Annotated in this window: 61 protein-coding genes (2 of these 61 running past the window's edge); 35 read left to right on the forward strand and 26 right to left on the reverse strand. The window is 63.6% G+C overall.

The features are described 5' to 3' along the window. The 4 genes from MRY80_RS20855 to MRY80_RS20870 form a co-directional block, all read left to right on the forward strand. A protein-coding gene (locus tag MRY80_RS20855) for an FAD-binding oxidoreductase (RefSeq protein ID WP_293293143.1) crosses the window boundary here: on the forward strand, positions 1–515 show its end. It extends 664 nt beyond the left edge of the window; 515 of the gene's 1,179 nt are visible here — the last part of the coding sequence; the start codon falls outside the window, past its left edge; it ends in the stop codon at positions 513–515. 100 nt (positions 516–615) lie between these two features. Next, positions 616–1,221: a 3-isopropylmalate dehydratase small subunit gene (gene leuD / locus MRY80_RS20860; RefSeq protein ID WP_293293145.1), complete on the forward strand. Its 606-nt coding sequence runs from the start codon at positions 616–618 to the stop codon at positions 1,219–1,221. A 7-nt stretch (positions 1,222–1,228) separates the two neighbouring features. After that, complete coding sequence (locus MRY80_RS20865; protein ID WP_293293146.1) at positions 1,229–1,465, forward strand: DUF2798 domain-containing protein; 237 nt, start codon at positions 1,229–1,231, stop codon at positions 1,463–1,465. A gap of 13 nt (positions 1,466–1,478) precedes the next feature. Then, positions 1,479–2,306: a hypothetical protein gene (locus tag MRY80_RS20870; RefSeq protein ID WP_293293147.1), complete on the forward strand. Its 828-nt coding sequence runs from the start codon at positions 1,479–1,481 to the stop codon at positions 2,304–2,306. 41 nt (positions 2,307–2,347) lie between these two features. On the opposite strand, the gene MRY80_RS20875 is transcribed toward MRY80_RS20870, so the two are convergent. Further along, positions 2,348–3,250, reverse strand: a complete 903-nt coding sequence (locus MRY80_RS20875) for an alpha/beta fold hydrolase (RefSeq protein WP_293293149.1) — start codon at positions 3,248–3,250, stop codon at positions 2,348–2,350. A gap of 45 nt (positions 3,251–3,295) precedes the next feature. On the opposite strand from MRY80_RS20875, the gene MRY80_RS20880 reads away from it, so the two are divergent. The 5 genes from MRY80_RS20880 (at position 3,296) to MRY80_RS20900 (ending at position 6,494) form a co-directional block, all read left to right on the forward strand. Next, entirely contained in the window at positions 3,296–3,802 is a 507-nt protein-coding gene (locus MRY80_RS20880; protein WP_293293150.1) for a MarR family transcriptional regulator, read from the forward strand. Next, positions 3,799–4,182, forward strand: coding sequence for a RidA family protein (locus MRY80_RS20885; protein ID WP_293293152.1), 384 nt, complete (start codon positions 3,799–3,801; stop codon positions 4,180–4,182). The genes MRY80_RS20880 and MRY80_RS20885 overlap by 4 nt, the downstream gene beginning before the upstream one ends. 87 nt (positions 4,183–4,269) lie before the next feature. After that, positions 4,270–5,382 carry a 3-isopropylmalate dehydrogenase gene (gene leuB, locus MRY80_RS20890; protein ID WP_293293153.1) on the forward strand — a complete coding sequence of 371 codons (1,113 nt, stop codon included), beginning with the start codon at positions 4,270–4,272 and terminating at the stop codon, positions 5,380–5,382. Continuing rightward, complete coding sequence (locus MRY80_RS20895) at positions 5,363–5,878, forward strand: GNAT family N-acetyltransferase (protein WP_293294172.1); 516 nt, start codon at positions 5,363–5,365, stop codon at positions 5,876–5,878. Before leuB ends, MRY80_RS20895 begins: the two co-directional genes overlap by 20 nt. Positions 5,879–5,882: 4 nt before the next feature. Beyond that, positions 5,883–6,494: a hypothetical protein gene (locus MRY80_RS20900; protein ID WP_293293155.1), complete on the forward strand. Its 612-nt coding sequence runs from the start codon at positions 5,883–5,885 to the stop codon at positions 6,492–6,494. 23 nt (positions 6,495–6,517) lie between these two features. Here the strand turns inward: MRY80_RS20900 and MRY80_RS20905 are convergent, their stop codons facing one another. Beyond that, positions 6,518–7,207, reverse strand: a complete 690-nt coding sequence (locus MRY80_RS20905; protein WP_293293158.1) for a hypothetical protein — start codon at positions 7,205–7,207, stop codon at positions 6,518–6,520. A 232-nt stretch (positions 7,208–7,439) separates the two neighbouring features. Between MRY80_RS20905 and MRY80_RS20910 the strand changes: the two genes are divergently transcribed. Beyond that, entirely contained in the window at positions 7,440–8,474 is a 1,035-nt protein-coding gene (locus tag MRY80_RS20910; RefSeq protein ID WP_293293161.1) for an aspartate-semialdehyde dehydrogenase, read from the forward strand. A gap of 134 nt (positions 8,475–8,608) precedes the next feature. Then, entirely contained in the window at positions 8,609–9,049 is a 441-nt protein-coding gene (locus tag MRY80_RS20915; RefSeq protein WP_293293163.1) for a MarR family transcriptional regulator, read from the forward strand. Between the two features lie 89 nt (positions 9,050–9,138). Here MRY80_RS20915 and MRY80_RS20920 read toward each other — a convergent pair whose 3' ends face one another. Beyond that, positions 9,139–12,360 (reverse strand): efflux RND transporter permease subunit, encoded by a 3,222-nt coding sequence (locus tag MRY80_RS20920; RefSeq protein WP_293294174.1) that lies wholly within the window; start codon positions 12,358–12,360, stop codon positions 9,139–9,141. Positions 12,361–12,365: 5 nt separating this feature from the next. Next, positions 12,366–13,505, reverse strand: coding sequence for an efflux RND transporter periplasmic adaptor subunit (locus MRY80_RS20925; protein WP_293293164.1), 1,140 nt, complete (start codon positions 13,503–13,505; stop codon positions 12,366–12,368). A gap of 438 nt (positions 13,506–13,943) precedes the next feature. On the opposite strand from MRY80_RS20925, the gene MRY80_RS20930 reads away from it, so the two are divergent. Next, entirely contained in the window at positions 13,944–14,564 is a 621-nt protein-coding gene (locus MRY80_RS20930) for a TetR/AcrR family transcriptional regulator (RefSeq protein ID WP_293293165.1), read from the forward strand. 4 nt (positions 14,565–14,568) lie between these two features. On the opposite strand, the gene MRY80_RS20935 is transcribed toward MRY80_RS20930, so the two are convergent. Together MRY80_RS20935 and MRY80_RS20940 are read right to left on the reverse strand one after the other, a co-directional pair. Next, complete coding sequence (locus MRY80_RS20935; RefSeq protein ID WP_293293166.1) at positions 14,569–15,705, reverse strand: patatin-like phospholipase family protein; 1,137 nt, start codon at positions 15,703–15,705, stop codon at positions 14,569–14,571. Then, positions 15,683–16,465 carry a 3-hydroxybutyrate dehydrogenase gene (locus MRY80_RS20940; RefSeq protein ID WP_293293168.1) on the reverse strand — a complete coding sequence of 261 codons (783 nt, stop codon included), beginning with the start codon at positions 16,463–16,465 and terminating at the stop codon, positions 15,683–15,685. Before MRY80_RS20940 ends, MRY80_RS20935 begins: the two co-directional genes overlap by 23 nt. Before the next feature lie 110 nt (positions 16,466–16,575). Between MRY80_RS20940 and MRY80_RS20945 the strand changes: the two genes are divergently transcribed. From MRY80_RS20945 to MRY80_RS20955, 3 genes are all read left to right on the forward strand, one after another. Further along, positions 16,576–16,929, forward strand: a complete 354-nt coding sequence (locus tag MRY80_RS20945; RefSeq protein WP_293293169.1) for an ArsC/Spx/MgsR family protein — start codon at positions 16,576–16,578, stop codon at positions 16,927–16,929. 65 nt (positions 16,930–16,994) lie between these two features. Next, entirely contained in the window at positions 16,995–18,248 is a 1,254-nt protein-coding gene (ispG, locus tag MRY80_RS20950; protein ID WP_293293170.1) for a flavodoxin-dependent (E)-4-hydroxy-3-methylbut-2-enyl-diphosphate synthase, read from the forward strand. A gap of 25 nt (positions 18,249–18,273) precedes the next feature. Beyond that, the gene (locus MRY80_RS20955) at positions 18,274–19,194 is read left to right on the forward strand and encodes a lytic transglycosylase domain-containing protein (RefSeq protein ID WP_293293171.1); all 921 of its coding nucleotides are present in this window, start codon (positions 18,274–18,276) and stop codon (positions 19,192–19,194) included. 42 nt (positions 19,195–19,236) lie between these two features. Here MRY80_RS20955 and MRY80_RS20960 read toward each other — a convergent pair whose 3' ends face one another. Together MRY80_RS20960 and MRY80_RS20965 are read right to left on the reverse strand one after the other, a co-directional pair. Then, positions 19,237–20,079, reverse strand: a complete 843-nt coding sequence (locus MRY80_RS20960; protein WP_293294176.1) for a polyprenyl synthetase family protein — start codon at positions 20,077–20,079, stop codon at positions 19,237–19,239. Between the two features lie 181 nt (positions 20,080–20,260). After that, positions 20,261–20,428, reverse strand: coding sequence for a hypothetical protein (locus MRY80_RS20965; protein ID WP_293293173.1), 168 nt, complete (start codon positions 20,426–20,428; stop codon positions 20,261–20,263). Here MRY80_RS20965 and MRY80_RS20970 point away from each other — a divergent pair. Both MRY80_RS20970 and rpmF read left to right on the forward strand, forming a co-directional pair. Then, positions 20,427–21,056 carry a transglycosylase domain-containing protein gene (locus tag MRY80_RS20970; RefSeq protein ID WP_293293174.1) on the forward strand — a complete coding sequence of 210 codons (630 nt, stop codon included), beginning with the start codon at positions 20,427–20,429 and terminating at the stop codon, positions 21,054–21,056. The two genes, MRY80_RS20965 and MRY80_RS20970, sit on opposite strands and share 2 nt — an antisense overlap. Positions 21,057–21,204: 148 nt before the next feature. Continuing rightward, entirely contained in the window at positions 21,205–21,387 is a 183-nt protein-coding gene (gene rpmF, locus MRY80_RS20975) for a 50S ribosomal protein L32 (RefSeq protein ID WP_223477607.1), read from the forward strand. Between the two features lie 70 nt (positions 21,388–21,457). On the opposite strand, the gene MRY80_RS20980 is transcribed toward rpmF, so the two are convergent. Together MRY80_RS20980 and MRY80_RS20985 are read right to left on the reverse strand one after the other, a co-directional pair. Then, the gene (locus tag MRY80_RS20980; protein WP_293293175.1) at positions 21,458–22,273 is read right to left on the reverse strand and encodes a lytic transglycosylase domain-containing protein; all 816 of its coding nucleotides are present in this window, start codon (positions 22,271–22,273) and stop codon (positions 21,458–21,460) included. Positions 22,274–22,376: 103 nt separating this feature from the next. Next, positions 22,377–23,036 carry a YggS family pyridoxal phosphate-dependent enzyme gene (locus MRY80_RS20985; RefSeq protein WP_293293176.1) on the reverse strand — a complete coding sequence of 220 codons (660 nt, stop codon included), beginning with the start codon at positions 23,034–23,036 and terminating at the stop codon, positions 22,377–22,379. A gap of 138 nt (positions 23,037–23,174) precedes the next feature. On the opposite strand from MRY80_RS20985, the gene leuS reads away from it, so the two are divergent. The 3 genes from leuS to holA are packed head-to-tail and all read left to right on the forward strand — an operon-like array spanning position 23,175 to position 27,393. Next, positions 23,175–25,796, forward strand: coding sequence for a leucine--tRNA ligase (leuS, locus tag MRY80_RS20990; RefSeq protein WP_293293177.1), 2,622 nt, complete (start codon positions 23,175–23,177; stop codon positions 25,794–25,796). Positions 25,797–25,817: 21 nt separating this feature from the next. Continuing rightward, a complete protein-coding gene (gene lptE / locus MRY80_RS20995) occupies positions 25,818–26,345 on the forward strand; it encodes an LPS assembly lipoprotein LptE (RefSeq protein ID WP_293293178.1) in 528 nt (175 codons plus the stop codon). A gap of 10 nt (positions 26,346–26,355) precedes the next feature. Further along, positions 26,356–27,393 carry a DNA polymerase III subunit delta gene (gene holA / locus MRY80_RS21000; RefSeq protein ID WP_293293180.1) on the forward strand — a complete coding sequence of 346 codons (1,038 nt, stop codon included), beginning with the start codon at positions 26,356–26,358 and terminating at the stop codon, positions 27,391–27,393. A gap of 21 nt (positions 27,394–27,414) precedes the next feature. On the opposite strand, the gene MRY80_RS21005 is transcribed toward holA, so the two are convergent. From MRY80_RS21005 to mnmE, 5 genes are all read right to left on the reverse strand, one after another. Beyond that, a complete protein-coding gene (locus MRY80_RS21005; RefSeq protein ID WP_293293181.1) occupies positions 27,415–28,299 on the reverse strand; it encodes a ParB/RepB/Spo0J family partition protein in 885 nt (294 codons plus the stop codon). A gap of 28 nt (positions 28,300–28,327) precedes the next feature. Then, positions 28,328–29,116 carry a ParA family protein gene (locus MRY80_RS21010; RefSeq protein WP_293293182.1) on the reverse strand — a complete coding sequence of 263 codons (789 nt, stop codon included), beginning with the start codon at positions 29,114–29,116 and terminating at the stop codon, positions 28,328–28,330. Between the two features lie 27 nt (positions 29,117–29,143). Beyond that, on the reverse strand, positions 29,144–29,785 hold the full coding sequence (gene rsmG / locus MRY80_RS21015) for a 16S rRNA (guanine(527)-N(7))-methyltransferase RsmG (protein ID WP_293293183.1): 642 nt from the start codon (positions 29,783–29,785) through the stop codon (positions 29,144–29,146). Then, positions 29,782–31,656, reverse strand: a complete 1,875-nt coding sequence (gene mnmG, locus MRY80_RS21020; protein ID WP_293293185.1) for a tRNA uridine-5-carboxymethylaminomethyl(34) synthesis enzyme MnmG — start codon at positions 31,654–31,656, stop codon at positions 29,782–29,784. The genes rsmG and mnmG overlap by 4 nt, the downstream gene beginning before the upstream one ends. 110 nt (positions 31,657–31,766) lie before the next feature. Beyond that, a complete protein-coding gene (mnmE, locus tag MRY80_RS21025) occupies positions 31,767–33,071 on the reverse strand; it encodes a tRNA uridine-5-carboxymethylaminomethyl(34) synthesis GTPase MnmE (protein ID WP_293293186.1) in 1,305 nt (434 codons plus the stop codon). Positions 33,072–33,105: 34 nt separating this feature from the next. Here mnmE and MRY80_RS21030 point away from each other — a divergent pair, with 34 nt between their 5' ends. Continuing rightward, entirely contained in the window at positions 33,106–35,112 is a 2,007-nt protein-coding gene (locus MRY80_RS21030) for a thioredoxin domain-containing protein (protein WP_293293187.1), read from the forward strand. A gap of 19 nt (positions 35,113–35,131) precedes the next feature. Here the strand turns inward: MRY80_RS21030 and rho are convergent, their stop codons facing one another. From rho to hemE, 3 genes are all read right to left on the reverse strand, one after another. After that, entirely contained in the window at positions 35,132–36,397 is a 1,266-nt protein-coding gene (rho, locus tag MRY80_RS21035; RefSeq protein ID WP_293293188.1) for a transcription termination factor Rho, read from the reverse strand. A 136-nt stretch (positions 36,398–36,533) separates the two neighbouring features. After that, positions 36,534–37,070 (reverse strand): protoporphyrinogen oxidase HemJ, encoded by a 537-nt coding sequence (hemJ, locus tag MRY80_RS21040; RefSeq protein WP_293293190.1) that lies wholly within the window; start codon positions 37,068–37,070, stop codon positions 36,534–36,536. Continuing rightward, positions 37,067–38,095 carry a uroporphyrinogen decarboxylase gene (hemE, locus tag MRY80_RS21045; protein WP_293293191.1) on the reverse strand — a complete coding sequence of 343 codons (1,029 nt, stop codon included), beginning with the start codon at positions 38,093–38,095 and terminating at the stop codon, positions 37,067–37,069. Before hemE ends, hemJ begins: the two co-directional genes overlap by 4 nt. Before the next feature lie 465 nt (positions 38,096–38,560). Between hemE and MRY80_RS21050 the strand changes: the two genes are divergently transcribed. From MRY80_RS21050 to dnaQ, 3 genes are all read left to right on the forward strand, one after another. Further along, positions 38,561–39,154, forward strand: coding sequence for a Maf-like protein (locus tag MRY80_RS21050; RefSeq protein WP_293293193.1), 594 nt, complete (start codon positions 38,561–38,563; stop codon positions 39,152–39,154). A 63-nt stretch (positions 39,155–39,217) separates the two neighbouring features. Beyond that, positions 39,218–39,865 carry a dephospho-CoA kinase gene (gene coaE / locus MRY80_RS21055; RefSeq protein WP_293293194.1) on the forward strand — a complete coding sequence of 216 codons (648 nt, stop codon included), beginning with the start codon at positions 39,218–39,220 and terminating at the stop codon, positions 39,863–39,865. 48 nt (positions 39,866–39,913) lie between these two features. Then, positions 39,914–40,630: a DNA polymerase III subunit epsilon gene (gene dnaQ, locus MRY80_RS21060; protein WP_293293195.1), complete on the forward strand. Its 717-nt coding sequence runs from the start codon at positions 39,914–39,916 to the stop codon at positions 40,628–40,630. 34 nt (positions 40,631–40,664) lie between these two features. Here the strand turns inward: dnaQ and secB are convergent, their stop codons facing one another. Together secB and MRY80_RS21070 are read right to left on the reverse strand one after the other, a co-directional pair. Next, positions 40,665–41,171 (reverse strand): protein-export chaperone SecB, encoded by a 507-nt coding sequence (secB, locus tag MRY80_RS21065; RefSeq protein ID WP_293293196.1) that lies wholly within the window; start codon positions 41,169–41,171, stop codon positions 40,665–40,667. Positions 41,172–41,280: 109 nt separating this feature from the next. After that, positions 41,281–41,757, reverse strand: a complete 477-nt coding sequence (locus MRY80_RS21070; protein ID WP_293293197.1) for an FxsA family protein — start codon at positions 41,755–41,757, stop codon at positions 41,281–41,283. Between the two features lie 118 nt (positions 41,758–41,875). On the opposite strand from MRY80_RS21070, the gene MRY80_RS21075 reads away from it, so the two are divergent. Genes MRY80_RS21075 through MRY80_RS21090 form a run of 4 tightly spaced genes read left to right on the forward strand, consistent with a single transcriptional unit; the run spans position 41,876 to position 44,675 of the window. Then, complete coding sequence (locus MRY80_RS21075; protein ID WP_293293198.1) at positions 41,876–42,580, forward strand: Tim44/TimA family putative adaptor protein; 705 nt, start codon at positions 41,876–41,878, stop codon at positions 42,578–42,580. A 12-nt stretch (positions 42,581–42,592) separates the two neighbouring features. Then, complete coding sequence (locus tag MRY80_RS21080; protein WP_293293199.1) at positions 42,593–43,690, forward strand: MltA domain-containing protein; 1,098 nt, start codon at positions 42,593–42,595, stop codon at positions 43,688–43,690. Then, the gene (locus tag MRY80_RS21085; protein WP_293293200.1) at positions 43,687–44,298 is read left to right on the forward strand and encodes a Smr/MutS family protein; all 612 of its coding nucleotides are present in this window, start codon (positions 43,687–43,689) and stop codon (positions 44,296–44,298) included. Before MRY80_RS21080 ends, MRY80_RS21085 begins: the two co-directional genes overlap by 4 nt. Beyond that, the gene (locus MRY80_RS21090) at positions 44,298–44,675 is read left to right on the forward strand and encodes a helix-turn-helix transcriptional regulator (protein ID WP_293293202.1); all 378 of its coding nucleotides are present in this window, start codon (positions 44,298–44,300) and stop codon (positions 44,673–44,675) included. Before MRY80_RS21085 ends, MRY80_RS21090 begins: the two co-directional genes overlap by 1 nt. Positions 44,676–44,684: 9 nt before the next feature. Here the strand turns inward: MRY80_RS21090 and MRY80_RS21095 are convergent, their stop codons facing one another. The 6 genes from MRY80_RS21095 to hslV form a co-directional block, all read right to left on the reverse strand. Further along, complete coding sequence (locus tag MRY80_RS21095) at positions 44,685–45,641, reverse strand: DUF1402 family protein (protein ID WP_293293203.1); 957 nt, start codon at positions 45,639–45,641, stop codon at positions 44,685–44,687. Between the two features lie 100 nt (positions 45,642–45,741). Next, the gene (hslU, locus tag MRY80_RS21100; RefSeq protein ID WP_293293205.1) at positions 45,742–47,055 is read right to left on the reverse strand and encodes an ATP-dependent protease ATPase subunit HslU; all 1,314 of its coding nucleotides are present in this window, start codon (positions 47,053–47,055) and stop codon (positions 45,742–45,744) included. 6 nt (positions 47,056–47,061) lie between these two features. Next, a complete protein-coding gene (locus MRY80_RS21105; RefSeq protein ID WP_293293207.1) occupies positions 47,062–48,213 on the reverse strand; it encodes a hypothetical protein in 1,152 nt (383 codons plus the stop codon). Beyond that, positions 48,210–48,755 (reverse strand): GNAT family N-acetyltransferase, encoded by a 546-nt coding sequence (locus MRY80_RS21110; RefSeq protein WP_293293209.1) that lies wholly within the window; start codon positions 48,753–48,755, stop codon positions 48,210–48,212. Before MRY80_RS21110 ends, MRY80_RS21105 begins: the two co-directional genes overlap by 4 nt. Continuing rightward, positions 48,745–49,251 carry an N-acetyltransferase gene (locus MRY80_RS21115; protein WP_293293210.1) on the reverse strand — a complete coding sequence of 169 codons (507 nt, stop codon included), beginning with the start codon at positions 49,249–49,251 and terminating at the stop codon, positions 48,745–48,747. The genes MRY80_RS21110 and MRY80_RS21115 overlap by 11 nt, the downstream gene beginning before the upstream one ends. Then, entirely contained in the window at positions 49,248–49,814 is a 567-nt protein-coding gene (hslV, locus tag MRY80_RS21120) for an ATP-dependent protease subunit HslV (RefSeq protein ID WP_293293212.1), read from the reverse strand. Before hslV ends, MRY80_RS21115 begins: the two co-directional genes overlap by 4 nt. 146 nt (positions 49,815–49,960) lie before the next feature. On the opposite strand from hslV, the gene hisB reads away from it, so the two are divergent. The 7 genes in view from hisB to hisF are tightly spaced (at most 22 nt apart) and all read left to right on the forward strand, a layout consistent with a single transcriptional unit that may run on beyond the window. Then, complete coding sequence (hisB, locus tag MRY80_RS21125; protein WP_293293214.1) at positions 49,961–50,560, forward strand: imidazoleglycerol-phosphate dehydratase HisB; 600 nt, start codon at positions 49,961–49,963, stop codon at positions 50,558–50,560. 9 nt (positions 50,561–50,569) lie between these two features. Further along, a complete protein-coding gene (locus MRY80_RS21130; protein WP_293293216.1) occupies positions 50,570–51,049 on the forward strand; it encodes a DUF2628 domain-containing protein in 480 nt (159 codons plus the stop codon). Positions 51,050–51,054: 5 nt separating this feature from the next. After that, positions 51,055–51,705 (forward strand): imidazole glycerol phosphate synthase subunit HisH, encoded by a 651-nt coding sequence (hisH, locus tag MRY80_RS21135; protein ID WP_293293218.1) that lies wholly within the window; start codon positions 51,055–51,057, stop codon positions 51,703–51,705. Continuing rightward, positions 51,693–52,127: a nuclear transport factor 2 family protein gene (locus MRY80_RS21140; protein WP_293293219.1), complete on the forward strand. Its 435-nt coding sequence runs from the start codon at positions 51,693–51,695 to the stop codon at positions 52,125–52,127. The genes hisH and MRY80_RS21140 overlap by 13 nt, the downstream gene beginning before the upstream one ends. Continuing rightward, on the forward strand, positions 52,124–52,876 hold the full coding sequence (gene hisA, locus MRY80_RS21145; RefSeq protein ID WP_293293221.1) for a 1-(5-phosphoribosyl)-5-[(5-phosphoribosylamino)methylideneamino]imidazole-4-carboxamide isomerase: 753 nt from the start codon (positions 52,124–52,126) through the stop codon (positions 52,874–52,876). Before MRY80_RS21140 ends, hisA begins: the two co-directional genes overlap by 4 nt. 4 nt (positions 52,877–52,880) lie before the next feature. Continuing rightward, complete coding sequence (locus MRY80_RS21150) at positions 52,881–53,444, forward strand: Uma2 family endonuclease (RefSeq protein ID WP_293293223.1); 564 nt, start codon at positions 52,881–52,883, stop codon at positions 53,442–53,444. A gap of 22 nt (positions 53,445–53,466) precedes the next feature. Beyond that, positions 53,467–54,221 carry the 5' portion of an imidazole glycerol phosphate synthase subunit HisF gene (gene hisF, locus MRY80_RS21155; protein ID WP_293293225.1) on the forward strand. 22 nt of this gene lie beyond the right edge of the window, so only the first 755 of its 777 coding nucleotides appear in the window; it begins with the start codon at positions 53,467–53,469; the stop codon falls past the right edge of the window.

Genomic DNA, 54,221 nt, shown 5'->3' on the forward strand with positions numbered 1-54,221 from the left:
GCCATCTGCCCGTCGAACCGCGCAAGCGCAGCGTCTTCTTCTTCCACGCCCCCGACCGCTTCCCCGACATGCCGCTGACGGTCGATCCGAGCGGCCTCTATGTCCGGCCCGAGGGCGACGGGTACATCACCGGCATCTCGCCCGACCCGCAGGCCGACGGCGCGGCCGATCCGGACGATTTCGACCCCGACTGGTCCCTCTTCGAGGACCGCATCTGGCCGCTGCTCGCCGCCCGCATCCCGGCCTTCGAAACGCTGAAGCTGCAATCGGCCTGGGCCGGCCATTACGACTACAACAGCTTCGACTGCAACGCGCTCATCGGGCCCGTTCCCGGCGTCGACGGATTTTTCGCCGTCACCGGCTTCTCGGGCCACGGCGTCCAGCAGGCGCCCGCCGCAGGCGAGGCGCTGGCCGAACTAATGCTGTTCGGCGAATACCGCTCGACCGACTGCACGGCCTTTTCGCCAGCGCGCGTCGCAGCCGGCCGAGCCTTCGCCGAACGCAACGTCATCTGAGCGGAGACGACATTTCTCGCGGCGCGCACCCGTGGCGCTTCATTTTTGCGCCGCGCTTTGCTAAGGGCCTGCGAAAGACTTCCGAACGAAAGCGGTCACCATGGACAAGTTCACCACGCTGACGGGCGTTGCCGCGCCCCTGCCGATCGTCAATGTCGACACCGACATGATCATCCCCAAGGACTATCTGAAGACGATCAAGCGCACCGGGCTGGGCACCGGCCTGTTCGCGGAGATGCGTTACGACGAGCAGGGCGGCGACAATCCGGATTTCGTGCTCAACAAGCCGGCCTATCGCGAAGCGAAGATCCTGGTCGCGGGCGACAATTTCGGCTGCGGTTCCTCGCGCGAGCACGCGCCCTGGGCGCTGCTCGATTTCGGCATCCGCTGCGTGATCTCCACCTCGTTCGCCGACATCTTCTACAACAACTGCTTCAAGAACGGCATCCTGCCGATCATCGTCAGCCAGGAAGACCTGGACAAGCTGATGGACGATGCCGAGCGCGGCTCCAACGCGACGCTCTCCGTCGACCTGGAAGCGCAGGAAGTGCGCGGCCCGGATGGCGGCGTGGTCAAGTTCGAAATCGACGCCTTCAAGAAGCACTGCCTTCTGAACGGTCTCGACGACATCGGCCTGACGCTCGCCAAGTCGGCCAAGATCGACACCTACGAGGCCGGCCTCGCCGAAAGCCGCCCCTGGTCCTGATCGCGCCTTGACGCCATTCATTCCCAAACGGCTGGAGTTCATCGCTTTCGGCCTGCTTCTGTCCGGCCTGATGTCGGGCATCGTCTCGGGCGTGGCGACCGCCCTGGCGCTCGGCCTCGTGCCGGATTTCGCCTTCCTGTGGTTCAAGGCCTGGCTCTCCTCCTGGGCCCTGGCCTTCCCTTCTGTTCTTGTCGTCGCCCCGATCGTGCGCAATATTCTCGGACGGATCGTGAAACCGGACTGAACGGAGAACGCGAATGCGTGCGCACAATCGGTTGTCGGCGGCCTTCATTCTCGCCGCCGCGCTCGCAACGCCTGCACAGGCACAGGAACAGGCGCCGCAGCAATATCCCTTTGCCGGCGGCGTGATCGAGATCACCGAAAACGCCGACTACCTGAAGGTGGTCACCTTCAACGGCCGCGAGATCGGCCGCGACTACTTCGCCTTCTTCGACCGGGTCGTGACAGTGGAGGATTACGAGGTGGCGCTTCTGTCGCTCGGCGACGGCGGCAATGCCTGCGCGCCGGGAACGCTGATGGTCTGGCCGGACGGCGAAGGCGGGGTGAAGGCCGACAAGTTCGGCGGCGACTGCCCCAACGCGACGCCGGCCGTCTCCGACTTCCGCATCCTGTTCGTCCCTTGGGTGGGACCGGGCGAGGAACTGCCGATCACCAGCTGGTCGCCGACCGACGGCTTCGGCATGGCCGGCGTGCTGCGCTTCGCGGCGGAGCCCGACACCGCCTGGGCGGATCTCGCCAAGGAGCCGATCGCCCATCCGATCGACTATTTCTCCAATGCCGCCTTCCTGGAGAACGCCAGCGCCATGCTCGGCGAGGAGTTGTACGACTACGCGCTCGGCCTGCGGGTCTCGACCGACATGGAGCCCATCGGCGACAGTTTCTACGCGGCAAGAGGCTGCGTGCCGCATGATTGCGGCGGAGCCGATTCCCTGCTCGTCGTCGATTTCAACCGTCAGACCGCGTGGTTCGCCCAGCAACGCGGCCAGGAAACGGTCCTCTGGCCCGCCAGGGCCGAATGGCCGGAAGCCGCGCTCGACGCGTTGCATTCGCTTGGGCCGCTCTGACCGAAATTTCTCCGTAAGTTAGTGATTACGGAATATGTCCGTCAGGCGACCTCGCAGGCAGCGACCGCGACAGGGCTTTCACCGGCCGACAGCGCGAAGGCGGTGACCGCCGAGGACACGCCGGCATCCTTGAGGATGCGCCGGTGCCCGAGGCCGCTCGTCGTGTGCAGATGGACATGCCGGCCCGCCTTGGCCATCCGCAAGGCGTCGGAATAGAGCACGTCCCTGTCATCCATGTCGTGGACGACCAGCGTCGGACCGGTCCATTCCTTCAACTGGTCGGAAGCGACGAACAGGCTGAGCGGACGGCCGAGAAGCTGGAAGACCTTGTCCTCCAGGGCCGCCTGCGCCGCGGCGGGCAGGCCCGCCATGCGGCCGAAGCCGCGAAATAGCGCCGGCAGGGAGTTCGGCGGCGCCAGCAGGACGAGCCCTTTCGGGCGCCGTGCCGGAATGCACATGGAGGTGCCGAGCGCCGCGTTGAGCGCGACCGCGCCGCCGAAGGAATGCCCCACGAACACGTCGAACGGCCCGTGATGCCGCCACGCCGCATCCACGGCGGCGATCCCCTTGCCCATATGCAGGTGCCGGCCGCCCGAGGCGCCATGGCCCGGCAGGTCGAGAAGCACCACGTCGATGCCGGCCGCGTTGAGCGCACGGGCGAGCGTCATCATGTGGCGTGACCGGGAATTCCAGCCATGCACCAGCAGCGCGCGCCGGCCCGTCGGATTTTCGGCCGGATAAGACCATGTCGCGACGGCGCCGCCCGAAGTGGCCAGCGTCGCCGGCTGCACGCCGTCCGGCATGCCGTGTCCGGCGGTCCCCTTGTCCGCCCTGCGGGGCACGCGAGTGAAAACGCGAAAGGCGAAATCTCCGGTGGTCTTCGGCCAGCGCGTGCCGGCGAATGTGATCAGGCCCTTTGCAATCGAGCGTCTTGCGTGCAACATCGCGACACGTCCTTTATGTTCAACCTTGAACAAAATAGTACAACCATGAACAAAACACAAGCGCCTGACGCGCCACCCGCCATGTGGGACAACCCCCGCTTCCGCAACTGGATCGCGGTGGCCCGGGCCTGCCACCTCGTCCAGCAGGAATTGCAGCGCCGCCTCAAGCCCCTCGACCTGAAGACGCCGCATCTCGACATCCTGGTCAATCTCGTCCGCACCGAGGGGATCAGCCAGCAGGATCTCGCCCGCAAACTCCTGGTCGGCCGGTCCAACGTGACGATGCTGCTGCCGCAGCTCGAAAAGCGCGACCTGATCGAACGCCGCCCCGATGCGGCCGACCGCCGGGTGCTGTGCCTGTACCTGACGCAAAAGGGCCGCGCGCTGGCCGATCGCGCGATCGCGATCCAGACCGAGGTGGTGGAGACCATCATGTCGCTGTCGACGCCGGAAGAATGCGAGCTCGTCGGCGACGCCATGCGGCGCATCGCCGCCCATCTCACCGAAACCCGGCCCGACGTGGCGACCGACCTGAAGGACGACCTCCCATGAGCGAACGACGCCTCATCTCCACCGGATCCCCCTTCGAGGTGACCGCCGGCTATTCGCGCGCGGTCGTCAGGGGCGACTGGTGTTTCGTCTCCGGCACCACCGGCTACGACTACGAGACGATGCAGATGCCCGACGACGTCGAGACCCAGGCCGACAACGTTCTCAAGACGATCGACCGGGCGCTCGACGAGGCCGGGTTTTCGCGCGCCGACGTCGTGCGGGCGCAATACACGGTCACCGACGCAGCCTTTGCGGACATCGTCTTCCCGATCCTCGGACGCTATTTCGAAGGCATCCGCCCCGCCGCCACCATGGTCGTCGCCGGGCTGATCCGCCCGGAGATGAAGATCGAGATCGAGGTGACGGCGTTTCGCGGCTGAGACCGCCTTGACGCGCGGCGTGGTTGAATTCGCGCCGGACAGGCTCTATGCCCTCATCCGACATTTCAACTGATCGGAATTCCGCCCATGACCACGCGTTCCCTTTTCCTGCTTCCCGGCGACGGCATCGGCCCGGAGGCGATGGCCGAAGTCCGCAAGCTAATCGACCACATGAACGGGGCCGAAGGCGCCGGCTTCGTCACCGACGAGGGTCTCGTCGGCGGTTCGGCCTATGACGCCCACGGCCAGGCGATCTCCGAAGGGGACATGGAAAAGGCGATGGCCGCCGACGCGGTGCTGTTCGGCGCCGTCGGCGGACCGAAATGGGACGGCGTGCCCTACGAGGTGCGCCCGGAAGCCGGCCTGCTGCGCCTGCGCAAGGACATGTCGCTCTTCGCCAATCTGCGTCCGGCGATCTGCTATCCCGCGCTCGCCGCCTCTTCCTCGCTGAAGCCGGAAGTCGTCGAAGGCCTCGACATCCTGATCGTGCGCGAACTGACGGGCGGCGTCTATTTCGGCGAGCCGAAGGAGATCATCGATCTGGGCAACGGCCAAAAGCGCGGCATCGACACGCAGGTCTACGACACCTTCGAGATCGAGCGCATCGCAGGCGTCGCCTTCGAACTGGCGCGCACCCGCGCCAACAAGGTCTGCTCGATGGAAAAGCACAACGTCATGAAGTCGGGCGTGTTGTGGAAGGACGTCGTCGCCGAGACCCACAAGGCGAAATATTCCGACGTCGAACTGACCCACATGCTGGCCGACGCCGGCGGCATGCAGCTCGTGCGCTGGCCGAAGCAGTTCGACGTCATCGTCACCGACAACCTCTTCGGCGACATGCTCTCCGACGTAGCCGCCATGCTGACCGGCTCGCTCGGCATGCTGCCGTCGGCCTCGCTCGGCGCGCCGGATCCGGTGACGGGCAAGCGCAAGGCGCTCTACGAGCCAGTGCACGGCTCCGCGCCGGACATCGCCGGCCAGGGCATCGCCAACCCGATCGCCATGATCGCCTCCTTCGCCATGTGTCTGCGCTACTCGTTCAACATGATCGCCGAGGCCGATCGGCTCGAAAAGGCGATCTCCGCCGTGCTCGACAAGGGCCTGCGCACCGGCGACATCATGTCGGACGGGTGCACGAAGGTGACGACCGGCGAAATGGGCGACGCGGTTCTTGAAGCCTATGTCGCCGGAGACGCCTGAGGACGTCGAAATCCGCTGGGCCGGCCCCGGCGATCGTGCCGCGATCGCCGAGCTCGTCTTGCAGACGAAGCGCCATTACGGCGAAGAACCGGCGCCGGCGGCCGCGATCGAGGCGGCCGTCGCGGACTGGCTGGCGCAGAAGCCCGGCCACGCGCTTTTTGTGATCGCACATGTCGACGGCGCACCGGCCGGCTATGCCAGCGTCGCCGTCACGCCGCCGGGAATGGGCCTTTGCGCCGCGCTTTACATGAAGGAGCTGTTCGTTTCCTCCGAGGCGCGCGGCCACGGTATCGGCCACCGGCTCCTGGCCTTCATTGCCCGTTACTGCGTCGATCAGGACATCGAACGCATTGATCTGACCACCGCCGTCGACAATGATGCGGGCATTCGCTTCTACGAACGCGCGGGCGCCACGGTGCAGAAGCAGAAGATCGCCCTGCGTTTCGAGACGGCAAGCCTCAGGCGGCTGGCCGGAGAGGATCACCAAGGGGAATAGCGCCGTGTTCGACGCGTTTTTCTGCCGGGCCACGAGAGAAGAACGCTCCGCCGCCCTGCCCGGCGACGCCGAGATCGCCAACCCTCTCGTCAGCCTCGATCACGCCCTCGACGTGGCGGCCCCGCCCGAAGCGGTGTGGCCCTGGCTCGCCCAGATGGGCGCCTGGCCGAAAGCCGGCTGGTACTCCTACGACATCCTCGACAATCGCGGCCACCGCAGCCTGCGCGCCATCGATCCCTCCCTGACGGATATCGCGCTCGGCAGCGTCTTCCCGGCGCTGCCCGCCGTCACCGACTGTTTCATCCTGACGGAGTTCGAGGCCGAGCGCTTCCTCGTCCTCTCGGTGCCCGGGCCGCAGGGGCCGCAAGGCGAGACCGGGACCGCCGCTTGGCGGCGATCCTTTGACCGTTCCAATTGGACGTGGATGCTGACGCCGACGACAAAAGGGACGCGCATCCATGTGCGCGCCCGGCTCGGCTGGCTGGAGATGGATCTGCCTTTGCTCGGCACCGTGCAATTTCCGGCCCGGCTCGCCCGGCTGATCGCCGCGCCGGTGCATTTCATCATGCAGCAAAGGCAATTGTGGAACATCAGGCGACGCGCCGAAACCGATTAGGCTTCGGCGCGCGCCATGTCGGATCAGCGCCAGGTCGTGTAGCCGATCGACAATGTCTTCGGCGAACGCTGCGTCAGCGCGTTGACGCGGAACTGCGAGACGCGACCCTCATTGGTTCGCACGCAGATGTAGCTGCCGACCGGAAGGTCGCTGAGCGAAACGCGATTGCGTGTCATCCGGGCCCGCGAGCAGCCGTCGTAACCGCGCGCTGAGCGATCGCCGACCCCGATCTGGGCACCGTTCTGCGGCACCAGATAGAGCAGGGCGCGGGTTTCGGCCTGGAACCAGAAATCGGCTCCCTGGCGCGCGACCGCGCCGCGATCGAGATCGAACATGAAGGTCTGGGGGACGTCGATCCCGCCGGTGGAATAGGTCTGCGGACGACCCGGCTGGCCGCCGCCGCCCGGACCCGGACGGCGCTCGCAATTGAAGCCGCCGCGCACGGCCTGGCACACCTGGCGGCCCGGCGCTTCGCGCTGCACGCTGCCCGACGCGCCGTAATAGCAGATCAGCGCCGGCTTGCCGCCGATGTCGCGGACCTTGGTGTCCGACAGGCGATCCACGATCGGCGTCGTCCACCAGCCGTTCGGCAGCTGGTCGGTGATGGTTCTGCGGGCCTGCTGAAGCGGGCACTGGATGTAGTCGGCTTTCGCGACGGTCGCGAAACCAGTGAGTAGGGCGGCTGCGGCCGCCAGCGCAAGCACGAGGCGCATGCTGTTTCCTCCTTGTCACGCCGGACCCGTCGCCGGCGGGAACAACCCTATCGGCCCCGGATAACGCCATGATGTTGACTTTCGCACACTCCGGAATAATAAGACGGCCACCATGAGCACCATTGTGTCGAAAACCACGAAGACGTTCTGACCGCTCCGCCCCACACTCTCCCGGGGGCGGGATGAGTGGTGCTTGCCAAGCGAAGGGGAGAGAAGAGCAGGAACAAGAGCCATGGGCTTCACAATCGCCATCGCAGGCGCAACCGGCAATGTCGGTCGCGAAATGCTCGAGATCCTCGCCGAACGCGGATTCCCGGCCGACACCGTCGTGCCGCTGGCGTCGCGCCGGTCCATCGGTCAGGAAGTCTCCTTCGGCGACAAGACGCTCAAGGTCCAGGCGCTGGAAAATTACGACTTCTCCGATTGCGACATTTGCCTGATGTCGGCGGGCGGCAACGTCTCCAAGGAATGGTCGCCGAAGATCGCCGCCAAGGGCTGCGTCGTCATCGACAATTCCTCCGCCTGGCGCTACGACTCCGACGTTCCGCTGATCGTGCCGGAAGTCAACGCCGACGCGATCGAGGGCTTCACCAAGCGCAACATCATCGCCAATCCCAACTGCTCGACCGCCCAGCTCGTCGTCGCGCTGAAGCCGCTGCATGACGCCGCGAAGATCAAGCGCATCGTCGTGTCGACCTACCAGTCGGTCTCCGGCGCCGGCAAGGAAGGCATGGACGAGCTCTTCACCCAGACGCGCGCCGTCTTCGTCTCCGACCAGATGGAGACCAAGAAGTTCACCAAGCGCATCGCCTTCAACGTCATTCCCCACATCGACGTCTTCATGGAAGACGGCTACACGAAGGAGGAATGGAAGGTGCTGGCCGAGACCAAGAAGATGCTCGACCCGAAGATCAAGGTCACCTGCACCGCCGTGCGCGTGCCGGTCTTCATCGGCCATTCCGAAGCGGTCAACATCGAGTTCGAGAACCCGATCACGGCCGACGAGGCACGCGACATCCTGCGCGAGGCGCCGGGCTGCATCGTCATCGACAAGCAGGAAGACGGCGGCTACATCACGCCTTATGAATCCGCCGGCGAGGACGCCACCTATATCAGCCGCATCCGCGAGGATGCCACGGTGGAGAACGGCCTCAACATCTGGGTCGTCTCCGACAATTTGCGCAAGGGCGCCGCGCTGAACACGGTGCAGATCGCCGAATTGCTGGTGAACCGGCACCTGATCGAGCCGAAAAAGCAAGCTGCCTGATCCACGATTCAGCCGGACGGAGCGACGCTTCGTCCGGCTATTGTGCGGGGCAGTTCACGCGAAAGACCGCGACAAAACGCCCTTCGGGACGTTGCGCGCTGGATAAATCGCGCCGACATCAATAAAATAGGTTGATGTCAAAGGTTTCGGATTTTCCGTATGAATCGACGCTCGAGGTGCGTGACACCTGCATGTGCCTGCATCTGCAGCGCGCGGCGCGTGCCGTCGCCCGTCGTTTCGACGAGGCCTTTCGCCCGCTCGGCCTGACCAACGGCCAGTTTTCCATCCTGATGTCGCTCAACCGGCCGGAAGCGCCGGTGATGGGGGACGTGGCCCGTCTGCTCGCTCTCGACCGGACGACGCTGACCGCCAATCTCAAGCCGCTGGAGCGTCGCGGCCTCGTGGAGATCCGGCCGGACGCCGACGATCGCCGCAGCCGGCGGCTGAAACTGACCAAGGACGGCGAACAGCTTCTGCTGCAGGCCCATCCGATCTGGCGCGATACCCACGCGGACCTCGACAGCCAGATCGACGATCCCCAGCGCCTGCGCGACGACCTCCTGAAACTCGCCTGAACGCCGTCGGACGGCCTGTGCCGCCACCCGAAACGAAAAAGGCCGGCGCTCGTCACGCCGGCCTTCCTGTCTGATCCTTCCGAACTACCTTATTCTGCCGCTTTCGGAAACTCGCGCACATTGTCGTAGCGCTCGTCGCCGTCCGATTGCTCGGGCGCCGCGGGGGCCTCGTCGGGCTTGTCCTCGGGCTCGACCTTGACCGCCGGCTTCCTGCCGCGCCGGAAGATCTTGGCGAGCACGCTGCGCTCGTCTGCGATCCAGGCATTGTCGCGCGTGAACAGCATCAGCGCGGACGGCGTGACCACCAGCGTCAGGATGGTCGAGAACGCCAGGCCGAAGACGATGGCGCTCGACAAGGCGATCCACCACTGCGTCGACGGCGCGCCCATCGTCACTTCGTGGCTGATGATCGCCAGGTTGATCCCGAAAGCGATCGGCAGCACGCCGAGGATCGCGGTCACCGCCGTCAGCATCACCGGGCGCACGCGCTCGCGGCAGGTTTCAAGAACCGCCTCGAGCTTGTCCCAGCCTTCCGACCGCAGATGCACATAGGTGTCAATCAACACGATGTTGTTGTTCACCACCACGCCCGCCAGCGCGATCGTGCCCACCGCCGTCATGACGATCACGAAGGGCTGCTGCATGATCAAAAGGCCGAGCAACACGCCGACCGTCGACATGACCACCGCGCTCAGCACCAGCGCCACATAGGTGAACCTGTTGAACTGGGCGAGAAGCAACGCGAAGATCAGGAAGATCGCCACGCCGAAGGCCTTGCCGAGGAAGGCCGAGGCTTCGGCGCTTTCCTCGTTGGAGCCGCCGAGCTTCCAGCGGATGTTGTCCGGCAGGCCGAGCGTCGGCAACGCCTCGGCGACCTTCGCCTGCATCTCAGCGTCCTGAACGCCTTCGATGAGGTTCGCCTGCACCGTGATGGTCCGCGTCGTGTCGAGCCGCTTCAGCGTGCCGAGGCTGCGCGCCGGCTCACGCGAGACGAAGTTCGACAGCGGAACCGCGCCCTGCGAGGTCTCGATGCGCAACTGGTCGAGCATCGACAGCGTGCGACGGTCCTCCGGCAGGCGCAGGCGGATGTCCACCGCGTCGTCGGTTCCCGCCGGGCGGTAATCGGACAGCTTCAGACCTGTGGTCACCAGCTGCACGACCGTGCCGACGGAACTCGGGCCGATACCATATTTGGCCGCTTCGGTGCGGTCGACCTTGAGCTCCCAGTCGATCGACGGCGGCGGAAGGCCGTCCGAAAGATCGATGATCTCGGGCTGCGAGCGCAGGTAGTCGGCAACCGTGCGGGCCGCGTCGTCGAGCCCTTCGGGATCGTCTGCGGACAATTCGACCTGGATCGGCTTGCCCTGCGGCGGACCGGCCTCGGGAACCGAAACCTCGGCCTCGATGCCGGGCAGCCCGGTCAGGGCGCCGCGCAGATCGGTCAGGATCTCGCTCGCGCCCTTGCGCTCGCGCCAGTCGACGAACTCGTACTGAATCGTGCCGATCACGTCCTCGTCGACCGAGCCGCCGAAGCCGGAACCGCCCGACGACGCGCCGACGCGCGCATAGACCGTCTCGACTCCGGGCCAGCCGAGCAGGCGCTGCTCGACGATGCGAACGGCGGCGTCCTGTTCGTCCAGCGACAGGTTGCCCCGCGCATGCACATAGACGAGGCCATATTCCGGCTCGACGCTCGGGAAGAACTCGGTGCCCTTGTTGTATTTGCCGAAGGCGATCACGATCGCCACCATCAGCGCCACGACAAGCAAAAGCGTGACGATCGGGAACCGCACCGCCTTTTTGACGACCGCCATGTAGAGCCCGTCCGGCGCGCGCTCCTCGACCGTCGCCTTGCCGAAGATCGAGCCGAGCGTCGGCGCGAAGAACAGGGCGTAGAGGATCGAGGCCGAAAGGGTGAAAATCAGCGTCAACGGCAGGTAGCCCATGAACTCGCCGACAATGCCGGGCCAGAACAGGAGCGGCGAGAAGGCCGCGATACGCGTCGCCGTGGCGACCACCACCGGACCGAACATGCGCCGCGCGGCCTCGGCGAAGGCCGGGCCTGAGGCCATGCCCTCGGTCATCCGCCGCTCGGCATATTCCGTCACGATGATCGCGTCGTCGACCAGCATGCCCACCGCGAGGATGAGGCTGAACAGCACCACGATGTTGACCGTGAAGCCGGCCAGCGACAGGGCGAGAATGCCCATCAGGAACGAGGTCGGGATCGCCAGGCCGATCAGGATCGAGGACCGGATGCCCAGGAAGTAGAGGATGACGATGAACACCAGGATCACCGCCGTCAGCACCGAGTTCTGAAGATCCTCGAGCAGCGTGCGGATGTCGGTCGATTTGTCCTGGCTGAAGCTGATCTCGACGCCCGACGGCAGCAGCGGCTCGAATTCGGCGGCCACCGCCTTCACCCCGTCGATCGTCTCGATCAGGTTGGCGCCCGAGCGCTTCGACACCTCGATCGCGATCGCCGGCTTGCCGTTCAGCCGCGCGATGGAGGTCGCGTCCTCGAAGGTCGAGCGGATCGACGCGAGATCACGCGCGCGCACCACGGCGTTTCCGCTGGCGGCGATCGGCAGGTTGGCGATGTCCTCGACGGTCTCGATCAGGGCCGGAACCTTGACGGCGTATTTTCCCTCTTCGCCCTGCAGAGTGCCGGCCGCAACGAGCTGGTTGTTGGCGGCCACGCCGCCGATCAGCGCGTCGAGCTGCAGATTGTAGGAGGAGAGCTTCACCGGATCGATGATGACTTCCACCATCTCGTCGCGCGAGCCCTGGAGGTTCGCTTCCAGGACGCCGGAGACTTCCTCGATATGGTCGCGCAATTCCTTGGCGGCGCGCGTCAGCACCCGCTCCGGCGCATGACCCGACAGGGTGACGACCAGGATCGGGAATTCGGAGATGTTGACCTCGTTGACCGAGGGCTCGTCCGTGCCGTCCGGGAATTCCTGCTTGGCGTCGTCCACCTTGGAACGCACGTCCTGCAGCGCCGTCGACATGTCGGCGTCGGGCTCGAACTCGATGATCACGTTGCCACCGCCCTGATAGGCGTTGGAAGTGATCGTGTTGATGCCCTTGATGTTCTTGATCTGCGTCTCGACCGGCCGCACCAGCAGGCGCTCCGCGTCTTCCGGCGAAATGCCGCGCAGATGCAGGCTCACATAGACCACGCCGACCTGGACGTCCGGCTCGGCCTCTTTCGGGATGTTGATGTAGGCGAGCGCGCCGGCGACGAGAACGAAGAGCAGCGTGACGATCGTCAGCCGCGCGTTCTTCACCGCAACTCCGAGGAAACCCATCATGTTCAGATCGCTCCTGCGGTCGCTTCCTCGACCAACTTGCGTATGGTCTCGGCGTCCGCCTCGACCGGATTGACCTTGACGCCGTCGCCGACGAAATTCTGTCCGGCCACGATCACGCGTGCGCCTTTCGGGATGCCGCCGAGGATCAGCGCCCCGGTCGAATCGTCGACGATGTCGATCGGGTGGAACACCACCTCGTCATTCTCGTTGACCGTCCGCACGCCCAGTTCGCCGTTGTCGTTGAGGGCGACGACCGACCGCGGAACCGGAGTGGCCAGCACGGGCGCGCCGCGCAGGATGACTTCCGTCGTCATGCCCGACGGGATCGTCAGGTCCGGATTGGCCACCTCGACCTCGACGGTGAAGGTGCGCGTCGCGGCCTGCGCCTCGCGGCTGATGTAGCGGATCGTGCCGGTTACGGTCTCGCCGTTGACCAGCCGCAGATCGGCCTTGTCGCCGACCCGGGCGACACCGAGATCGCTTTCATTGACTTCGCCGAGCCCGATGATCGGATCGAGCGCGATGAGCTTGGCAACGCCCGTTCCCGTGCTGACGGCGGCGCCGTCCTCGACCTGCACGACGTCGATCACCCCGTCATAGGGTGCGATGACGTCGAGCTTGTCGACCTCGGCCTGTGCGGCCTCGACCTGGCTCTCGGCAGCCCGCAGCGCCGACATGGCGGCGTCGCCCTGCAGCTTGGCGAGCGTGCCCTTTTCCACCAGCCTCATCTTGGCGTCGGCCTCGGCCTTGGCCTGTTCGAGCGCCTGCTCGGCCGAGCGCAAGGCCGCCTCGCGGCCTTCCGGCGCGATGCGGGCGATGACGTCACCCTCTTTCACCGCGTCGCCCTGCCTGACGAGCAATTCGTCGATGATGCCGCCGGCGCGGGCCGTCAGCGTCGTTTCCTTGTCGGCCTCGGTGACGCCAGAGATCTTCACCGACCGGGCGTGATCGATCTGCGGAATGACGGCGACACCGACCGTCGGCAGCGCCTTCGTGGTCTCGGCCTGCGTTTCGGTCGCTTCGGCAGCCGGCGTTTCGCTCGCAGCGCTGGCCTGGCTTCCGACCGAAGAGAATTCGCCGGTGGCGATCCAGGCGGCAGACCCGAGGAAAACGAGTATGGCAATGTAACGGTTTGATTTCATCGTCGTCTCTACAATCGCAAGAACCGGCTATAGGCCCGGGATGGCCTTCAGGTGGCCGTCTTCAATTCCTATTCAAGAAACCGGACGGTTTGTCCGGTCGTTTTCGAACATTTGTGAAATCGATTGTTGTCGGATTGCCACATATTCCTATGCACAAGGCCCGAAACAGTGATTTCGATCTCCGTATCTACGGACCAATGTCCACTGCATTGTCATAACCACCCACAACCGACGGTCCTGGGTGCTATGGCACTGTATTCGTTAAGATCTCGAACGTCCGGCGCCCCGGTCTGGACGGTGATGGCGCGCCCGGAACGCCCCGAACCACATTCAGGTCATCCGAAACCGCATGCTGGATCCCGTCTTGCAACACATCTTGCATGGCTTTCGGCCCTGCCCGGAGCACCCCATCCTGACAAATTGACAAAATAACGAAAAATGTCATATCGTCAAGACATGCAGTTCCAACCGACTTCAGACAAGCGCGGCGCGATCATTGCCGCGGCGCTCGACGTGTTCATCAATTACGGGTTCAAGAAAACCTCCATGGACGACATCGCGCGTGCCGCCGGCATGTCGCGTCCCGCCCTGTACCAGGTCTTCAAGAACAAGACGGAGATTTTTCGGGCCGCGAGCCTCGGCATCCTCGAGGTGATGGGCCACACCGCGAGAGCCGCTTTCGAGAGCGACAAATCCTTCGCCGACAGGCTCTACGATTCGATCGACAACAGCATCCTCTCCCTGCATCGCAAGATCGACGCGACCCCGCATGGCGCCGAATTGATGGGCGTGAACGAGGAAGTCGCCGGCGACATCGAGGAAAAGTGGTGCGATCAGATGATCGGCGCGATCACGGCAGGAATTCAGAACGCTGAGGAATCCGGCGAGATCGCGCTCGATCCGATCGGGGTCGACGCCCGCACCGTCGCGACCATCGTCATGCAGACCATGGAAGGCCTGAAGGCGAAATATCTGCGCGGCGAAACCATCGACGGCGACGTGCGCAACATGGTGACGTTCATTTCCGGCGCATTGCAGGCCGCAAAGACACGGAACTGAGCATTCAGGACGCTTGCTTGCGCGGCCGCAGCCGCTCCATCGCCGCGCGCATCCGCCGTCCGACGGGCTTTTTCGGTTCCTGCGGCAGGATATGCGGCGAGATCTCCTCGGTGAGATCCAGTGTCGGCCGCTCTCCGATAGCTTCGAAATGCTGTTCCAGGAAATCGGCCGCTGCGGCACGGCCCAGCTCCTTCAGATACTGCAGGAATGACCATTCGGCATTGACCTTGGTAGAGGCCGACAGTTCCTCGACCACGGCATCCGCGGCGATCCGGTGCATGCGGATCGTCTTGTAGTCGGTCCCGTTCAGGCGCCCGTCCGCCTTCAGCCGGCGGACGAATTCGATGGCGCGGAATTCGCGGAGCAAGCCGGCGTTGAAGGTGATCTCGTTCATCCGGTCCTGGATTTCGAAGGCCGTGCGCGGCGTCTTGGTCGTCTCGATCGGATTGATCTGCACCAGCAGGCAATCCTGCGTCTCCGCGGCATAGAAGAACGGAAACAGAGCCGGATTGCCGCCGAAACCGCCGTCCCAATAGGGAACCCCGTCAATCTCCACCGCCCGGAAGATGGTCGGCAGGCAGGCCGAGGCCATCACCACGTCGCAGCTCAATTCGTCCGGCCGGAACACCCGCACCTTGCCGGTCAGCACATTCGTGGCCGACACGAAGGTCTTGATGGCCTTGCAGTGATGCACCCGATCGAAATCGATCTGCTTTTCGACGACGTCGCGCAGCGGGTTGATGTCGAGCGGATTGAGGTCATAGGGCGAGAACACCCGCGACAGCAGATCCAGCCCGCGATAGGCCGGCGAGAATTCCAGGCTCCAATTGCCCCACATCGCGTCCAGCGGCGTGCGCTGCACCGGCGAGAACCGTCCCGTCTTGCTGACCGCATGCCAGAAATCGTGCAGCGCGGCGCGCGCGCCGTCGCGACCGTCCCTTTCCCAGCCGTCGACCAGGGCCACGGCGTTCATGGCGCCGGCGCTCGTTCCGGAAATGCTGTCGATATCCAGCCGGCCGTCCTCGAGCAGCGCGTCGAGCACGCCCCAGGTGAAGGCGCCATGCGATCCCCCGCCCTGCAGGGCGAGGTTGACGGGTTTTGCCTGTTTGGTCACGGGATCAGAGCGCCGTCCATCCGCCATCGACGGAGATCGTCGTTCCGGTGATCTGCTCGGCGTGATCGGAACACAGGAAGACCACCGTGCCGCCGATCTGCTCGACCGTCGCGAACTGTTTCGACGGCTGCCGCTCCAGAAGCACCTCGCGCACCACCGTCTCGCGATCCATCCCGTATTTCTCCATCGTGTCCGGGAGCTGCGCTTCGACCAGCGGTGTCAGCACATAGCCGGGACAGATCGCGTTGCAGGTGATCGGGGCTTCCGCGGTTTCCAGCGCCACGACCTTGGTCATGCCGACCACGCCGTGCTTGGCGGTGACATAGGCCGATTTGAAGGGCGAAGCGGTCAGCCCGTGGGCCGACGCGATGTTCACGACACGGCCCCATTTGTGTTCGCGCATCATCGGCAGCGCCGCCGCCGTGGTGTGAAAGGCCGAGTTCATATTGATCGCGATGACCCGGTCCCACGTCTCGACGGGGAATTCCTCGATCGCCGCGACATGCTGGATGCCGGCATTGTTGACGAGGATGTCGACATGGCCGAACGCCTCGGCCGCCTTCCCGATCAGCGCCCGCGCCGCCTCGCCCTTCGACATGTCCGCCTGGATGTAGACCGTGCGATTGCCGTGTTTCGCCGAGATCTCTTCGGCGAGCGCATGATCCGCGTCATTGTCCGTGTAGGAATTGATGACGACATTGTGTCCCTCGGCCGCCAGCGCATGTGCGACGCCGAGCCCGATGCCCGAAGTCGATCCCGTAATCACCGCTGTTCTTGTTTTTTGCATTGGATGATCGTCCTTCGCTGCCTAGATACCGTTGACTGCTGCACTGCAACATAGTCGCAACCGGGACACCTGCAAGAACGCAGAAATACGATGAGAGGGAAAAACGACGCATGGCGATTTCGATTTACGGATACCCGGGCTGCACCACGGTGAAGAAAGCGCGCGAATGGGCCGAGGCCAGTGGGCTCGATCCGCATTACGAGCACTTCGCCAAGTTGCCGGACCTCAAGGCGCATCTCGGCGACTGGGTGAAAATCGCCGGCCTCGACGCCGTGTTCAACGAAAAGGCACAAACCTTCCGCAAGATGGCGCCGGAGGAACAGGCCGCGATCACGGCAAGCGAAGCCTCCAGGATCGAGGCGATGGCCGCCGACCCGCGGCTGATCAAGCGCCCGGTGGGCACGGACGGCGCGAAAGTCCTGACCGGTTTCAAGCCGGCCGAATGGGAGGCCGCCTTTCTGTGACCGCCGGCGCGATTGCGCCGGATCGGCCGAAACGATAAGGAACCGGCGAATGCCGGACGAGAACGATGACCGACTATCTGACTGAACCCCTGGCCCGTCACCGCACCGTCGCCGTCAATGTCGGCGGCGTGTCTGTAGGCGGCGATGCGCCGGTCGTCGTCCAGTCCATGACGAACACCGACACGGCGGATGTCGATTCCACCGTTGCCCAGGTGGCCGCGCTTCACCGCGCCGGCTCTGAGATCGTGCGCATCACCGTCGATCGCGACGAAAGTGCCGCCGCCGTGCCGCGCATCCGCGAAAGGCTGGAACGGCTCGGCGTCTTCGTGCCGCTTGTCGGCGATTTCCATTATATCGGCCACAAGCTTTTGGCCGACCATCCGGCCTGCGCCGAGGCACTCGCCAAATACCGGATCAATCCGGGCAATGTCGGTTTCCGCGAGAAGCGCGACCGGCAGTTCACCGACATCGTCGAGATGGCGATCCGCCACGACAAGCCGGTGCGCATCGGCGTCAACTGGGGCTCGCTCGACCAGGAACTCCTCACCCGGCTGATGGACGAGAACCACGAGAAGGGCGCGCCGCTGACCGCCCGTCAGGTCACCCGGGAAGCCATCGTGCAATCGGCGCTGTTGTCGGCGAACCTTGCGGAAGATGTCGGCCTGCCGCGCTCGAAGATCATCCTGTCGGCCAAGGTCAGCCAGGTTCAGGACCTGATCGCGGTCTACACGATGCTCGCCTCGCGCGGCGACCATGCGCTGCATCTCGGCCTGACCGAGGCCGGCATGGGGTCCAAGGGCATTGTCGCCTCGTCCGCCGCCATGGGCATCCTGTTGCAGCAGGGCATCGGCGACACCATCCGCATCTCGCTGACGCCGGAACCCGGCGGCGACCGCACCCGCGAGGTGCAGGTCGGTCAGGAATTGCTTCAGACCATGGGCTTTCGCCAGTTCCTGCCGGTCGTCGCGGCCTGTCCAGGCTGCGGCCGCACCACGTCGACCGTGTTCCAGGAGCTAGCCCAGACCATCGAGGCCGACCTGCGCCAGAACATGCCGGTATGGCGCGACAAATATCCCGGCGTCGAGGAACTGAAAGTCGCCGTGATGGGCTGCATCGTCAACGGCCCCGGCGAATCCAAGCATGCCGATATCGGCATCTCGTTGCCGGGCACGGGCGAGACGCCGGCTGCCCCGGTCTTCATCGACGGCAAGAAGGCCGCGACCTTGCGCGGGCCGGACATCGCCAATGAATTCCAGAAGATGCTCGGCGACTATATCGAGCAGCGTTTCGGTCATGCGGCCGAACGAAAAGCCGGCTAAACACCAAGCGGGAGGTCGCAAGGCCATGTCGCTCCGCATCGTCGCAACCCTTTGCCTGGCCGCCGCCCTCGTGACGCAAGCGCGCGCCGAGGACGGGCAGGTGCGCGTCGTTCTTCCGCTGCAGCTCGACAATGTCAGACCAGACCAGGAATTCGAGCGCGTCGATCCCGACGCCGACAGGAAGACCTATGACGTCGAGACGCTGTGCAACCTGATTGCCACCTCCGCCGACGCCCACGGCCTGCCACGGTCCTTCTTCACGCGGCTGATCTGGAAGGAAAGCCGCTTCGACATTTCCGCCCTGTCGCGTGCAGGCGCCCAAGGCATCGCGCAGTTCATGCCGGGCACGGCGTATCGACGCGGCCTTCGCGATCCCTTCGATCCCGAACAGGCGATCCCCGCTTCCGCCGCCTATCTGTCGGATCTGCGCACCGAATTCGGGAATCTCGGGCTTGCCGCGGCGGCCTACAATGCAGGCGAGGAACGCGTTTCCAGCTGGCTCGCCCGCGGCGGCTACCTGCCGGGGGAAACGCAAGGCTATCTCCTCGCGATCTTCGGCAAGACCGCGGAAAGCTTTCGGGAAATGACGACCGATGAGGAACAGCCGCCGCTGCGCGAAGGCATGAGTTTCGACCAGGCCTGCCGTGAACTGCCTGTCACGCCGGCAACCGTGCTGCTCTATGACGACACCGACGCACCCGCCTGGGGCGTCCAGCTTGCCGGACATTTCGACCGCGCCGTGGCGCTGCGGATATTCGAGGAAGTGCGCATCCGCCATGCCGGCATCATCGGCGAGCGCGAACCAGCCGTCTTCTCCAAGCGATCGACCATCGGCCGCAGGCCGCTTCACGTCGTCCAGATCGGCGCGGCCGACAAGCGCGAGGCAAGCGACCTCTGCAACCAGCTTCGGCTGGCCGGCGCATCCTGCGTGGTCGTCAAGAACTGATCAGACCGGTTCCGAAATGATTTGGCATTTTGCGTAGATTTCCTAGGATTGCCGCCAGGCCACGAAACGCGCTGCGTCTCGCAGAATGTGCCCCGCTTCGCCGTATGGCTCCAGCAAGGTTTCAGCCTTCGCCACCAGTCTGGCAAGCTCGTCACGCGCCCAGGCCTCGCCTTTCAGGCCGACCAGCGTGGCCTTGCCCGCGTCGGCGTCCTTGCCGGTGGCCTTGCCCATGGCGGCGGCCGTCTGGGTGACGTCGAGAAGATCGTCGGCGAGCTGGAACGCCACGCCGATCGTTTCACCGAAGCTGCGCATTCTGTTCAGGTCGGCCGCTGGCGCATCGGCCATGATCGCCCCGGCCTCGCACGCAAAGCGGATCAGAGCGCCGGTCTTCATCGCCTGCAAAGTGACCACCCCCAGTTCGTCGGGACGCGTCTCGGCGGCGGCCAGATCAAGCGCCTGACCACCCGCCATTCCGCCGAACCCGGCCGCGCGCGCAAGCCGGCTGATCAGCCTGACGCGAATTTCGGCACCGAGGCCGCAGCCGGGATCCGACAGGAGGTCGAAGGCGAAGGTCAGCAGGGCGTCGCCGGCGAGGATCGCGGTCGCCTCGTCGAACGCCTTGTGCACCGTCGGCAATCCGCGTCGCACATCGTCATCGTCCATGGCGGGCAGATCGTCATGGATCAGCGAATAGCAATGCACGCATTCCAGCGCCGCGGCGGCGGGCAGGGCGCTTTGCTGCACGACGCCGAAGAGCCGCGCGGATTCCAGCACCAGGAACGGCCGAAATCGTTTGCCGCCGTTGAGAACCCCATGCCGGATCGCCGCCATCAGGTGGTCGGGGCGAACCGTCTCGCCCTCCAGCGTCGAGCGGCCGAGAACCATTTCGAGATGGGCCTCGGTTGCGGAGGCACAAGCGGCAAGCGCGTCTGAGAATGCGGCGTCTGACATGGCATCCCGATGACCCTTCGCGACCGTCCGGTCAAGTGCCAGCCGTTGCGGCGCAAAGCCCTGTTGCAGCGGGCGGGCTTATTGCCTAGGAATTTCGGGCACTGCGCCGGATCATTCAACCGGGGACTTTGAACGCGTTGGCCTCCAGACGGAACGCCGCCAAGACGGCCAAAAAGACCAGCGGAAGCACGGCTTCCCGTCCGAAGAAGTCCTCAACCGGCGCCGGCTGGCGACGCTGGTTCCTTCGTGCTGTTCGATTTTTTGCGATCGTCATTGCCGTCATGGTGGCGATCCCCCTGATACTCACGCTTCTCTACCGCATCGACGCGATCCGCCCGGTTTCGACCTTGATGCTCGCCGATCTCGCCCGGTTGGAGAAGTTCGAACGCGACTGGGTGGAGTTCGACGACATCGCGCCGATGCTCGTGAAATCGGTCGTCGTCTCGGAGGACGGCAAGTTCTGCCGGCATTACGGCATCGACTGGGCTGAATTGAACGCGGTCATCGAGGACGCGCTGGACGGCGAACCGACGCGCGGCGCGTCGACGATCACCATGCAGACGACCAAGAACCTGTTTTTGTGGCCGGGCCGGTCGCTGGTGCGCAAGGCGGTGGAAATGCCGCTGGCGATCTGGGTCGATTTCGTCCTGCCGAAGAAGCGCATCATGGAGATCTATCTCAACATCGCCGAATGGGGCGACGGCATCTATGGCATCGAGGCGGCGAGCTGGACCCATTTCGGGCGTCCCGCACTGGACCTGACGGACCGGCAGGCTGCGCTCATGGCCGTGACGCTGCCCAATCCCTACCAGCGCAATCCGGCAGCGCCGACGACACATCTCAACCGGCTCGCCAATGTGATCGAGGCGCGGGCGCGCCGCGCGGGTCCCTTCGTCACCTGCCTCTACTGAGCGGCGGATGCGACAAAATTTGCGCGCGAGTCTGGTCAAGTCAGATTTGAGCGTGTATAGGCGCGCAATCTTTTTCAAGCACATGTCGGATGCCTGCCGACCGCACCGGTCGTCAACTGGGCTCGTCCGATCGAACTGGAGACTGAAAATGGCTGTTCCGAAGCGAAAAGTGACCCGCTCGAAGCGCGGCATGCGTCGTTCGACGGATGCGCTGAAAAACCCGTCCTATGTCGAGGACAAGAATTCCGGCGAACTGCGCCGCCCGCACCACATCGACCTGAAGACCGGCATGTATCGCGGCCGCCAGGTTCTGGAGCCGAAGGAAGGCTGAGCCTTCTTCACTCCTTCAGGCATGAAGAAACCCGCATTCGCGACGAATGCGGGTTTTTCGCGTTTGTCCGTTACTGATCGATCTTGGCGGCCATGATGGCGATGGCCTGCTGATAGACACCGGCGGCGTTCCAGCCCTGGATCGCGCGAAAATTGGTCTGGCCCGGCTGATACCCGGCACCCCGCTTCCACCCATGCGCGCGCAGGAAGTTCGCCGTCGAGGCGAGCGCGTCATATTGCGAGCCCGCCAGATCGACACGGCCATTGCCGTCACCGTCGACGCCATATTTCAGCACGCTGCCCGGCAGGAACTGCGTGTGGCCGACCTCGCCATGCATCGCACCCTTGGTGTTCGATGAGATGACGCCGCGATCGACGAGCTGCAGGGCCGCGTAGAGATGGCCGGTGAAGAAATCCGACCGGCGGCAATCATAGGCGAGCGTGGCGATCGCCGACACCACGTTGGAATTCCCCATGAAGCGACCGAAGCCCGTCTCCATGCCGTGAATGGCCAGCAGGGGGCCTGCCGGTACGCCGTATTTTGCCTCCAGCCGGGCGAAGAATTTGGCATTCGCCTTCTTCTTCTGGCGTCCGACCGAAACGATCGAGTTGGCGCCGCGGATCTGCATGAATTTCTGCAGCGAGTATTTGAAGCTCTTCTGGTTGCGATCCGCATGGATCGTCTTGGTGGCATAGCTGGTGCCGGCGAGCGCCTTCAGCCCGCGGTTGCCGACGCCATTTGCTTTCGCTTCGGCTGCAAATTGGCTCTTCCAGCGTTCGAAGCCGCTGGAATTGTTGCCGCATTGTGCCGCCTGTGCCTGGCTGGTGAACAATGCTCCCGCCATCATCGCCGCGCAAAGCGTCAGTTTCGCCAGTCTCAATTCCATGCCGTGTCCTCCAGACCTCGGGTCGACGTGCTCTGCCCCGCGGCGGAACATGCCCGATTCCGGGGAAAAAGTCAGGTCTGATTTGCTGCCAGAACGAGGGAAACTAGCGGGCGCCGAAAATGGCCGTTCCGACCCGTACGCTCGTCGCGCCGAAACCGATTGCGGTCTCGAAATCGCCCGACATGCCCATGGAAAGCCGGTCGATCCCGTTCTCGGCGGCAAGCTTGCGCAACAGCGCGAAATGCGGTCCCGGGTTCTCGTCGAAGGGCGGGATGCACATCAGCCCTTCGATCGAAAGCCCGAGCTCGTCACGGCAGAGCGCGAGAAAATCGGCGCAATCGTCGGGAGCGATCCCCGCCTTCTGCGGTTCCAGCCCGGTGTTGATCTCCACATAGAGCCGGACGGTCTTGCCCTGCTGCTCCATCTCGGTGGCGATGGCCCGCGCGATCTTCTCGCGGTCGACTGTCTGGATGACGTCGAACAGCGCCACCGCTTCCTTCGTCTTGTTGGATTGCAGCGGCCCGATCAGGTGCAGTTCGACGCCGGAGAAGTCTGTCGTCAGGCCCGGCCACTTGCCCTGCGCCTCCTGCACGCGGTTTTCTCCGAAGACGCGCTGGCCTGCTTCGAGCACAGGACGGATGGCGTCGGCGTCGAACGTCTTCGAAACGGCGATCAGTTCGACGTCGCCAGGATCGCGGTCCGCCTCCTGCGCGGCCGCGGCGATCCGGCTCCGCACATCCTTCAATCCCTCGACTGCCGACATATCCGAACCCCGCATGCTCTGAGGCCGCTGCAGGCGGCCGGTTGTTGACGGCTTGCCCTTTTATCGGCAAGAGACCGTTGATTTGTTTCGCGGCGCAAACCTGCATGTCGCCGCACGGAATTCAAGAGTTTCACCGAAATGGCGACCGAACGATACAATCCGCGCGAAGCCGAACCCAAATGGCAGAAGGCCTGGGCGGACGCAAAACTGTTTGAAGCGGACAATGATGATCCGCGGCCCAAATATTACGTCCTGGAGATGTTCCCCTATCCGTCCGGGCGCATCCATATCGGCCACACGCGCAACTACACGATGGGCGACGTCGTCGCTCGCCACCGCCGCGCCCTGGGCTACAACGTCCTCCACCCGATGGGCTGGGACGCCTTCGGCATGCCGGCGGAAAACGCCGCGATGCAGAACAAGGTGCATCCGGGCGCCTGGACCTACGACAACATCGCCACCATGCGCGAGCAGCTCAAGCTCATGGGCCTGTCGATCGACTGGTCGCGTGAATTCGCCACTTGCGACGTCGATTATTACCACCGGCAGCAGATGCTGTTCCTCGACTTCCTCGACAAGGACCTCGTCTACCGCAAGCAGTCCAAGGTGAACTGGGACCCGGTCGACATGACCGTGCTCGCCAATGAGCAGGTGATCGACGGCTGCGGCTGGCGATCCGGCGCGCCGGTCGAGCAGCGCGAGCTGACCCAATGGTTCTTCAAGATCACCGACTTCTCGCAGGATCTGCTGGATTCGCTCGAGACGCTGGATGAATGGCCCGAAAAGGTCCGGGTCATGCAAAAGAACTGGATCGGCCGGTCGGAAGGCCTGCAGATCCGCTGGCAACTGGACGCGGCGACCGCGCCGGAGGGCGAGACGGAGCTGGAGGTCTATACCACCCGCCCGGACACGATCTTTGGCGCCTCCTTCATGGCGATCGCCGCCGATCATCCATTGGCGAAAAAAGCCGCGGCGACGAATCCCGAGCTGGCCGCCTTCTGCGAGGAATGCCGGCGGGCCGGCACTTCCGTCGCCGAATTGGAAACGGCCGAGAAGAGGGGCTTCGACACGGGCATCCGCGTCGTTCATCCCTTTGACGAGAGCTGGACGCTGCCGGTCCACGTCGCCAATTTCGTCTTGATGGATTACGGCACCGGCGCGATCTTCGGCTGCCCTTCGGGCGACCAGCGCGACCTCGACTTCGCCAACAAATACGGCCTGCCGGTCATTCCGGTGGTGATGCCGAAGGACGGCGACGCGGCGACCTTCCAGGTCACCGAAGAAGCCTATGTCGATGACGGCGTGATGATCAATTCACGCTTCCTCGACCAGATGACGCCTGAAAAGGCCTTCGAGGAAGTTGCCGACCGCCTGGAGAAGACGGACTTCGACGGCAGGCCGCAGGCCGAGCGCAAGGTGCGCTTCCGGCTTCGCGACTGGGGCATTTCCCGCCAGCGCTATTGGGGTTGCCCGATCCCGGTCATCCATTGCGAGGCCTGCGGCGTCGTGCCGGTCCCGAAGGCCGATTTGCCTGTCAAGTTGCCGGACGACATCGACTTTGAAAAGCCGGGCAATCCGCTCGATCGTCACGCGACGTGGCGCGATGTAGCCTGCCCGAGCTGTGGTGCGGCGGCGAAACGCGAAACCGACACGATGGACACCTTCGTTGATTCGTCCTGGTATTTCGCGCGATTCACCGCACCGAAGGCCGACGAGCCGACGGACCCGGCCGCCGCCAATGACTGGCTGCCGGTCGATCAATATATCGGCGGCATCGAGCATGCGATCCTGCACCTGCTCTACTCGCGCTTCTTCACCCGTGCGATGCGCGAGACCGGTCACCTCGACCTCGCCGAGCCCTTCAAGGGCCTGTTCACGCAGGGCATGGTCGTTCACGAGACCTATCGCACCGGTTCCGGCACCTCCGGAAAGTGGCATGCGCCCTCCGAAATCCGGCTTGAGGAAAGTGGCGGCACCCGGCGTGCGGTGGTGATCGACACCGGCGAGGAAGCGCAGATCGGGCATCTGGAAAAGATGTCCAAATCCAAGAAGAACACGATCGGTCCGGAAGAGATCACGCAGAGCTACGGCGCCGACACGGCGCGGTGGTTCATGCTGTCCGACTCGCCGCCCGATCGCGACGTGGAATGGAGCGACCGTGGTGCTGAAGGCGCGCACCGTTTCGTCCAGCGCATCTGGCGCGTTGTCTCGGGTGCGGCACCGTCGCTCGCCGCGGGCGATGCCGGTGCCGCGGAAGGTGATGCGCTCGCCATGCGCAAGGCCGCCCACAAGGCGTTGAAGGCGGTTGGCGAAGATTTCCAGAAGCTCGGTTTCAACCGAGCCATCGCCCGCGTGCATGAACTCGTCAACGAGATCGCTCCGGCCATCGAGAAATCGACGAACGGCTCGGACACCGACAAGGCCGCGGCCCACGAAGCGTTGTCGATCCTCGTTCAGATCTTTGCGCCGGTCATGCCGCATCTGGCGGAAGAGTGCTGGACCTGCCTCGGATATGACAGCCTGGTCGCCGAAACCCACTGGCCCGCGTTCGATCCGGCGCTGGTGGAAGAGAACTCCGTGGTGATGCCGGTGCAGATCAACGGCAAACGCCGCGGCGAGATCACCGTCGCGAAAGACGCCGACAAGGAGAGCATCGAGCGAACCGCGCTCGACGCGGACTTCGTCATTCATCACCTTGCCGGAACGGCACCGAAAAAAATCATTGTGGTTCCGCACCGGATCGTCAACATTGTCGCCTGAGGCAAAGGGGAGCCTGATCCCATGATTAAGCTTGGCGCGCGCATCGCCGCAGTCGCACTTACGGGCCTGGTGGCCGCCTGTACGGTTCAACCCGTCTACGTGCCGGCGACGCCGGAAGCGGGCGCCAAGGTTTCGGCGCTGCGCTCGATCTATATTGAGCCGGTTAATGATCGCGTCAGCCAGCGCGTCCGCAACGAATTGATCTTTCTTTTCAACGGCGGATCAGCCCAGTCGGACGAGCCGGAATACGAGCTCGACCTGACCGTGTCGAAACGCAACAAGAAGGTCCTGGTGGTTCTGACCGACCTTGACGGTGAACCTACGGCCAGTACGGTCAAGATCACCGTCAACTACCGACTGACGCGCGTTTCCGACGACACGATCATCGGCAACCACCGGACGTCCGGTTCCGCTTCCTATGACCTGACCAATCAGGAATACGCCAATATCCGCGCCGAGCGGGACGCCGAAAACCGCGCCGCGCGCGATGTGGCGGAACGTCTGCGTGCCCTGATCGCGACCGATCTGAAACGCGCCGGAGCGCTTTAGGGCCGAAACCGTGGCCGAATTGAAAGCCGGCGAAGTTGATCGGTTCCTGAGACGTCCGGACGCCGGCAAGGCGCTCTATCTCGTCTACGGGCCGGATCGCGGTCTCGTCTCCGAACGCGCCGAGATCCTGGCGAAATCGACCGGCGTCGATCTCGCCGACAGCTTCTCCACCGTCAAGCTCGACGCGAACGAACTCGCCTCCGATCCCGTCCGGTTGATCGATGAGGCCTATACGGTGGCCATGTTCGGTGGGGATCGGCTGATCTGGATCCGCAATGCGGGCAACCAGAAGGACGTCCTTGCCAATATCGAGGCAATCCTCAAGGATCCGCCCGACGCGGTAAAGCTGATCGTCGAGGCCGGGGATCTGAAAAAGGGCGCCGGGCTGCGTGGCAGCGTCGAGAAATCGGCCAACGGCATCACCCTGCCTTGCTATGCCGACAATGCGGCTGCCCTGAGTTCGCTCATCGACGCGACATTCGGCGAGACGGGCCAACGCCTGTCGCTCGACGCAAGGCGCTATATCCAGGACCACATAGGCGGGGACCGGCGCGCCTCGCGGGGTGAACTCGAAAAACTCGCACTCTACGCCCATGGCGAAGACGAGATCACGCTTGAAATGGCAAAACAATCCATCGGGGACGCCTCCGCGGTGTCATTCGATGCGGTGGTGGACTCGGTCATCACGGGGCGATTGGCCGATTTCGACGAAGCGATGCAGAGCTTTCTGGCCGCCGGCTCCAATCCCCAGCCGCTTCTCGCCGCCGCGATACGCCAGTTCCAGCAACTCGATCTGTTGCGCGCGGAGATGGACAAGAGCGGCCGGCCGGCCTCGGCCGTCATCGGCGCGGCCAAGCCACCCGTGTTCTTCGCGCGCCGCAAGACGGTGGAAACAGCGCTCAGCCGTTGGACTGCGGTTGGTATCCGGCACGCGCTTCGCCGTTTGCAGGATTGCGTGCTCGAAAGCCGCATGAACGCGGCGCTCACCACACCGGTGGCCCGTACGGCGCTGCTAGCGATTACGATTCAGAGCGCTCGACGTCGTTAGTCGGCAAAATACGAGTAGCTTTTATGCGCCTTGAAGGCGGTGGCACAGCGAATCGAGCTGTTCCAGCGTCTTGTAGCGCACCTTGACCTCGCCGCCGTCTCCACGGTGGCTGATTTCGACGCGCAAGCCGAGCTGGTCGGTCAGGAGCTTTTCCAACGCCAGCGTGTCCGTGTCTTTTTCTTCACTGGACGATCCGCGTTTGCCGCTTGATTTACTCGGTGCATCACCGGCTTGCGCCAAATGTTCCGCCTGGCGAACGGACAGGCCATCCTCGATGATCTTACGCGCCAGCGCCTCGGGATCTGCCGCCGTGATGAGCGTGCGGGCATGCCCGGCGGATAGGTCCCCGTTCTGAACGTGGTCTCGCACGGAATTCGGCAGCTTCAGCAAGCGCAGCGTGTTCGCAACATGACTGCGGCTCTTGCCGATCACGTCACCGAGATCGGCCTGCGTGTAATTGTATTCGTCGATAAGCCGTTGATATCCCGCTGCTTCTTCGATCGCGTTGAGATCGGCGCGCTGCACGTTCTCGATGATCGCGAGCTCCAGAGCGACACGGTCATCAACATCGCGGATGATAACCGGTATCTCGGCAAGCCCCGCCCGCTGGGCAGCCCGCCAGCGGCGTTCGCCGGCAACGATCTCATACATGCCGGTATGCCCGGCCTGCGGCCGGACCATCACCGGCTGAAGGATGCCGTGCTCTCGAACCGAGGCGGCAAGATCGTTCAGTTCATCCTCAACGAACTCGCGACGCGGATTGTTCGGATTGCGGATGACGAATTCGATCGGCAAGTGGCGATCCGCGGAATGCGGACGTGCGGCCTGCTCTGCCGGCTGATCCATTTCGCCGATCAGGGCCGCAAGGCCGCGTCCAAGTCGTTTGCGGGAACCGTCGTCTGCCATGGTCTTCCGTTCTTCGTCCTGCGAGTGCCTAGGCCGCTGCCAGCTGACGCTCGCGCCGGATCACTTCCGAGGCAAGCTGCAAATAGGCCTGGCTGCCCGCGCAGTTCAGATCGTAGAGGATCGCCGGCTTGCCGTGCGACGGCGCTTCCGAAACCCGAACATTGCGCGGGATGATCGTGTCATAGACCTTGTCGCCAAGATGCGACCGGACATCGTCAACCACCTGAAGCGCAAGATTGTTGCGCTTGTCATACATCGTCAGGACGATTCCCTGGATTTCCAGCGTCGGATTGATCGACCGACGAACCTGGTCGACCGTCTTGAGAAGCTGGCTCAGACCCTCGAGAGCGAAGAATTCGCATTGCAGCGGCACGAGAATCGAATGCGCCGCGGCCATCGCGTTCAAAGTCAGCAGGTTCAGGGACGGAGGGCAGTCGATCAGCACGTAGGAAAAGCGCGACGTGATCCGGCCAAGGGCATTGCGCAGCCGGAAAACCCGATCCTGCGCGCCGGCGATCTCCATTTCCACGCCGAGCACATCCATGGTGGACGGAACGATCGAAAGGTTCGGCACGGCGGTCGGGATCGCAGCGTCGATCACGTCGGCATCGCCGAGCAACACGTCATAGGACGAGATCTCGCGATCCTCGCGGTCGATGCCGAGCCCGGTCGAGGCATTGCCCTGAGGGTCGAGATCGACGATCAGAACGCGCTCACCAATGGCCGCCAGCGCGGTCGCCAGATTGATCGCCGTCGTCGTCTTGCCGACGCCACCCTTCTGATTCGCTATCGTGATCACGCGGCAATTGTCCGCCATGCCAATGCCCTCGAAATCGGAAACCGGTCACGCCGAACGCGGTCGCAGATTGGATATCTCCAGAATAACGGAGTCTGCATCGATCCGGCTCTCATGTCTTACCAGATCGAAATCCCATCGCGCACGGCTTTCTTCGATCTCCGCCGAATATCCACGGCCTTTGTGAAACAGCGCACGCGTTTCGGCTTGCAGCCATACGGCCGTCATGTCGAGCAATGCGGGGAGGGCGGCCAGGGCCCGCGCAGTCACGATTTCAGGCGCGGCGGATCGTCCGACAACGTCCCCGATCCGGGCCGGATGAATCAGTACCGAGGGAGCACATTGCGCCTTCACGGCCTGCAGAAACGCGGTCTTCTTGCGGTTGCTCTCCACCAGTTCCACGCGGGCTTCCGGCCGGTCCTGCAACAAAATGGCGATCACCATTCCCGGAAATCCGCCGCCGGAACCCAGGTCCACCCAATGACATGCCTGGGGAGCGAGATCGAGGATTTGCGCACTGTCGGCCACATGCCGGCGCCAGAAGTCGTTCTGGGTTGAAGGCGCTGTCAGGTTGATCCTCGGCGACCACTTCTCGTAGAGCGCAGCATAGTCTTCCAGCCGGCGGAGTGTTTCACGTGAAACATCAGCCAACAAATCCGACGGAATTTCGGAATCGAATCGATTCCTCATGCCACGCGATCCGACCGTCGCCGCCTTTGCTGTACATGCGCGACGATCAAACTCAACGCCGCCGGCGTGATGCCCTCGATACGAGCAGCGACCGCAAGCGTTTCCGGCTTTCGACTGACCAGCTTCTGCTTAAGCTCATTGGAAAGCCCAGCAATCCGTTCATAGTCGAGATCTTCCGGGATCGAGGTTTGCTCTTCCTTCTGCACCGAGGCGATGTCAGAGGCCTGCCGCTTCAGATAAACGGCATACTGCGCTTCGATTTCGAGGCGCTCGAGAAGATTCGGGCAGAACGCACCGAGACTAGGCCAAATACGCAACACATCAGCCATCGCGATGTTCGGATAGGACAGCAGGTCATACGCCGACCGCCGCACACCATCCTTGTTGATTTCGAGTCCGAATCGATTGGCCTCCTGCGGAGAGATCGCATCACTCTGAGCAAGACCTCGCAACGCCGCCAATTGTTGCGTCATCGAATCAAACGCACCACGTCTTCTCGCAGTGGCCAAGCCGACATCTATCGCGAGCGGCGTCAGCCGCAAATCGGCATTATCGACACGCAAGGAAAGCCGATACTCAGCGCGCGACGTAAACATGCGATATGGTTCAGAGACCCCGCGCGAGACAAGATCGTCGATCATGACGCCGATATAGGACTCCGTGCGACTGAACGTGACCGCCGGCAAGCCGCCCGCCAATCTCGCGGCATTCAATCCCGCGACCAGCCCCTGTGCGGCGGCTTCTTCATATCCAGTCGTTCCGTTGATCTGCCCCGCGAGAAAGAATCCGCTCACGCCACGAAGCTGCAGGCTGACATCCAGTGCCCGTGGATCCACATGATCATACTCGATCGCGTAGCCCGGCTGCAGCATCACGGCGCTTTCGAGCCCGGGAATCGTCTTCAACAATGCGCGTTGCACGTCCTCCGGCAGCGATGTCGAAATTCCGTTCGGATACACCGTATGATCGTCCAGACCCTCGGGTTCCAAAAAGATCTGATGCCCGTCGCGCTCGCCAAACTTGACGATCTTGTCTTCGATGGAGGGGCAGTAGCGCGGGCCGACACCCTTGATGTTGCCGGAATACATGGCACTCCGGCCCAGATTGTCCTCGATGATGCGATGCGTCTCGGACGTGGTACGCGTCACGCCGCATTCGATCTGAGGATTGGTGATTGATTCCGTCAGTGTCGAGAAAGGAACGGGATCGTCGTCCGCCGCCTGCATGACGAGATTGTCCCATCCAATCGTCCGACCGTCGAGACGGGGAGGCGTTCCGGTCTTCAGGCGACCGAGTGGAACGCCAAGGCGCTGCAGCGTGCCCGACAAGCCGACGCTGGGCTTCTCACCCATCCGGCCGGCGGGAATCGTCTTCTCTCCGATATGAATCAATCCGCGCAAGAACGTGCCGGTCGTCAGAACGAGCGCACGGCAGCACAGCTCGCTTCCATCGGCCAACAGGACGCCCGCCACCTGGGTGTCATCTGCCAGCGCCAGATCAACTGCCTCCCCTTCGACCACCGAAAGGTTCTCAATCGCCGAGATTTCGGCCTGCATCGCCTCTCGGTAAAGCTTCCTATCGGCTTGGGTGCGAGGACCCCGCACTGCGGGCCCCTTTCGGCGATTCAACATCCGGAACTGAATTCCGGCTGCATCCGCGACCCGGCCCATCAATCCGTCGAGTGCATCAACCTCGCGCACAAGGTGGCCCTTGCCGAGCCCGCCAATGGCCGGATTGCAAGACATTGTGCCGATGGTGGCAAAGGAATGCGTGAGCAAGGCTGTACGCGCACCGATCGCTGCGGCTGCACGGGCAGCCTCGCAGCCGGCGTGGCCTCCGCCGATCACTATGACGTCAAAGTCGCGTTTCATCATGTGGTCCGTTATGAGAGGTCTTGGCATGGCGCAGGAAGTCGGGGAGGTCAAGAGCGCCTGTGTTTCACGTGAAACATCGTGCAGTGCCGGCCCTGTCCATCGGCGACTCACTTCCCGATGCAAAACTCCGAGAAGATCACACCCAGGATATCCTCGACCGTGTGCTGCCCGGTAATGCTTCCGAGGTTGAAACCCGCCGCACGCAGATGCTCTGCACGCAACTCCAACGGAGCATCAAAGCCATCGAGACTCAGTTCGATCTCGCGGACCGCGCGCCTGAGTTGATCGAGGTGTCGTTGCCGTGTCGGAAGAGAAGCCAAATCCCGACCGATTGTTTCATCCAAATGTTTCAGAAGCGAATCGAATAGCGATTCCAAACCGCCTTCGGCCTTCGAGGATACTGTCACCAAGCCCGCCGTACTGTTTCGCTCACGCAAGTCAGCCTTGCTCAAGATCTGCCAGACCGGAACACCACTCGGCACCGAAAGATCGTCCCACGACCCGGTGTCCGAAAGATGAAGCACCAGATCAGCATCGCCCGCACGAACGAGCGCGCGCCGCACACCCTCTGCCTCGATCGCGTTCTCAGTTTCGCGTATCCCCGCAGTGTCAGCCACCAGGACCAGTCGCCCGCCGATGACAAGCCGCGTCTCGACAATATCACGCGTCGTACCCGGCTCGTCTGAAACGATGGCAACCTCACTGCCCGCGAGCGCGTTCATCAGGCTCGACTTTCCGGCATTCGGCGCTCCGACGATCACGATGCGAAACCCTTCACGCACCGCGTTTGCACGGCCCGCACCAGCAATATGCTCCTCCATCGCGCTCAGAAGATCGCGCATATCCGCCCAAACCTGATCGGCCACCGAACCCGGAACATCTTCCTCGTCGGAAAAATCGATCTCGGCTTCGATCATCGCCCGCGCATGCAGCAACCTCTGCTGCCAGCCGTCATAGATTGCCTTCAATGCCCCGGAGGCCTGCGAAAGCGCCAGGACCCGCTGGGCCTCGGTCTCCGCTGCAATCAGGTCGGCAAGCCCTTCAGCCTCAGTCAGATCGAGCTTGCCGTTGACGAACGCCCGCCGCGAAAATTCCCCAGCTTCCGCCATGCGCAGACCCGGAAAGCCCGCCAGTTCATCCAGCATCCGGTCCACCACCGCACGCCCGCCATGCAGGTGGAACTCCGCACTCGCCTCACCGGTAAAACTCGCGGATCCTGGAAACCAAAACACGAGCCCACGATCGATCGCGGAACCATTCCGGCTTCGAATCGAACAAAGCGTCGCTTGCCTCGGGTTCGGTAACCGTCCAGCAGTCGCTTCCACGACATGCCCTGCGTCGGGCCCCGATACGCGGATCACCGCGACACCGGAAGGAAGCGCCCCACTCGACAGAGCGTATATCGTGTCCATATCGTTTCCTGTCCGAATCGACGGAGAATGACGCGTGACCGCACCTGACCAGAACCGGCTGGCCGCCTCGGCAAGCCCCTATCTCCTGCAGCACAAGCACAATCCAGTCCATTGGCAGCCCTGGGACGACGACGCGCTAGTGGCTGCACGAGAGCACGACCGGCCAATCCTGCTCTCCATCGGCTATGCCGCCTGCCACTGGTGCCATGTGATGGCGCATGAAAGCTTCGAGGACGACGAAGTCGCGGCGCTTATGAACCGCCTCTATATCAATATCAAGGTGGACCGCGAGGAACGGCCGGACATCGACCAGCTCTACATGGCCGCTCTCACCGCCATGGGCGAGCAGGGCGGCTGGCCGTTGACCATGATTCTCACCCCGGACGGCAAGCCGTTCTGGGGTGGGACCTATTTCCCCAAGTACGCGCGATACGGCCGCCCGGGATTCCTCGATGTCCTCGTGCAAGTCGAAGCCGCATGGCGCAACCGCCGCGACGACATCAACGCCAACGCACTCCGGCTCCAAAACCATCTGCAGCAGCAACTTGCCGGCAGCGCCGCCCCCGCTCCGATCACGCCAGAGGCCATCGCGAACTTCTCAACCCAGGTCGCGAAACTCTATGACCCCGAACTCGGTGGCTTGAGCGGCGCACCCAAATTCCCGAATGCGCCGTTTCTTGAAACGCTCTGGCGGGCCTGGATGCGAGATAACGATGCAACGGCCCGCGACCGGTTCCTTAAAGCGCTGACGGCGATCAGCCTTGGCGGCATCTACGATCATGTCGGCGGCGGACTGGCGCGTTACGCCGTCGACGGCCGCTGGCTGGTCCCGCATTTCGAGAAGATGCTCTACGACAACGCCCACTTCATCCGCCATAGCGTCTGGGCACATTCTTGGACGCAGAACGATTTGTTCCGCTATCGAATCGAAGAGACGATCGCCTGGCTGCAACGCGACATGCTCCTTGCGACCGGCGGCTTCTCCGCCAGCCTCGACGCGAACTCGGAAGGAGAGGAGGGCAAGTATTATGTCTGGTCTCTCAACGAAGTTGCCGACGCTCTCGGCAGTGAAGCCGAGGCCTTCTCAGCCATCTACGACGTGTCCGAGAGCGGGAACTGCGAAGGCAAGAACATCGTCAATCTCTTCGCGCTCCGGAAGGAGCCTGACCAGGCGCTCGCGGCAATCGAACGGCATCGTGATGCGCGCGAGAAGTTGCTCGACCGACGGCAGAACCGCATCCCGCCGGGCCGCGATACCAAGGTTCTCGCGGACTGGAACGGCTATGCCATCCGCGCAATCGCTGACGCCGCTCGCTATTTCGGATCCGAATCGTGGCTGCGCCTGGCAGTCGATCAGTTCGCCATTTTGAAGACCGCTCTTTGGAACGACGACCGCCTCTCACACGTCTTCGACGGATCCAAGGCCAGCGATTTCGGTTTTGCGACCGACTATGCCGCGATGATCAATGCAGCCCTGTCACTGTTCGAAGCGACAGGCGATCGGTCGTTTGTGCAGGACGCAGTAGACCTGTGCTTAATCCTTCGGAGGAATCATTACGATTTCGAATCGAATCGGGGATTCTGGATGCAGGAGCGTGATCGCAGCGATTCGCCGATGCGTACCTGGAACGACCTCGATGAAGCCAACCCGTCGACGACAGCACAGGTCATCGAAGCGCTGTCTCGCCTGGTCCTCGTGACCGAGGACGTCGGATTGACGGGGCAGCTCGATGGGCTGACCGCACATGCCGCGGGGCGCATCATGCGAAGCCGCTTCGGGCAGGCCGGTTTCATGAACGCGGGCGACTCCGTGCTGGCGGCACGCAAACTCGTCATCGTGGGAGAAGAGAGGACGTCGGATCCGCTTTGGGCTGCAGCCAGCCAGCGACCCGACCCGCGGCGCATCGACGTGTTTTACAAAGTCGGAGAAACGCCCGATCAATATGCGGGGGCCGGCGCCTATCTCTGTACCGGCATGATCTGCACGCCGCCGGTCACCACCGCCGACGCGCTGCGCGAACTTCTTGATCGAGCGAACTGAATCCGGCTAACGAACCGGATCAGGCGTTCATCGAATCGAAGAACTCGGCGTTGTTCTTGGTCTGCTTCAGCTTGTCGATCAGGAACTCGATCGCATCGGTGGTGCCCATCGGTGCCAGGATACGACGCAGAACGAAGATCTTCTGAAGATCCGAACGCGGGATGAGGAGGTCTTCCTTTCGCGTACCGGACTTGAGCACGTCGATTGCGGGGAAGGTCCGCTTGTCGGCCACCTTGCGGTCGAGCACGATTTCGGAGTTACCCGTTCCCTTGAATTCCTCGAAGATGACTTCGTCCATGCGGCTGCCCGTGTCGATCAGCGCGGTGGCGATGATCGTGAGCGAACCGCCTTCCTCGATGTTGCGCGCCGCGCCGAAGAAGCGCTTCGGTCGCTGCAGGGCGTTGGCGTCGACACCACCGGTCAGGACCTTGCCCGACGACGGCACGACCGTGTTGTAGGCGCGGCCGAGGCGGGTGATGGAATCGAGCAGGATGACGACATCCCGCCCATGTTCGACCAGGCGCTTCGCCTTTTCGATCACCATTTCGGCGACCTGCACGTGACGCGAGGCCGGCTCGTCGAAGGTGGAGGAGACAACCTCGCCCTTCACCGAACGCTGCATGTCGGTCACTTCTTCCGGACGTTCGTCGATCAGGAGAACGATCAGGTAGCATTCCGGATGGTTGGCCGTGATGGAATGGGCGATGTTCTGCAGGAGAACCGTCTTACCCGTGCGCGGCGGCGCGACGATCAGGCCGCGCTGGCCCTTGCCGAGCGGCGCCACGAGATCAATCACGCGCGCCGAATTGTCCTTGGTCGGAGGACCGTCGATTTCCATCCGGAAGCGTTCGTCCGGGTAGAGCGGCGTCAGATTGTCGAAATGGCTCTTGTGGCGGATCTTCTCGGGGTCTTCGAAATTGATAGTGTTGACCTTGAGAAGTGCGAAATACCGCTCGCCTTCCTTCGGGCCCCGGATCGGACCCTGCACCGTATCGCCGGTCTTCAGCGAGAACCGGCGGATCTGCGACGGCGAAATGTAGATGTCGTCCGGGCCCGGCAGGTAGTTGGCGCTGGCCGAACGCAGGAACCCGAAACCGTCCTGCAAGATCTCGACGACACCGTCGCCGATGATTTCGACATCATCGGCCGCCAGCTTCTTGAGGATCGCAAACATCAATTCCTGTTTGCGCATCACGCTGGCGTTTTCGACCTCCAAGCTTTCCGCGAACTCGACGAGCTCCGTAGCGGATTTGTTCTGAAGGTCCTGTAGCTTCATTTGCTGCATGGAAACACGCTTGTAATTTGTCTGAAAGGGAGAAAAGCCCGGGAAGAGGGGAGAAGAGCTCCGGGCCAAGTTGGGCAATCACATAAGCCCTTACGCGGCTTACTTCAAGTCACAATCATCGACTGCGGCAATCGGCTCAGCCGAAGGGCTTGACGATGACCATTATCACCACCGCGATCATCAATAGTGTCGGCACTTCATTGATCATTCGCCAGTGCCGCGCGGTCTTGTCGTTCCTGTCTTCCGCATAGAGACGAACGGCCCGGGCGAAATAGCCATGCACGGCGGACAGGCCCAACACGGCAGCCAGTTTCACGTGAAACCACCCGCTGGTGAAAAAGCCGCCCGACCAGGCGAGCCAAAGCCCCAGCGCCCAGGCGATCGTCATCGCGGGGTTCATGATCACACGCAGAAGCCGGCGCTCCATCACCTTGAACGTCTCGCTCGTCTGCGTCCCCGGCTCCGCGTCGCTGTGATAGACAAAAAGCCGCGGCAGATAGAGCATGCCGGCCATCCAGGCTATGATCGCGATGACATGCACCGCCTTGATCCAGAGATAGAGATCGCTCGGATCGAGCCAGAAGATGAGCGCGACCAGCACGAGCAGGACGATGATGGCAATCACGGCCCGACGCGCCGCCTTGCGCCCGCTCTGCGCCGAGGTCTCGCTCATGCCTTTCCCCGCACGTGATCCACCAGATAGCCGACATCGTCGGGATCGGCCTGCGGCGTGATGCCGTGACCGAGATTGAAGATCAGCGGCCCGTTGCCGAGCGCGTCCAGGATCCTGTCGACGCCGTCGCGGATCGTTTCGCGGCCGGCCACCACGCGCAGCGGATCGAGATTGCCCTGCACCGGGCCGTCCTTTTGCAGTTCGGCGGCAAAGGACAACGGAACCGTCCAGTCCAGCCCCAGGGCATCGACACCCGTCCTCTGGCGATAATCCCGGTAGAGCATGCCGGCGCCCTTCGGAAACCCGATGATTGTCGCATCGGGTTTCTGCGCCCGGACCGTATCGACGATCCGCTTCATCGGCCGCACGCAGAAAGCCTCGAACATCTCTTCATCGAGAACGCCCGACCAGGAATCGAAGACCTGGACCGCATCCGCGCCCTCTTCGAGCTGACGCAGCAGATAGGCCGCCGACATGTCCGCCAGAAGGTCCAGCAGCCGTTCCATCGCAGCCCGTTCGCGATAGCCGAACAAGCGCGCAGGCGCCTGATCCGGCGTGCCGCGTCCGGCGATCATGTAGGTCGCAACGGTCCACGGCGCACCGCAGAAGCCGAGCAGCGTCGTCTCTTCGGGCAGTTCTTGCCGCAGGCGCCGTACCGCCTCGTAGACCGGCGCCAGGTGATCGTGCATCCCGGTCGGATCGAGCCTGGCGATCCCGTCCGCGTTGATCGGATCGAGACGCGGTCCTTCGCCTTCGACGAAACGCACATTGCAGTCCAGAGCGTCCGGAAGCACCAGGATGTCGGAAAACAGGATCGATGCATCAAGCCCGTATCGGCGGATCGGCTGTAGCGTCACTTCCACCGCCAGGTCTGGCGTGTAGCAGAGATCGAGAAAGCCTTTCGCCGTCGCGCGCGTCTTTCGGTACTCGGGGAGATATCGACCTGCCTGACGCATGATCCAGATCGGCGGTGGTGTCACCGTCTCACCCTTCAGGACCTTCATGATCTTCCGTTCGACCGCCATTATCCCCGGTTCCCTGCCCGTCTCTTATATAAAGATTCCAGCGAAGCTGGTTTTGATGATTCTATGAGTCTGTGAATAGCAGGTATCCCGGGTTTTGCAGCCTGTCGGCGCCATCCCTGCGACGATTCGACAAAATGGAAAAGCGCGCCGACCAGCCTGTGAATCAGTGTGGATAAAATACATCAAATAATTCAATGATTTACCGATCAGTGTGCGAATTCGCATGTGGATAGTCGTGAACAGGATTTGCTCCGACATACTGTCCCCATATTCCTCCACAGTGGATGGATCACCGAACGCAGGCTGTGAAGTGTGAACAACCGGACGTGATTTCCGCCCGCAGCCGGTCTCGTCGGCGGGCCGGCAACTTATCCACACCCCCGTCCACACAGCGAGGCGCCGCCGCCCGTCTTGCCATCCAGGTGGCGAGGGGCTAACCGCTGGCGGCGCGACGAAAGGAATCCAATGACCCTCCTGCTCGCTTCAACCAGCCCGTTTCGTGCGGCGATCCTCAAGCATGCCGGCGTGGCGTTTCGTGCCGAAGGCGCCGAGATCGACGAGCGGAGCGTCGAAGCCCCGCTCCTCGAAGCGGACGCAACGCCAGAAGACATCGCCGCGGTCCTGGCCGAAGCCAAGGCGCAGGATGTTTCGGAGCGTAATCCGGGCGCACTCGTGCTCGGTGGCGACCAGACCCTGTCGCTCGAAGGGGACCTCTTCCACAAGCCGGCCGAGATGGCGGAAGCCCGGCGCAACCTGCTGTGCTTTTCCGGCAAGACCCATCAGCTGTGGAGCGCACTCGCTCTGGTGCGTGACGGCGAAACGATCTGGAGACATGTCTCGGTCGCACAGATGAGCGTCCGTCCGCTGTCGCCCGCATTCATCGGGCGCTATCTCGCGAGCGTCGGCGACGCGGCGCTCGCCAGTGTCGGCTGCTATCAATATGAAGGCGAAGGCATCCAGCTCTTCGAGAAAACCGAAGGCGACTACTTCACCATCATCGGCCTGCCGCTCCTGCCGCTCCTCGCCGAATTGCGACGGCTCGGTGAAATAGATGGATGAGGCACTGCGCGCTTTCGCAAGCCGTGAACGCAACCCGACGGATCGGGAACCGGTGAAGGCATCATGATCATACTCGGTCTCACGGGGTCCATCGGCATGGGCAAATCGACAACCGCGGCGATGTTCGCCGACGAGGGCGTGCCGGTCCATGACGCGGACGCGGCGGTGCACACGCTCTATTCGGGCGAGGTCGCGCCCTTGATCGAAGAGGCCTTTCCCGGAACCGTGACCGACGGCACCGTCGATCGCGGCGAACTCGGAAAGCGGGTCGTCGGCGACACGCAGGCGATGAAACGCCTTGAAGCGATCGTCCACCCGCTCGTGCGCAAGGCGGAAACCGAGTTCCTCGATCGGGCAAGGGCGCAAGGCGAACCGCTCGTCGTCCTAGACATTCCGCTCCTGTTCGAAACCGGCGGAGAAAAGAAGGTCGATCACGTGGTCGTGGTCACCGCGCCGCCCGAAGTGCAGCGCGAACGCGTGATGGCGCGGCCGGGCATGAGCAAGGAGCGTTTCGAGGCTCTGCTCGCGCGGCAGATCCCGGATTCCGAAAAGCGCCGCCGTGCCGATTTCCTCATCGACACCTCGTTCGGCAAGGAGGCGGCGCGCGCCAAGGTGCGCGACCTGATCCACCTGCTCTCTACGCTCGATCGGGGAAAAAAGCCAGCCGCCGAGGGTCAGCAATCTTTGGATGACGGCGCCGCCTCATTGTGAAGGCCCGGCCGCGCGCGCATCATGCGGCCACAACAGCGAAATGGAACCATGCGCGAAATCATCTTCGACACCGAAACGACCGGGCTCGACTCCAGCGCCGACCGGATCATCGAAATCGGCGCCGTGGAACTGGAGAACCGGTTCATCACCGGCCGCAATTACCACGTCTACATCAACCCGGACGGCCGCGAGGTGCATCCCGAGGCGCTCGCGGTGCACGGCATCTCCAACGAGCAGCTCGCAGACAAGCCGAAATTCGCCCAGATCGTCCAGGACTGGTTCGATTTCACCGAAGGCGCGACGCTGATCGCGCACAATGCCAGCTTCGATGCCGGCTTCTTCAACGCCGAATTCGCACGTCTCGGCTTTCCGCCGATCGACCCGGAGCGCGTGGTCGACAGCCTGGCGCTCGCCCGGCGTCGTCATCCGATGGGCCCGAACTCGCTCGACGCGCTGTGCAAGCGCTACGGCATCGACAATTCGATGCGCGAGAAACACGGCGCCCTGCTGGACAGCGAATTGCTGGCGGAAGTCTATATCGAGCTCGTCGGCGGTAAGCAGGCGCGCCTCAGCCTCGATGTCGATCAGGCCGACGGATATTCCGGCGGAAACGGCGCGGGCGAGGCCGCGGCGCGGGCGGTGCGGCCCCGGCCCAATCCCTTGCCTTCGCGTCTCGCCGCCGACGAGATCAGCGCCCATGCCGAACTTGTCGCGCGGCTCGGCGACAAGGCGTTGTGGCTCGCACAAACGCAAAAGGGCGACTGAGTCGCCCTTTCAACCGTCTTCAATGTCGCCTTGATCAGGCCTGCATCTGGACCTTGGACTTCGCCTGCTCCTCGGCCATGCGGCGCTGGAACATCTGGGCGAAATCGACCGGATCGATCATCAGCGGCGGGAAGCCGCCATTGCGAGTGCAATCGGCGATGATCTGGCGCGCGAACGGGAACAGAAGGCGCGGGCACTCTACGAAGAGAAGCGGTAGCAGGTGTTCCTGCGGGAAATTGGCGAGGCGGAACACGCCGCCATAGACCAGCTCCACGTTGAAGACGACATTGCCTTCGTCCTCGGCCTTCGCGGTCAGCGTCAGCGTGACGTCGTAATCGCTTTCGGCCAGCGGGTTGGCTTGCACGTTGACATTGATGTTGATCGCCGGCGATTTCTCGCGCGGACGCAGCGAAAGCGGCGCACCGGGGCTCTCAAAGGACAGGTCCTTGACGTACTGCGTCAGGACGGAGAGCTGCGGCGGTGTTCCGTTGCTGTTTGTTCCTGCGGGCTGTCCCCCGCCGTTCGTGCCATCTTCTGCCATGGAAAGAGCCTCGTGCTGATGGTGGACGCGCAATCGCGTTTGCGCAGGATTGAGTTCCGCGGCTGGCTAGCATGGCCCTTGCGCACTGGCAAGGACGCGGGCGGCCCGATCAGCGATCCCCGGCCCAGGGGCTGTCGTCACGGCCGCCGGAATATTCGTCGTCGGAGAGATCGATCGTCTGCGGCCCCTGTTGCCGGCGCGTCTCGTAATGGGCGTGCGACGCCGAGGTGACAGTCACGCGGCTGCGCGCGAAAGCCCAGATCGCGTCGCGCAAGGGCGGCACGAACAGGAGGAAGCCGATCGTATCGGTGACGAAGCCCGGAGTGAGCAGCAGGATGCCCGCAATCAGGATCATCACGCCATGCACGAGATCGCGGCCCGGCACCCGGCCCTGGTCGAGTTCCGTGCGCATGCGCGTCAGGAGGCCGAAACCCTGAACCCGCAGCAGGATCGAGCCGATGATCGCGGTCAGAACCACCATGCCGAGCGTCGGAAAAACGCCGATCTGCGAGCCGACAGCGATGAACACGCCGATTTCAAGCAGCGGTATGACCAGGAGGGCAAACGGGATCAGGGAAAACGGCATCGACGGGCATCTTCGTTCGTTGGGATGTCCATTATGTAGTTATTCATCGCGCGATTTGAATGCTCGCCATTCATGGTTATATGGGGTTGAACGAAAAGTCTGTTTTACGGGACGGTTTATGGAAGGCTCCAACCTCGTCACTTTGATCTTCGTTGTCGCTGCGGTGTTTGTGTTCCTGCAGCTGCGCAACGTGCTGGGCAAGCGCACGGGGCAGGAAAAGCCGCCCTTCGATCCCTATTCCAGCCGGCGCGAATCGCCGGCGGAAACGGAAGCGTCCGGCGAATCCGACAATGTGATCACCCTGCCGGGCCGCGGCGAATCGCGTCCGGAGCCGTATCGCGAGATCGACCGGATGGCGACGCCCGGCAGCGAACTAAATACCGGCCTGCGGGCAATCAAGGACCGCGCGCCCGATTTCGATCCGGCGACCTTCCTGTCGGGTGCCAAGACCGCCTATGAGATGATCGTCATGTCCTTTGCCGAGGGCGACCGGAAGACGCTGAAGAACCTCCTGTCGAAGGAGGTCTATGACGGCTTCGCTGCGGCGCTCGACGAGCGCGATGCCAAGGGCGAGACCGTGCAGTCCAGCTTCGTCGGCATCGACAAGGCCGATCTCGTCGGCGCCGAGATGCGCGACAATGACGCTTTGGTGACGGTGCGCGTTGTCAGCCAGTTGATTTCGGCGACCCGCGACAAGGACGGCAACGTCATCAATGGCGACCCGGAAGCCGTCGTCGAGGTCAAGGACATCTGGACCTTCGCGCGCGACACCCGCAGCCGCGATCCGAACTGGCGTCTGGTCGCCACCGAGTCCGAGGACTGAACCTCCCCCGGCATGTGGACGTTGCGACCGCTCCCCTTCGACGACTTGGCCGGGTGGGCGGCGGACGATCACGCGGCGGCGCTGCGGGCCTTCTCCCGTCATGCCGACCGGCCGGCCGGTGAGGCCTATCGCCACGGCCGGCTGGGCATTCCGCCTGAAAGCCTCGAGCCGCTCTTTGCCGAGGCGGCACAGGATGCCGCGCGCAAGGATCCGCGCGGCTTCTTCGAATCGCATTTCGACTGCCACGCGCTGACCGGCAGCAACGGAGAACGCGGTTTCGTCACCGCCTTCTACGAACCGGAGATCGCGGCGTCCCGCCGGCGCACCGACCGGTTTCGCGTGCCCTTCCATCGCCGGCCTGACGATCTCGTCACGCTACGCGACGACAACCGCCCGACCGGTTGGGACAAGGATATGCGCTTTGCCCGGCGCATGCCGGACGGCGTCCTGATGCCCTATCCCGATCGCAAGGCGATCAATGCCGGGTTTCTGGAGGGGCGTGGTCTTGAGATCGCTTATGTCGAACATGCCGCCGACGCCTTCTTCGCCCATGTCCAGGGCGCGGCGCGGCTCCGGCTTGATGACGGGACGTCTTTGCGCGTCACCTTCGACGGCAAGACCGGCCATCCCTTCACGGCGATTGGCAAATTGCTCGTCCAGCGCGGCGAGATCGCAGCCGACGCCGTCTCGATGACGACGATCCGCGCCTGGCTCTCCGCCCACCCGGACGACGCGCAAGCGCTGATGGAGGAAAACCGGTCTTACATCTTCTTTCGCGAAACGCCCGTCGGTGACGCGGCGGACGGACCGGTCGCGGCCGCCAAGGTGCCTCTGACGGCGGAGCGCTCGCTCGCCGTCGACCGCTTGCTGTACAGTTTCGGCACGCCGGTTTTCGTGTCAGCCGACAGTGTGAACGGCAAGACCTGGTCGAAACTGATGATCGCGCAGGAAACCGGCAGCGCCATGATCGGCCCGGCGCGCGGCGATCTCTTCATGGGGTCGGGCGACGCGGCCGGTGAACGCGCAAGCGCGGTGCGATCAGCGGCGGATTTCACCGTCCTCATGCCAAAATCCGTGCAGATCGATCGTGAAAAAGCGGTGGCGCCATGACCGGTAAGCGCAACCGCCGCGCCCTGAGTGAGGAGGAAACCCTGCTCTGGCACCAGGTCAAGCGCACGGTTACGCCCTTGCACGACCGACCGGTCGTCTCCTCCGCACTCACGCAGCAGGAGGCTGCGCGCGCGTTTCACGAAGCAATGCATGAGGGCGAGAAACGCAAGTCCGACAAGCCCGCCTCGAAGGACGACATCCGTTCGCCGGCCTTTCAGGCCCGCCGCCCGCCGCCGCCGAAACAAACCCCGCGACCCGATCCCGTCATCGACAAGCCGACGACGCGCAAGCTCGCCAAGGGCCGCATCTCGATCGATGCGCGCATCGACCTCCACGCCATGACGCAGAACCAGGCCCATGACCGGCTCTATGGCTTCCTGGCGGACGCAAGGTCGAACGGCTGCCGTCATGTCCTCGTGGTCACCGGCAAGGGCCGTTCGCTCGGCAGCGAGGGCGTGTTGAAACGCATGGTGCCCGTCTGGCTCAACAGTCCGCGTTTCGCGGACATCGTCAGCGGCTATTCCTCGGCGCATCGTGCCCACGGCGGTGAAGGTGCGATCTACATCCGGCTGCGCCGGCTGACGCGCGGCGACGGGAGTTTTCGCTGATGACGCCATTCGGGGAAAGGCTGCGCCAGTTGCGTAGCGAGCGCGGCATGAGCCAGAAGGAAATGGCGCAGAAGGTCGGCGTCTCGGCAGCCTATCTCTCGGCGCTCGAACACGGCCATCGCGGCTTGCCGTCTTGGGCCCTTCTCCAGCGCATCATCGCCTGCCTGAACATCATCTGGGACGACGCCGACGAGTTGCAGCGCCTGGCGCTGCAGTCGGCCCCGAAAGTGTCTATCGACACCGCGGGCATGCATCCGCTGGCGACCGAACTCGCAAATCTCCTGCAGCAGTCGATCGGCGACCTGTCGCCCGAAGACCTCGATCATCTCATCCAGCGGGTGAGGGCACTCCGAAACCGGCCCGATCGGCTGGCGTGATCGTCGCCATCAGTCGAGCAGCGCGCGCAGCTCGTCTTCGCGGTCGTTGATCATCCAGCCGTAGTAGTTTTCTTCCGGGTAGATCGTGCGCGACGTCTTGCGGTTGCGGCTCGCGAGCTCCTTCGCGCGACCGAGCGAATCGCCGGTGTTGTAAAGCGTCGCCGTCAGCCCGGGATTGCGCGAGATGTCGAAGCCGGCGATTTCCCGGTAGTCGTCGATCGCGGTGGCGAGCGTCGCGGCGATATAGGGAAGCGTCTTGTTGGGATCCATGATCGCCGCATAGACCTTCTTGCCCTCGGTGTGGGTGAGTTCTGGAAGGCCGGACACGGTGTGCACGCGATCCGACATCATCAGGGCGGTCAGCGGGTTGAGCTGGCCCAGCCCGAAGGTCTGCCCGGCGTAGAAGGGCTGGAAGAAGACCGCGCTCAGGCGGTTGTTGGGGAACGACTTGCCGTCCACCTTCTTGCCGCGGAACGTCTTTTCCCAGACCGCCTCGCGGCATGTCCACAATTCGCGGCTGCCGGTGATGCCCTCACAGCGCGAAAATTGCGGCCGCGCGATGAAATCCTCGACATCCTCGCCGTCATATTCGAAGTCGATCCGGTCTTTCAGATAGGACACGGCCTTGATGAAATAGGTCTGCGCCCGGTCATATGCATCGACATTGTAGGTATGCTCGCCGACGATTGCCCCGATCATGTGGATCGGATCGATCCCATAATCCTCTGACGTGCTCTTGATGCGCGAGATCAGGCGGCGATCGCGCTTCAGGAGACCGAGCACCTTCTGGTACTTCTTGTCGAAGGTCGTCTTGAGCGCCTGCGTCCGGTTCTTGGACGCGCCCGGAATGGCCGGCTGCTCGGCGCTGCGGTTGCCGGGTTCGACGACGGTCAGCGAATAGGCCGGACCGCTCGCTCCCAGCAGCAGGATCAATGTGGCTATCGCGGCAATGCGGAATGACGACATGATTACGGCTTTTCAACTGCGCGCCCCGCAGAGCTAGTAGAAAATGCCTTACGGGAAGTCGAGGGCCTCGTGAAATGAAATCCGGACTATGGCGTTGCGGTCACAGTATGTAGCGTGACAGATCGGCGTTTCGGGCGAGATCGCCGATCTGCTGGCGCACATAGTCGCCGTCGATGACGAAGGTCTCGCCGGCCTTGTCCGGCGCGGTATAGGAGATGTCGTCGAGCACCCGCTCCATCACGGTCTGCAGTCGCCGCGCGCCGATATTCTCCACCGTCGCGTTCAGATCCACGGCGATGTCGGCCAGGGCGTCGACGGCGTCGTCGGTGAAGGTGATGTCCACCTCTTCCGTCTTCATCAGCGCGATATATTGCTTGATCAGGCTGGCCTCGGTCTCGGTGAGGATACGCTTGAAATCCTCGCGCTCCAGCGCCTTGAGCTCGACGCGGATCGGCAGACGGCCCTGCAGTTCCGGCAACAGGTCCGACGGCTTGGAGACGTGGAACGCGCCCGAGGCGATGAACAGGATGTGGTCGGTCTTCACCGGACCGTATTTCGTCGCCACCGTCGTGCCCTCGACGAGCGGCAGCAGGTCGCGCTGCACGCCCTCGCGGCTGACGCCGGCGCCGTAGCGGCCTTCCGAGGCCGCGATCTTGTCGATCTCGTCGAGAAAGACGATCCCGTCATTCTCGGCCGCGCGCAGGGCTTCCTGGGTGATCTGTTCCTGATCCAGCAGCTTGTCGGACTCGTCGTCGAGCAGGATGTCGTAGGAATCGCGCACGGTGGTCTTCATCGTCTTGGTCTTCTGGCCACCGAACGCCTTGCCCAGCATGTCGTTGAGATTGATCATGCCGATATTTGCGCCGGGCATGCCCGGAACCTCGAAGCTCGGCATGCCGCCCGCCCCGGTGTCGGCGATTTCGAACTCGATCTCCTTGTCGTCGAGCACGCCCTCGCGCAATTTCTTGCGGAAACTGTCCTTGGTCGCCGGGCTGGCCGTCGCGCCGACAAGAGCGTCGAGCACGCGCTGCTCGGCGTTGACATGCGCCTTCGCTTTCACCTCTTCGCGCTTCTTTTCGCGGACCAGCGTGATACCGGCCTCCACGAGATCGCGCACGATCTGCTCGACGTCGCGGCCGACATAACCGACCTCGGTGAACTTGGTGGCCTCCACCTTGACGAAAGGCGCACCGGCCAGTTTCGCGAGCCGCCGCGAGATCTCCGTCTTGCCGACGCCCGTGGGCCCGATCATCAGGATGTTCTTCGGCATCACCTCGTCGCGCATCGAGCCTTCGAGGCGCTGGCGGCGCCAGCGGTTTCGCAGCGCGATCGCCACGGCGCGCTTGGCGTCCTTCTGGCCGATGATGAAGCGGTCGAGTTCGGAAACGGTTTCCCGCGGAGAGAAATCAGACATGTGTACTCAGGTTCTAATCGGTGGAAGTCTGTCGAGGATCGATGTGGGGAGGGTGGGTGCGACAATCAAGCGCCGTATGTTCTGCCAGCCCGCGCCGAAAAGGATGATCAGCGCCCCGACGGTCAGCAGAATCAGCGCGAAAGCCGGGATTCCGGTCGAGTTCGCCGCCGAATTCACGAGGTAGTAGATGCCGAGCGAGCCGAAATAGGCCAGCGTCGGGATCAGGAGCGACCGCCGGTCGATGGCGAGCGCCACATAGACGAAGGCCAGGATCAAGACGCCCAGCATGATCGACGCAGACATGCCCGGCTCGATTTCCCCGAACACGACATCTTGTCCCGTCGCCAGGATGAAAAGCGGATGCACCAGCAGCTGTGCCGAGATGACATGCAGCCAGAAGGCGCAGTCGGACCAGACCGTGAAACGTTCGCGGTCGTGCAGGTCAAAGGCGAGCCCCACGCCGAAGACGATGAAGCCGCAGGCAAGCGGCACGTAGAGCGCCTTGGCGATCACCGCCGGCAACTGGTCGAGGGTCGGCAGCAACACCTGCCCGTTCACCACGCCGTCATAGAAGAACAGCGTCGCGAAGAAGAAGGCGGCCCCGGTGAAGGCGAGCGCCAGCACGGCGGCCATGATCGGTACCTTGAACCGCACGAAATAGACGATCGCGGCAATCGCGATGCCGCCGAAGAGGATTGCCGCATAGGTTTCGGCCTGTGGCCTCAGGCCTGCGATCTCGAGCGGGTTGTCCACCTGTGCGAGCCCGTAGCGCGTTTCCAGCAGATGGCCGATCAGGATCACCACCGCGGCGATGAAGCCGAGGCCGAGAACGGTACTCGACAGGCGCATACGCCTCTGGCGCGTTACGAATTCGGCGACCAGCCATGCAAAGCCGCCGAGAATGGCGGCCATGGTCGGGATCGTCATCTGCGAGACCGATCGTAGCGCGAACATCGCACCGGCGAAGAGCAGCAGGATGCCGATGGTGACGAACAAGTCGTTGCCGCCGCCGACGAGCCGCATGGGTTCGTCCGAGGACTGCGCTTCGTCGTCCTTCGCCGCAACCGGTTCCTCGGCGAGCGCCACGATCCGGTCGCGCTGGTCGGCCGTGATGATGGCGCGTTCAACGGCGTGTGAAAGAATGTCCTCGGAAATCATGAATGCGTCTCCGCGAAGCGTTTCGCCGTGATGGTCATCAGATGGGTGACACCTGAAGCATGGGCGAAGCGTCCGTGAAAGGAAAAACCGACCTTCTCGTAGCACCGGATCGCGCGTGCATTGCTCTCGTCCGGGTCGATGGTGACGGTCTTGATGCCGTCGGTGAAGAGCCGTGTCAGAAACGCACGCAAAACCAGCGTGCCGATGCCGTTGCCGAGAAATTCCGGCCGCCCGATGGAGAGGTCGACGCCTACCGCGTCACGCGGCAAATCGAGCAGCCATGGCGCGTCCGCGGCATGCGGGCCGTCCAGCTCGTCGCTGACGGACCAGTGCTGAATGTATCCCGCCGGCTCGCCGTCAACGAGGAAAATGAAGGGCCGCGTGGCATCGCGTCCTTCCACCATGTCCTTGATGTGACTGAGCGCCTGGTCCGGCTCGCCCCACCACTCGTTCATCGGCGGCGTGTTCAGCCAATGGCGCAGCGTCGGGTAGTCGTCCGGCGTCACCGGCGCGAAGGTGATGTCGGGCGCTTCATCGCTCATCCAGGAACGCCACCATCAGATATTCGTCGAGCGCGACCCCGTCGATTTTCAGGGCCCGCGGCTCCATGCCGTAGACCTCGAAGCCTTTGCTTTCATAAAGGTGCCTTGCGGCGTCGTTTCGGGCGGCGACCGTTAGCAGGACCTGTTCGGCGTCCGTTTGTCGCGCGTGATCGAGAACCGCCTCGACCAGGGCCCGCCCGCAACCCGACTTGCGCGCGTCGGGGCGCACGTAAAGGCCGAGCAGCGATCCCTTGTGGGCTTCCTTGATGCCCGGTGCGCGCATGTAATTGACGATCCCCGCCAGCGAGTCGCCGACATGGGCGCCGAAGAAGACGCGTCGGCCGTCGAAGAGCCGTGTCCAGTAGGCGTCCGGCCGCGCGGCGGCCTCCTCGTGGGAATCGCCGAACGCCTCTGGCGCATTGCGCAGGGCCTCCAGCCGCAGCAAACGATACGCCGCCGCATCCGTCTCGGTCAGGCGGCGGATCGTGAAACTCACGTCTCCGCCTCGAGGCTTTCCACGATCACATTGCCATTGGTGTAGACGCAGATTTCTCCGGCGATCTGCATGGCGCGGCGCGCGATGGTCTCGGCGTCCATGTCCGTGTCGATCAACGCCCGCGCCGCCGCGAGCGCGTAATTGCCGCCCGAGCCGATGGCCATGACGCCTTCCTCGGGCTCAAGCACGTCGCCGTTTCCGGTCACGCACAGCGACACCGACTTGTCGGCGACAAGCATCATCGCTTCGAGATTGCGCAGGTATTTGTCCATGCGCCAGTCCTTGGCGAGCTCGACGGCGGCGCGCATCAGCTGGCCGGGATATTGCTCGAGCTTCTTTTCGAGCCGGTCGAGCAGGGTGAAGGCGTCGGCGGTCGCGCCTGCAAATCCGGTGATCACCTCGCCGTCCTTGCCGATCCGGCGCACCTTGCGCGCATTGCCCTTGATCACGGTCTGGCCCATGCTGACCTGCCCGTCGCCGGCGATGATGACCTTGCCGCCCTTGCGCACGGTGACGATCGTCGTTGCGTGCATGGTGCCGTAAGGATTGTCTTTCTCGCTCATCACCTGTCCTTTCGCGGGCGCAATGCCCTGATTTTCCCGCTATGTAAGTGGAAGGCCGGCGATTGCAATCATGCCGGGGCCATACTGGTCATTGCGCCGAACCCTTGTTAAGAGGCGCAGTCGCCAAAGATTGAAGGGCATACGCCATGACTGCGCGCACCGCCGAGGTCAGCCGCACGACGAACGAGACCGCCATTTCCGTCAGCGTCGATCTGGACGGAACCGGCAAGCACGACATGAAGACCGGGATCGGCTTCTTCGACCACATGCTCGACCAACTTTCGCGCCATTCGCTGATCGACATGACGGTGGCCGCGAAAGGCGACCTGCATATCGACGACCACCACACCGTGGAAGACACCGGCATCGCGCTCGGCCAGGCGCTGGCCAAGGCGCTGGGCGACCGCCGCGGCGTGACCCGGTACGCCAGTCTCGACCTCGCCATGGACGAAGCGTTGACCCGCGCCGCCATCGACGTGTCCGGCCGGCCGTTCCTCGTGTTCAAGGTGGAGTTCCCGACCCAGAAGATCGGCACCTTCGACACCGAGCTCGTGCGCGAGTTCTTCCAGGCCTTTGCGCAGAACGCCGGCATCACGTTGCATGTCGAGACCTTCTACGGCGCCAACAGCCACCACATCGCCGAGACCTGCTTCAAGGCGGTCGCCCGCGTGTTGCGCATGGCGGTCGAGATCGATCCGCGCCAGGCGGATGCGATTCCCTCCACCAAGGGAACACTCAACGGTTAGGCGGGTGCGATGGCCAGCTATGTCGTGATGCAGCGCGCAAGCGGCGCCGGGATGGACACAGTCTTGGTGCGTGACGCCTTCTCCAGCGTCGCGCTCGTGTTTCCGTTGCTGTGGCTTTTGTGGAACCGGCTCTGGTTTGCCGCGCTGATGCTGTTCATCGTGTCGGTCGGCCTCGCCTTGGTCGGCGACCTCGTCATTCCCGGCTCGGCCCCCGCCACGATGTTGGCCGGCCTTGTCATCGGTCTTTATGTCGCGCTCGAAGGCCCGGTCTGGCGCATCGGCCGTTTCCGCCGCAAGGATTATGCGGTGGCCGGCACGGTCGACGCGCGCAATCTGGACGAGGCCGAAATCCGCTGGTTCACGCGACATGCCGCCCCTGGCGCCGGCCGGTCGCCGGCAACCGTTGCGTGGAGCGAAACTGCGTCGGGCGCGGCCGTGGAGCCGCAAACCGACATGCTGTTCGGCTTTGCCGCCGGCGAATCGAGGTAGGGATCATGCGCGTCGCAATCATCGACTACGGCTCCGGCAATCTGCGCTCGGCGGTCAAATCCTTCGAGCGCTCTGCACGCGAGGCAGGCCTTGCGGCCGAGATCGACCTGACCTCCGACGCCGACCGGGTCGCCACGGCCGACCGGATCGTCCTGCCGGGCGTCGGCGCCTACGCCGACTGCCGCGCCGGCCTGGATGCCGTTCCCGGCATGGTCGAGGCTCTGAACGAGGCCGTGATCGACAAGGGCCGCCCGTTCTTCGGCATCTGCGTGGGCATGCAGCTCATGTCCTCGCGCGGACTTGAAAAGACCGTGACGCAGGGCCTCGGCTGGATCGCCGGCGATGTCGTCGAGATGACGCCGTCCGACCCGACCCTGAAGATCCCCCAGATCGGCTGGAACACGCTGGACCTGGTCCGGCCGCACCCGCTCTTCGACGGCATCGTCACCGGACCGGACGGGCTGCACGCCTATTTCGTGCATTCCTATCATCTGGCCGCCGAAGACGCCGACAGTGTCGTCGCGCGTACCGATTATGGCGGCCCCGTCACCGCTGCGGTGGCGCGCGCCAACATGTTCGGCACCCAGTTCCACCCGGAAAAGAGCCAGACGCTCGGCCTCGCCCTGATCGCGAATTTCCTCAAATGGGCGCCGTGAACGGGCGCACTGACCGTTTGCCGCTGACCGTGCGCATCGCCGTCGACTGGCTGCGCGCGCTTCAGGCGCGCGACGAGGACACGCTCCTGACCCTAGCCCATCCCGACATCGGTCTCCCCGCGAGCGTCCCGCCGATCAGGCGCGGCCATGCCTATCTGAGCGAATGGCTCCAGGAGCAGCGCCTGCGCCTGCGCCTCGATCGTGCCTTCATCGATGGCAGCCGCATTCTTGTTGCGCACAAGACGACGCTTCTCGATGAAGACGGCGACGTCCGCGCGATCATGGATGGCGGGTCGATCGTCGAATTGCGCGACGGCCGGGTTTCGCATTATCGCCGCGACGACGGCTCCGACCTCTTGCGGCGCAACGGCTTTCGCGGCGCCGACCCCATAGACCTGACCGAAGAGAACACCGCATCATGATCCTGTTTCCCGCCATCGACCTCAAAGACGGCCAGTGCGTGCGCCTCGTGAAAGGCGACATGGACCAGGCCACCGTCTACAACCCCGACCCGGCGGCGCAGGCGAGGGCCTTCGAGGACCAGGGTTTCGAATGGTTGCACGTCGTCGATCTGAACGGTGCCTTCGAAGGCCAGTCCGTCAATGGCGCGGCCGTCGAGGCGATCCTCAAGGCGACGAAGAACCCGGTCCAGCTCGGCGGCGGCATTCGCACGCTCGCCCATATCGAGGCCTGGCTCGACAAGGGCCTCGCCCGCGTCATTCTCGGCACGATCGCCGTGCGCGATCCGGATCTGGTGATCGAGGCCTGCAAGCTGTTTCCCGGCAAGGTCGCCGTCGGCATCGACGCCAAGGGCGGCAAGGTCGCCGTCGAGGGCTGGGCCGAGGCCTCCGAACTCGGTGTGGTCGAACTGGCGAGGAAATTCGAAGGCGCCGGCGTCGCCGCGATCATCTACACCGATATCGATCGCGACGGGATCCTCACCGGAATCAATTGGGAATCGACGATCGATCTCGCCAACGCCGTCTCCATCCCCGTCATCGCCTCCGGCGGCCTCGCTTCAATCGCCGATATTGTCCGCATGACATCGGCGGACGCGGCGAAGCTGGAAGGCGCGATCTCCGGTCGCGCGCTCTATGACGGCCGCATCGATCCCGAAGAGGCCTTGGCGGTCCTGCGTGGCGACACGCCGCGGCAAGGCGTGCTAGACTGATGAAATGAACATCCAGCCGACATATCCCGGGACCGCGGAAGAATTCCTCGTCTGGAACGAAGGACGCGAGGGCAAGCGCGAATTCGTGCGGGGGAAGGTCGTCGAGATGATGATCAATGTTTCAAGAAACCATGTGCGTCTGGCGACCCGTCTTCTGAAGCAACTCGCCGATCAGTTGGGCATGGACCACTTCGATATCGGTTCGGCGGATTTTGGCGTACGAACCGATGACGGAATCCGCTTCCCGGACATTTTCGTCGAAGCCGCCGGCGGAAGCGGACGGGACCTCGCCACCGATCGGCCCCTGCTTGTCGCCGAGATCCTGTCCCCGTCATCGATCGCCGATGATTTCGGTCCGAAGGCGCAGGATTATCTGGCGATCGGGTCCTTGCGCCATTACCTCGTCCTTTCGCAGGACGAACCACGCATCTGGTTGTGGTCGCGCGACGCGGAAGGTGGCTGGTCGGGTCCGCAGATGATCGCGGGAACCGACGGGCCCGTCGTGCTGGACGGACTCGACGTGACATTGGACATGAAAGCCCTTTATACCGGCGTGGCGTCGGCCTGACGCGCATTTATCCGGACCGAACATGCTCAAAGCCCGTGTCATTCCCTGCCTCGACGTCGCCGGTGGCCGCGTCGTCAAAGGCGTCAATTTCGTCGATCTCGTGGATGCCGGCGATCCGGTCGAGGCCGCCAAGGCCTATGACGCCGCCGGCGCCGACGAGCTCTGTTTCCTCGACATCACCGCATCGTCCGACAATCGCGAGACGATCTTCGACGTGGTCGCCCGCACGGCCGAGCAGTGCTTCATGCCGCTCACCGTCGGCGGCGGCGTGCGCGCGGTGGAGGATGTGCGCAAGCTGTTGCTGGCCGGGGCGGACAAGGTGTCGATCAACACCGCCGCGGTGAAACGGCCCGAACTGGTCGCCGAGGCGGCCGACAAGTTCGGCAACCAGTGCATCGTCGTCGCGATCGACGCCAAGACCGTCGACGAAGGGCCGGACGGTCCGCGCTGGGAAATCTTCACCCATGGCGGCCGCGTGCCGACGGGCATCGACGCTGTCGAATATGCGCGCAAGGTCGTCGAACTCGGCGCCGGCGAAATCCTGCTCACCTCCATGGACCGCGACGGCACCAAGATCGGCTACAACATTCCGCTGACCCGCGCCGTGGCCGATGCCGTGCGCGTGCCCGTCATCGCTTCGGGTGGCGTCGGCACGCTGGATCACCTCGTGGAGGGCATTCGCGACGGCCATGCCACTGCCGTTCTGGCCGCGTCGATTTTCCATTTCGGAACCTACACGATCCAGGAAGCCAAGGACCACATGGCTGCCGCCGGCGT

The organism is Oricola sp., assembly GCF_022763245.1.
GTDB lineage: Bacteria > Pseudomonadota > Alphaproteobacteria > Rhizobiales > Rhizobiaceae > Oricola.

Excerpts from the sequence above, each read along its gene's own strand:
- leuD (WP_293293145.1), top strand. The coding sequence starts at position 616 with ATGGACAAGTTCACCACGCTGACGGGCGTTGCCGCGCCCCTGCCGATC.
- MRY80_RS20870 (WP_293293147.1), top strand. The coding sequence starts at position 1,479 with ATGCGTGCGCACAATCGGTTGTCGGCGGCCTTCATTCTCGCCGCCGCG.
- MRY80_RS20875 (WP_293293149.1), bottom strand. The coding sequence starts at position 3,250 with ATGTTGCACGCAAGACGCTCGATTGCAAAGGGCCTGATCACATTCGCC.
- MRY80_RS20880 (WP_293293150.1), top strand. The coding sequence starts at position 3,296 with ATGAACAAAACACAAGCGCCTGACGCGCCACCCGCCATGTGGGACAAC.
- MRY80_RS20885 (WP_293293152.1), top strand. The coding sequence starts at position 3,799 with ATGAGCGAACGACGCCTCATCTCCACCGGATCCCCCTTCGAGGTGACC.
- leuB (WP_293293153.1), top strand. The coding sequence starts at position 4,270 with ATGACCACGCGTTCCCTTTTCCTGCTTCCCGGCGACGGCATCGGCCCG.
- MRY80_RS20895 (WP_293294172.1), top strand. The coding sequence starts at position 5,363 with ATGTCGCCGGAGACGCCTGAGGACGTCGAAATCCGCTGGGCCGGCCCC.
- MRY80_RS20905 (WP_293293158.1), bottom strand. The coding sequence starts at position 7,207 with ATGCGCCTCGTGCTTGCGCTGGCGGCCGCAGCCGCCCTACTCACTGGT.
- MRY80_RS20910 (WP_293293161.1), top strand. The coding sequence starts at position 7,440 with ATGGGCTTCACAATCGCCATCGCAGGCGCAACCGGCAATGTCGGTCGC.
- MRY80_RS20915 (WP_293293163.1), top strand. The coding sequence starts at position 8,609 with ATGTCAAAGGTTTCGGATTTTCCGTATGAATCGACGCTCGAGGTGCGT.
- MRY80_RS20920 (WP_293294174.1), bottom strand. The coding sequence starts at position 12,360 with ATGGGTTTCCTCGGAGTTGCGGTGAAGAACGCGCGGCTGACGATCGTC.
- MRY80_RS20925 (WP_293293164.1), bottom strand. The coding sequence starts at position 13,505 with ATGAAATCAAACCGTTACATTGCCATACTCGTTTTCCTCGGGTCTGCC.
- MRY80_RS20930 (WP_293293165.1), top strand. The coding sequence starts at position 13,944 with ATGTCATATCGTCAAGACATGCAGTTCCAACCGACTTCAGACAAGCGC.
- MRY80_RS20935 (WP_293293166.1), bottom strand. The coding sequence starts at position 15,705 with ATGGCGGATGGACGGCGCTCTGATCCCGTGACCAAACAGGCAAAACCC.
- MRY80_RS20940 (WP_293293168.1), bottom strand. The coding sequence starts at position 16,465 with ATGCAAAAAACAAGAACAGCGGTGATTACGGGATCGACTTCGGGCATC.
- MRY80_RS20945 (WP_293293169.1), top strand. The coding sequence starts at position 16,576 with ATGGCGATTTCGATTTACGGATACCCGGGCTGCACCACGGTGAAGAAA.
- ispG (WP_293293170.1), top strand. The coding sequence starts at position 16,995 with ATGACCGACTATCTGACTGAACCCCTGGCCCGTCACCGCACCGTCGCC.
- MRY80_RS20955 (WP_293293171.1), top strand. The coding sequence starts at position 18,274 with ATGTCGCTCCGCATCGTCGCAACCCTTTGCCTGGCCGCCGCCCTCGTG.
- MRY80_RS20960 (WP_293294176.1), bottom strand. The coding sequence starts at position 20,079 with ATGGTTCTCGGCCGCTCGACGCTGGAGGGCGAGACGGTTCGCCCCGAC.
- MRY80_RS20970 (WP_293293174.1), top strand. The coding sequence starts at position 20,427 with ATGGTGGCGATCCCCCTGATACTCACGCTTCTCTACCGCATCGACGCG.
- MRY80_RS20965 (WP_293293173.1), bottom strand. The coding sequence starts at position 20,428 with ATGACGGCAATGACGATCGCAAAAAATCGAACAGCACGAAGGAACCAG.
- rpmF (WP_223477607.1), top strand. The coding sequence starts at position 21,205 with ATGGCTGTTCCGAAGCGAAAAGTGACCCGCTCGAAGCGCGGCATGCGT.
- MRY80_RS20980 (WP_293293175.1), bottom strand. The coding sequence starts at position 22,273 with ATGGAATTGAGACTGGCGAAACTGACGCTTTGCGCGGCGATGATGGCG.
- MRY80_RS20985 (WP_293293176.1), bottom strand. The coding sequence starts at position 23,036 with ATGTCGGCAGTCGAGGGATTGAAGGATGTGCGGAGCCGGATCGCCGCG.
- leuS (WP_293293177.1), top strand. The coding sequence starts at position 23,175 with ATGGCGACCGAACGATACAATCCGCGCGAAGCCGAACCCAAATGGCAG.
- lptE (WP_293293178.1), top strand. The coding sequence starts at position 25,818 with ATGATTAAGCTTGGCGCGCGCATCGCCGCAGTCGCACTTACGGGCCTG.
- MRY80_RS21005 (WP_293293181.1), bottom strand. The coding sequence starts at position 28,299 with ATGGCAGACGACGGTTCCCGCAAACGACTTGGACGCGGCCTTGCGGCC.
- MRY80_RS21010 (WP_293293182.1), bottom strand. The coding sequence starts at position 29,116 with ATGGCGGACAATTGCCGCGTGATCACGATAGCGAATCAGAAGGGTGGC.
- rsmG (WP_293293183.1), bottom strand. The coding sequence starts at position 29,785 with ATGAGGAATCGATTCGATTCCGAAATTCCGTCGGATTTGTTGGCTGAT.
- mnmG (WP_293293185.1), bottom strand. The coding sequence starts at position 31,656 with ATGAAACGCGACTTTGACGTCATAGTGATCGGCGGAGGCCACGCCGGC.
- mnmE (WP_293293186.1), bottom strand. The coding sequence starts at position 33,071 with ATGGACACGATATACGCTCTGTCGAGTGGGGCGCTTCCTTCCGGTGTC.
- rho (WP_293293188.1), bottom strand. The coding sequence starts at position 36,397 with ATGCAGCAAATGAAGCTACAGGACCTTCAGAACAAATCCGCTACGGAG.
- hemJ (WP_293293190.1), bottom strand. The coding sequence starts at position 37,070 with ATGAGCGAGACCTCGGCGCAGAGCGGGCGCAAGGCGGCGCGTCGGGCC.
- hemE (WP_293293191.1), bottom strand. The coding sequence starts at position 38,095 with ATGGCGGTCGAACGGAAGATCATGAAGGTCCTGAAGGGTGAGACGGTG.
- MRY80_RS21050 (WP_293293193.1), top strand. The coding sequence starts at position 38,561 with ATGACCCTCCTGCTCGCTTCAACCAGCCCGTTTCGTGCGGCGATCCTC.
- coaE (WP_293293194.1), top strand. The coding sequence starts at position 39,218 with ATGATCATACTCGGTCTCACGGGGTCCATCGGCATGGGCAAATCGACA.
- dnaQ (WP_293293195.1), top strand. The coding sequence starts at position 39,914 with ATGCGCGAAATCATCTTCGACACCGAAACGACCGGGCTCGACTCCAGC.
- secB (WP_293293196.1), bottom strand. The coding sequence starts at position 41,171 with ATGGCAGAAGATGGCACGAACGGCGGGGGACAGCCCGCAGGAACAAAC.
- MRY80_RS21070 (WP_293293197.1), bottom strand. The coding sequence starts at position 41,757 with ATGCCGTTTTCCCTGATCCCGTTTGCCCTCCTGGTCATACCGCTGCTT.
- MRY80_RS21075 (WP_293293198.1), top strand. The coding sequence starts at position 41,876 with ATGGAAGGCTCCAACCTCGTCACTTTGATCTTCGTTGTCGCTGCGGTG.
- MRY80_RS21080 (WP_293293199.1), top strand. The coding sequence starts at position 42,593 with ATGTGGACGTTGCGACCGCTCCCCTTCGACGACTTGGCCGGGTGGGCG.
- MRY80_RS21085 (WP_293293200.1), top strand. The coding sequence starts at position 43,687 with ATGACCGGTAAGCGCAACCGCCGCGCCCTGAGTGAGGAGGAAACCCTG.
- MRY80_RS21090 (WP_293293202.1), top strand. The coding sequence starts at position 44,298 with ATGACGCCATTCGGGGAAAGGCTGCGCCAGTTGCGTAGCGAGCGCGGC.
- MRY80_RS21095 (WP_293293203.1), bottom strand. The coding sequence starts at position 45,641 with ATGTCGTCATTCCGCATTGCCGCGATAGCCACATTGATCCTGCTGCTG.
- hslU (WP_293293205.1), bottom strand. The coding sequence starts at position 47,055 with ATGTCTGATTTCTCTCCGCGGGAAACCGTTTCCGAACTCGACCGCTTC.
- MRY80_RS21105 (WP_293293207.1), bottom strand. The coding sequence starts at position 48,213 with ATGATTTCCGAGGACATTCTTTCACACGCCGTTGAACGCGCCATCATC.
- MRY80_RS21110 (WP_293293209.1), bottom strand. The coding sequence starts at position 48,755 with ATGAGCGATGAAGCGCCCGACATCACCTTCGCGCCGGTGACGCCGGAC.
- hslV (WP_293293212.1), bottom strand. The coding sequence starts at position 49,814 with ATGAGCGAGAAAGACAATCCTTACGGCACCATGCACGCAACGACGATC.
- hisB (WP_293293214.1), top strand. The coding sequence starts at position 49,961 with ATGACTGCGCGCACCGCCGAGGTCAGCCGCACGACGAACGAGACCGCC.
- MRY80_RS21130 (WP_293293216.1), top strand. The coding sequence starts at position 50,570 with ATGGCCAGCTATGTCGTGATGCAGCGCGCAAGCGGCGCCGGGATGGAC.
- hisH (WP_293293218.1), top strand. The coding sequence starts at position 51,055 with ATGCGCGTCGCAATCATCGACTACGGCTCCGGCAATCTGCGCTCGGCG.
- MRY80_RS21140 (WP_293293219.1), top strand. The coding sequence starts at position 51,693 with ATGGGCGCCGTGAACGGGCGCACTGACCGTTTGCCGCTGACCGTGCGC.
- hisA (WP_293293221.1), top strand. The coding sequence starts at position 52,124 with ATGATCCTGTTTCCCGCCATCGACCTCAAAGACGGCCAGTGCGTGCGC.
- MRY80_RS21150 (WP_293293223.1), top strand. The coding sequence starts at position 52,881 with ATGAACATCCAGCCGACATATCCCGGGACCGCGGAAGAATTCCTCGTC.